This is a genomic window from Mammaliicoccus sp. Q-M61, assembly GCF_022386055.1.
Taxonomy (GTDB): Bacteria; Bacillota; Bacilli; order Staphylococcales; family Staphylococcaceae; genus Mammaliicoccus; species Mammaliicoccus sciuri_A.
The window spans coordinates 288,358-346,028 of sequence record NZ_JAJNJL010000002.1; the positions used below are offsets into that span (position 1 = coordinate 288,358).

Consider the following 57,671-nt stretch of genomic DNA (forward strand, 5'->3'; position numbering starts at 1 on the left):
AAAGACATTCAAGTGGTCATCTTTACTTTGCCTTAAAAGACGATAAAGGTGTACTCAGTGCAATGATGTTTAAATCGAGTGCGAATCAATTGTCATTTAATCCTAAAGAAGGTGACCAAGTACTTGTTGAAGGTAGAATTGGGGTTTATGAATCAAGAGGTGCATACCAAATTTATGTTCAATCTATGCAATTAGATGGTGTTGGTCTTCTTTATGAAAAATTTGAAGCACTCAAAAAAGAATTAGCAGAAAAAGGCTACTTTGACCAAGAACATAAATTAAGTATACCTAAATATCCTAAGAAAATCGCTGTGTTGACAGCATCGACTGGCGCTGCAATAAGAGATATATGTTCTACTTTAGATAAGCGATATCCACTTGCAGAACAAGTGTTAATGAGCACGTTAGTTCAAGGTAAAGGAGCTAAGGATAATATCATTAACAACATCAAAGAAGCTGATTCCATGGGCGTTGATGTTATTATCGTTGGTCGTGGTGGTGGATCTATTGAAGATTTATGGAGCTTCAATGAAAGAGAAGTTGTAGAAGCCATTTATCATTGTAAGACGCCTGTTATTTCAGCAGTTGGTCATGAAACTGATACGACATTAAGTGATTTTGTCAGTGATGTAAGAGCTGCAACGCCAACACAAGCTGCAGTCATTGCAACACCAGATATTAACGCGCTGTATCAACTGATTTCAAATGCTAGACAGTATTTAACAAAACATATCACGCAATCTATACTGCAAGATAAACATAAATTAAAACAACTTTCATCATATTATAAATTGAAGACGCCTTCGTTGCTATATGATCAAGAAACACAGAAGTTAGATGAATTACAAAAACAATTATCTAGAAATTTAGAACAGACTGTTACGCGTAATAATCATAAGCTAGATATCTTACAAAATAAATTGCGAATCACACCAATTTATAGTAAGACTTTTCAATTTAGACAAGATTTTGATCGTTTAAATATGCTTCAAACTCAGCTCGTTAATCGTATTATCAGTCAAAAAAGACAAGCTCTGACTAGCAAGTTAGCGCAATTAGATGCGTTAAGTCCGACTCAAATCATGTTAAGAGGTTATTCAATCATCGAAAAAGATGATAAAATCATTACAAGCAAAAATGATTTAAAAATTGACGATGATATTACAATCAATTTAAAAGATGGTAAAATAAATGCTAATGTTAAGGAAATTAGGTGACAAATGTGGCTAAAGAACAAACTTTTGAAGAAATGATGGAAGAATTAGAAAAAGTCGTCGGTAAATTAGACGAAGAAAATATTTCTCTTGAGGAATCAATTGAACTTTATCAAAGAGGTATTGAATTAAGTAGTAAATGTGAAACGAAACTTAAAGCAGCTGAAGATAAAGTAAATAAACTTGTTCAAAAAGAAGGTGATTCAGATGAGTCAAATCATGAATAGTTATGTAGACAAGTTCACTGAATCACTTAATCAAACGAAACTAGATTCAGTTGTAAATACACAATTAGAAGAAAGTATGCGCTATTCTTTATTAGCAGGTGGTAAACGTATTCGTCCTGTACTATTATTAATGACTTTATCGATGTTAAAGACAGATATTAATAAAGGAATGGAAACTGCAAAAGCACTTGAAATGATACATACATATTCCCTTATACATGATGATTTACCAGCTATGGATAACGATGATTATAGACGTGGAATGAAAACGAATCATAAAATCTATGGTGATGCGACTGCAATCTTAGCTGGTGATGCACTATTAACAAAAGCTTTTGAACTGATAACTAAAGATACATATATAGAAGCTGACGACAAAGTGAAATTAATCAGATTGCTTTCTGAATCAGCAGGCCATCAAGGTATGGTAGGTGGACAAGTGTTAGATATGGAAAGTGAAAACAAAGAAATTTCGCTAGATACATTACGCAAAATCCATAGATATAAAACTGGTGCACTGATCCGTTTTTCTGTTGTTGCAGCTTGCACAATCGCTAAAGTTAATAGTAAGACATTCTTATTACTTGATTCATTTAGCCAAGAATTAGGATTAATATTCCAAATTAAAGACGATTTACTAGATATTGAAGGGGATTTCGATAAAATAGGTAAGTCAGTTGGTAGTGACGTTGCGAATCATAAGAGTACTTATGTGTCACTATTAGGTAAGACGAATACTAAAGTTGCTTTAGAACAACATGTGAATCAAGCGTTATATTTACTTGAACAATTAGAAGATCAATATAACACTGAAGAACTCAAGTCTCTCACAAAATTATTTGCAAATAGAGAAAATTAATCTATCTAATAATTAAGATGACTGGTCACAAGAATCGGGCTAAAGGTGGTTAAAAAATGGATGTTTCAAAAATAAAAAACCCATCCTTCCTCAAAGATTTTTCTCATCAAGAACTTGAACAACTGAGCAGTGACATTAGGAAATTTTTAATTGAAACTTGTTCAGTAACTGGCGGACATATTGGGGCAAATTTAGGTGTGGTTGAATTAACATTGAGTCTACATAAACATTTTAATAGCCCTGTAGATAAGATATTATGGGATGTTGGACATCAAACATACATTCATAAAATATTAACCGGAAGAGGCCACGAATTTAATTCTTTGCGACAATATAAAGGATTATGTGGTTTTCCTAAAATGAAAGAATCCGAACATGATGTGTGGGAAGCTGGACATAGTTCAACTTCTTTATCTGCAGCTGTGGGGATGGCAAAAGCGAGAGATATATTAGGACAAGATCATCATGTTGTACCTGTAATTGGTGATGGTGCTCTAACAGGTGGTATGGCACTAGAAGCATTAAACCACATAGGCCATGACAAAACAAATTTAACGATTATTTTAAATGATAACGAAATGAGTATCGCACCAAATGTCGGTGCAATGCACAATATGTTTGCAAGAATACGATCAAACCAAAATTATAATCGCTTTAAATTTGATGCTGAAAGTTTAATTAATAGACTACCTGGTGGAGATTTGTTAAAAGACTCTGCGGATAAAATTAAAGACAGTTTAAAATATTTAGTCGTAGATGGCATTTTCTTTGAAGAACTCGGCATTAAATATATTGGACCTGTAGATGGACATAATTTTAAAGCATTAGATGAAGCGATCACCGTTTCTAAACAAATGGACAAACCTGTTCTCATACACGTTGTGACTAAGAAAGGGAAAGGTTATAAACCTGCTGAGAAAGATATAATTGGAACTTGGCATGGTTTAGGACCATATAAGCTTGAAACGGGTGAAGTGATAAAAGGAAATGCTGAAGGTCCTGCATGGAGTGCTTTAATGAGTGATGAAGTATTAGCATATGCGCAACAAGACAAACGAATTGTTGCAATCACGCCAGCTATGCCTGTAGGATCAAAATTAACAAAATTTCAACAAACATTACCTGAACAATTTTTTGATGTAGGTATTGCTGAACAGCATGCTGTTACGATGGCAGCAGGACTAGCAACACAAGGCATGAAACCATATGTCGCAATCTATTCAACTTTTATGCAACGTGCTTACGATCAATTGTTACATGATGTAGACCGTCAAAACTTAAACGTATTATTTGGTGTTGATCGGGCAGGCCTTGTTGGAGCAGATGGAGAGACACACCAAGGTGTCTTTGATGTTGGCTTTTTAAGTCAATTTCCTAACTTTACAATTATGATGCCTAAAGACGGAAATGAAGCGAAAAATATGATCAAAACTGCTTTTGAAACTGACCATGGTCCAATGGCGATTAGATATCCAAGAGGCAATGCGCCTTTACTTGATGATTCTAAAAATAGCGAATTACTCAAAATAGGATCTTGGAATGTTGAAAGAAATGGTGATGATTTAACAATTATAAGTTATGGGCCAACAGTATCACTTGTAAAAGATGTAGCAGACGAACTATTAAAAGAAGATATCCATATCAATATCATTAATGCTCGGTTTATAAAACCTATGGACTATGACATGCTTCATAATCTCGGTAAAGCGTCTAAACCGATCCTGACAGTTGAAGAAGCTATGTTGACTGGTGGTTTAGGAAGTCAAATTGCTACTTTTATGAATGACAATGATTATCATAATACTATGCGTAGAATAGGCATAAATGACACGTACATTGAGCACGGTGATGTAGGTTTATTATTAGAAGATATTGGTATCTCTAAATCAAATATTATATCTACCGTCAAATCTTTAATTAAGTAGTTAAGAGAAATATATGAATATTTATGTTGAAAAAGGCGCTTTAGTATATCTAAAGCGTCATTTAAATGTTTATAGCGCTTACATTACTATTTTTTTCAATTTTATGCTATTATAAGTGTATAAATATTCATTAACAGAGGTGTATGTAATGGCGAACAAAACAATGCGTCAGATTAAGATAAGAGAAATAATTTCTAACGAACAAATTGAAACACAAGAAGAATTAGTCAAAAGGCTAAATGAATATGATTTGAATATCACACAAGCTACTATATCTCGTGATATTAAAGAACTTCAATTAATTAAAGTTCCTGCACCTTCTGGTCAGTATATCTATAGTTTACCTAGAGACCGTAAATATCACCCGATTGATAAATTAGGTAGATATTTAATGGATTCATTTGTAAAAATTGACGGAGCAGATAATTTATTAGTACTTAAAACATTACCAGGTAATGCGCAATCAATCGGTGCAATAATTGACCAAATCGATTGGACAGAAGTAATTGGGACGATATGCGGTGATGACACTTGCTTAATTATTTGTAAAGATACAGAAGCAGCTGAAGTGATAACGGATAGAATTTTTAATATGCTTTAAAGGAGATTTAATATACAATGTTACAAGCACTTACAATTAAACAATTCGCTATAATTGAATCTTTAGAAATTAATTTTTCGGGTGGACTAACTGTTTTAAGCGGTGAAACTGGTGCTGGTAAATCTATTATTATAGATGCTATTGGTCAGTTAGTAGGTGCAAGAGCCTCACAAAGTTTCGTGAGACATGGCGAACAGAAGGCGATAATTGAAGGCGTATTTGATATTGATAATGTACCTAACGTCAATAAGATCTTAAGTGAGTTAGATATCGACTTTGACGAAGATTTCTTATTTGTAAAAAGAGAAATCTTTGCTTCAGGGAAAAGTATATGTAAATTAAATAATCAGAATGTAACGCTATCTGATTTGAAAATTGTTATGCAAGAATTACTTGATATTCATGGACAACATGAAACACAAATATTACTTAAACCTAAATATCATTTATCATTGTTAGATGATTATGCTGATGGTACTTATCAAGCTGAAATTGATCAATACGACGAAACTTTTCAATCTTATCGCTTAAAGAAACAAGAACTTGAAAAGTTAGAATCTCAAGACCAAGCATTATTACAAAGATTAGATTTAATAAAATTCCAACGAGATGAATTACAAGACGCGAATTTAAAAGAAGACGAAATTGACTTTTTGAATCAAGAAATTAAGAAACTTCAAAATCACGAAAAAATAAACGAAAGTCTTAATAAAGCGCATATGTTATTGAGTAGTGAAGAAAACATTACTGATAAAATTTATGAGCTTAATCAAGAAATTCAACATATAAACGATATAATTCCAGATAAATACACTGCTTTTAGTGAAGAATTAGATCAAATGTATTACACTTTAGAAGACTATAAACATGAACTATATAATGAGTTAACGTCTAATGACTTTGATGAATCTTTACTAAATGAGTATGAGTCTAGATTAAATGTACTCACAGATCTCAACCGTAAATATGGCAAAAGCATACCTGAATTAATCAAATATAGAGATAAAATTGACGATGAAATTTATAAAATTGAGAACTATGAACAAAGTACTTCTCAATTACGTGAAGAAATTAATGATCTTCATACAAACGTTGTAAAATACGGTGAAGCACTATCAGCTAAAAGAAGACAAGTTGCGTTGAACCTGAGAGATAGATTAGTTGAAGAAGTACAGAATTTACACATGCAAGATGCGAATATTGAAATTACATTTACTAAAACGAAGCCTACTCAATATGGCTTAGAAGAAGTAGAATTCTTAATCAGTCCAAATAAAGGCGAACCATTAAAAAGCTTAAATAAAATAGCTTCTGGCGGCGAACTTTCAAGAATAATGCTTGCGTTGAAAAGTATATTTGTTTCTTCAAAAGGACAAACAGCAATTTTATTCGATGAAGTAGATACAGGTGTATCTGGAAGAGTCGCACAAAAAATGGCTGAAAAAATGCATCAAATAGCGCAAACACTTCAAGTGATATGTATTTCTCATTTACCTCAAGTCGCTGCAATAAGTGATAATCATTTGTATATTGCTAAAGAAACCGTAAATGATAGAACAACGACTTCTATAAAACAATTAGATGGTGAAGATAAGATAGATGAAATAGCAAGAATGATATCAGGTGTTGAAGTTACAGAATTAACACGACAACACGCTAAAGAAATGATTATACAAAACAAAAATTTAAAATAGAATGATTCGTTAGGGTGTTAAGCATGGTAATTAAGGTAGCAATAATAGAAGACTCGAAAGCATATGTTAGTGAAATGGCACAATATTTAAAGAAACACGATATTGAAATTGTTAATATTGGATACAACGGTAAAGAGGCACTCGACATTTTAAATGGAGAAGTTTTCGATGTTCTTCTATTAGACTTAATCTTGCCACACATTGATGGCATGACTTTGCTTAAAAAATATATAAAACAAAATAAGCAATTTAAAGTGATATGTATGAGTGCTTTTGTAAGTGATGATGTCTTAAAAGAATCTGTTTCATTAGGAGTAGATTACTTCTTAATTAAACCTGTTGAGTTTGATGTCTTGTTAGATACGATACAACGTGTATTAACAACAACAGATTCTAATATAGAAGAAATGGACGCTTTAGATTTATTACTAGAGAAGATTGGATTTTCATCAAATTTAAACGGGTACGAATATATTAAGTATGGTGTACACCTTATGCTTCAATATAATCGTAAGATGCCGTTAACTAAAGAACTATATCCTTTAATTTCTCAAAATTATAATATTCAAGCGAATAATGTGGAAAGGTCTATCAGGCATGCTATTAAATTAGCTTGGGATAAAGAATTAAAGTCCTATTGGTATAATAGCGAAAAATTGTATGTACGACCTACAAATGGTGAGTTTTTATTACATCTATATGAAAAGTTTAAAAAAGAGACTAGGTAAGCCTAGTCTCTTTTTTTGGCATTTTGTTTCTTCATAAAATGTTCTTGTGCGCGTTTATTTTTCTTTTCACGATGCAGTATATAACCCCCAATGAACACTACACCAAATACAAAGAAGATAAAGCCTAATAAAAACTGTAACCAAATAAAATGTAATTGTGGAACAAGTTGTCCAAAAACAGCATCTCTCATCCATTTAATACCTAGTCCTGCAATGATACCTGGTATGACCAAAATGAGTAATGCAATATACTTTTGCATAAGTTAAAACTCCTATTAATTAATAACTTATATTATATATGAGATAATGAGTAAAAGTAAACATTGAAAAAATGGAATAAACGGTACAATTTGATTATGATAGTAATAGGAGGGGATTAAATGCTTTTTAAAGATATGATAAAAAATGGTCAAAATATATCAGCTACAATTGCTGTATGTAAATCAAATGATGAAGGTGTCATTAAAGCAATTGTAAAAGCGATTAAACATACAAAAGCTAGATTCATGTTGTTTGATGAACGACCACAAGATGAGTTGATCAGGTCATTTAATTTAACACATGAAGAATTAAATAGAATAGAAATTATTCAAACACTTAACGAAGAACATACTGTATCGCAATGTGTACAAGCTGTAGCAGATGGAAAAGCAGACTTAATAATGAAAGGATTAATTTCAACTTCAGAATTATTGAAAGAAGTTTTAAAAGATAAATATAACTTGAAGACCAACTATAGAATGAGTCATATCGCAATATTTAATATACCTGAGTATCACAAGATGTTAACCGTATCAGATGTTGCAATGAACATTGCACCAAATATCGAACAAAAAATTGAAATCACATCGAATTTAGTTTATTCACTCAAAAAAATTGGTATCGACTCACCTAAAATAGGGGTGCTTTCTGCAATTGAAAATGTAAATTCGAAAATGCAGTCGTCGGTTGATGCGAAAGAAGTGGTATCTTATCTCAATCAAGAAAAACCAGACCTTGAAATAGAAGGTCCAATTGCATTTGATGCTGCAATTAATAAAAAGGCATCCATTATTAAAAAAATAGATTCAAAAATATCAGGTAATGTTGATGGTTTAATCGTCCCTCAAATTGAAAGTGGCAATATTTTATATAAATCTCTCGTATATTTATCGAACGCTGATGTAGCATCTGTTATAATTGGTGCAAAAATACCCATAATTTTAACTTCTAGATCAGATTCATCACAAGATAAATTTCATTCTATTTGTAGTGCGTTAATGCTTATTTAGTATATTATAATAACAAATTAATAACTATACTCTTTATTTCAAAGTATTGAAAGAGCTTACAATGCTTTTATATCAATAAAGATTGAATTTTCTAAAAATTTTTACTTTTTGTAAGCGCTATCATTTTTCGTCAATTTATTTGATAAATAAAACATTTCATGTAAAATTAGAAATGAAGTTATTATATAAAAGTTGAAAAGGGGATTATTATGTTATTCGAAACGATAGAAAAATATGACTATGAGCAAATCGTATTTTGTCACGATAAAAGTTCAGGATTAAAAGCAATCATTGCGATTCATGATACAACATTAGGACCAGCGCTTGGTGGTTGTAGAATGTGGCCATATGAAAGTGAAGAAGAAGCTATTAATGACGCATTACGCTTATCAAGAGGTATGACATATAAAAATGCTGCAGCTGGTTTAAACTTAGGTGGCGGTAAAACAGTTATTATCGGAGATCCTAAAAAAGATAAATCAGAAGCTTTATTTAGAGCTTTAGGTAGATATGTAGAAAGTTTAAATGGTCGTTATATTACTGCTGAAGATGTAGGAACGACTGAAGACGATATGGATATTATCTTTGAAGAAACTGATTACGTAGTTGGTTTATCTGAAAGCCACCAATCTAGTGGTAACCCAAGTCCTAAAACTTCATTAGGTGTATTTGTTTCTATGAAACGCGCAGCTAAAGAAGCATTTGGAACAGATGACTTAAACGGGAAAACAGTTGCTGTTCAAGGTGTTGGACACGTTGCTTACGAACTATGTCGTTATTTACATGAAGCAGGTGCTCAATTAGTTGTAACGGATATTAACCAAGAAGCTGTTGATAGAGTTGTAAATGACTTCAACGCTCAAAGTGTCGGTATTAATGATATTTATGATGTAGATGCTGATATCTTTGCACCTTGTGCTTTAGGTGGCGTATTAAATGACGATACTATTGCACGCTTAAAAGTGAAAGTCGTATGTGGTAGTGCAAACAACCAATTACAAGACATAGATGTACACGGTGCTCAATTAGAAGATAAAGGTATTGTATATGCGCCTGACTTCGTTGCTAACTCTGGTGGTGTTATCAACGTTGCGGATGAATTAGATGGATACAATGAAGTACGTGCTATCTCAAACATTGAAAAAATCTATGACCAAATGGATAAAGTATTTGAAATTAGTAAGCGAGATCAAATTACTACTGCACGTGCAGCTGAAATTTTAGCTGAAGAACGCATTGAACAACTTATGAATGTAAGAAGTAATTTCTTGAAAACTGAAAGATCTATCATTTCTAGAGGTAAAAAATAATGAAAAAAATTCTTGTACTTAATTTAGGAAGCACATCATCTAAAGTTGCAGTATTTAATAACTATGATATGTTATTTGAAGATGTTATCAGACATGATATCGATCAAACTAATCTTCCATTAATTGATCAAGTCCCATTTCGACTTGAAAGTATCAAGAACTCATTAAACCAACATCATATCTCACTACAAGCAATAGATGCTATTGCTTGTAGGGGTGGTGTTTTAAAGCCTATACAAGGTGGAACATATCTTGTTAATAACATCATGTATCAAGACTTGAAATCTTTTAAATATGGATATCATGCCTCAAATTTAAGTGGTATTATCGGCTATACATTTGCTAAAGAATTAAATATACAGGCTTATATTGTTGATCCAGTCGTCGTAGATGAATTAATACCTGAAGCAAGAATTACTGGCATTAAAGGTATTGAAAGACGCAGTATCTTCCATGCATTAAACCAGAAATCAGTCGCTAAACAATATGCAGCTGATATGAACAAAGCATATGAAGATATTAATGTCATCGTCGCACATCTTGGAGGCGGTATAAGTGTAGGTGCTCATAGAAAAGGAAGAGTCATCGAAGTTAATGACGGCTTGTTAGGCGAGGGTCCATTTAGTCCTGAAAGAGCTGGCTCCATTCCAAATGATGCGTTAATTAAATGGGTTATTGATCACGATTTAAATGCTAAAGAAGCTAATAATGAATTAAGTAAAAATTCTGGGTTATTATCATATTTTGGTACAAATGATTGTTTAAAAGTAGAACAAATGATGGAAAATGGCGATAAAACTGCTAAACTTGTCTTAGATGCTATGTGTTATCAAATTGCTAAATCAATAGGGTCTTGCGCGGTCGTTTTAGAAGGTCAAATCGATCAAATTATCATAACTGGCGGATTAAGTTATTCAAAATATATCACAAATAAAGTAAAACAATATGTATCTTGGCTACAAAATGTTACTATATATAAAGGAGAAAAAGAAATGCACGCCTTAAATATTGGCGTAATGGACCTCTTACACGGTAAAATTAGTACCAAGTCATATGAATAAGGAGTAATACTATGTCTAAAGAATATGATTTAGTCGTTCTAGGTGGCGGTACGGCAGGCTATGTATCAGCAATTCGTGCTTCACAACTAGGAAAAAAAGTCGCAATTGTAGAGAAATTTAAGTTAGGTGGAACTTGTTTACATAAAGGTTGTATACCTACAAAATCATATTTAAAAACTGCAGAAATTTTAAGATACATACAACATTCAAACGAATATGGTATTAAAACTGCTTCAGCTGATTTTGAAATGACGGATGTTGTTGCTAAGAAAGATGAAACAGTTACTACGATGTACAATGGTGTACAAAGTTTGATGAAAAAATACAAAATTGACATTTACGAAGGTAATGGCAGAATTCTAGGACCTTCATTGTTCTCGCCTCAAGCTGGAACTGTATCTGTTGAATTTGAAAATGGCGAATCAGAACTACTCGTTAATCAACATGTATTAATTGCAACAGGATCAAGACCAATTGAATTACCATTCTTAAAGTTTAACCATCAGACCATCATTTCAAGTGATGATATGATGCAATTAGAAACGTTGCCTGAAAGCATGTTAATTATCGGTGGCGGTGTAATTGGACTTGAGTTTGCATCTTTACTAAATGATTTAGGTGTAAAAGTAACAGTTGTTGAAGCTGGGCAATCCATTATCCCTAACGAACAACGAGAAATCAGTAAAACGATTAAACGTAGCTTTGAAGAAAATGGCATAACCATTCATGAGAATTGTCCTTTATCTGAACAAGATGTCAACATACATGATAAACATGTAGATGTCACACTTCAAAATGAGCAACAAACTTTTGAAAAAGTATTAGTCGCAGTTGGTAGAACACCGAATACTGAAGATTTAGGATTGAACAACACAAAAATAAAGACCGATTATAAAGGCTATATACTAACAAATGATGTTTATCAAACTGATGATAAACATATTTATGCGGTTGGAGATGTCATCGGCAATTATCAATTAGCACATGTTGCAACAAAAGAAGGCACAATTGCTGTAGAGCATATGTTTGATAAAAATCCTATCACATTAGATTACTTAACAGTACCAAGATGTATATATACAAATCCTGAAATTGCATCGATAGGGATGACTGAACAAGATGCAAAAGCGCAAAATATTAATTTCAAAAAATTTAAAGTACCATTTAAAGCGATTGGCAAATCCGTCATCGAAAATAATGGACTTGGTGAATGTATATTAATTAAAGATATAGACAATGAAAAAGTGCTTGGCATTCATATGATTGGTGCAAAAGTGACTGAATTAATTAATGAAGCAGCTCTATTTACATTTATGAATGGCTCTACTGAAGAACTAGCAACTACTGTACATGCACATCCTTCAATTGGAGAAGTGCTCATGGAACTAGGGTTAAAATCTGAGAATCGTGCTATTCACGTCTAAAGAGGAGAGATTAGATGTTAGATTATAAGACTGTCGGATTAACGCATGAAGACTTAAAAGAAATTTATAAATGGATGTTATTAGGTAGAAAAATTGACGAAAGAATGTGGCTACTTAACCGAGCAGGTAAACTACCGTTTGTTATTAGTTGTCAAGGTCAAGAAGCAACACAAATTGGCACATATTATGCACTAAAAGACGAAGACGTATTAGCACCTTACTATAGAGATTTAGCTTTAGTTACAGCTCGTGGTATTTCTGCAGAAGAATCTATGTTAGCTGCATTTGCAAAACAAGGTGATACTTCAAGTGGTGGTAAGCAAATGCCATCTCACTTTAGTAAAAAAGATTTATCTATTTTAACGCAAGGTTCTTGTGTAACAACTCAAGTGTTACATGCAGTTGGCGCAAGTTTATCACTTAAAATGGATGGCAAAGAAGCGATTGCACTTGCTACTTTAGGTGAAGGTAGTACGAGTCAAGGTGATTTCCACGAAGCAATGAACTTTGCTGGTGTTCATAAGTTGCCATTTATTTGTATTATCGAAAACAATAAATATGCCATTTCGGTACCAAGTCACTTACAGTATGCAACAGATGATTTATCATCTAGAGCTGCAGGTTACGGTGCATTTGGTGAACAAGTGGATGGAAATGATCCGATAGCTGTTTATGAAGCAGTAAAACGCGCAAGAGAACGTGCAATTAATGGTGAAGGACCTACACTCATTGAAGCATTATGTAGCCGTTTAACACCTCATTCTTCAGATGATGATGATAATTATCGTCCGGCAGAAGAGATGAAAGAAGAAAAAGAAAATGATTGTATGATTAAATTCAAAGAATATTTAGTTGAACATCAAGTTACAAATGATGAATGGTTCAGCCAAATTGAAGATGAAATTAAACAAGAAATCAATACGGCTACTAAAAATGCAGAAAAAGCACCTTATCCATTACCGGAAGAAGCTTTAACACATGTATATGATCAAGGAGGCGAAAAGAATGCCTAAGTTATCCTATCTTGACGCGATTAATCAAGCTATGGACCAAGCTATGGAAAAAGACAATAATGTATTTGTTATCGGCGAAGATGTTGGTCTAAAAGGCGGCGTATTTGGCGCAACTAAAAATTTATACAACAAATATGGTAAAGGGCGTGTAATCGATTCACCATTAGCAGAATCAAATATAGTGGGTGCTTCAATTGGTGCTGCTATGATGGGTAAAAGACCGGTATCTGAAATTCAATTTGCAGAGTATATCGTTCCGGCAACAAACCAAATTATCAATGAAGCAGCTAAAATAAGATACCGTTCTAATAATGATTGGGATTGTCCTTTAACAATTAGAAGTCCATTTGGTGGCGGAATTCATGGCGCATTATATCATTCTCAAAGTATTGAGAGTATATTCTGTTCAACACCAGGCTTAAGAGTAGTCATTCCATCATCACCATACGATGCTAAAGGCTTACTTCTTGCGGCAATTGAAGATAATGATCCTGTATTATACTTTGAACATAAAAAAGCATACAGACTATTAAAAGAAGAAGTTCCTGAAGAATATTATACTGTACCAATCGATAAAGCAGATGTTAAACGAGAAGGTTCAGATATTACAGTATTCACTTATGGATTATGTGTAAATTACGCACTTCAAGCAGCTGAAATATTATCAACTGAAGGTATAGATGCAGAAATAGTAGATTTACGTTCATTATATCCACTAGATAAAGAAACAATTATTAATTGTGCGAAAAAGACTGGCAAAGTATTGGTTGTAACTGAAGATAATCTAGAAGGTAGTGTTATGAGTGAAGTATCTGCCATAATAGCTGAAAATTGCTTATTTGATTTAGACGCACCAATTGCAAGACTTGCAGGTCCAGACGTACCAGCTATGCCATTTTCACCACCTATGGAAGATTTCTTTATGATGAATCCTGTGAAAATAGAAGAAAAAATGAGAACATTAGCTGAATTTTAGGAGGTTAAATTATGGACGTAAAGATGCCGAAACTTGGAGAAAGTGTTCATGAAGGTACAATCGAACAATGGCTTGTTAAACCAGGTGACACAATTGAAGAGTACGATGCACTGTGCGAAGTGATAACAGATAAAGTAACAGCTGAAGTCCCTTCAACATTTAATGGAACAATTAAAGAAATTGTTGTAGAAGCCGGTGAAACAGTAGATGTTGGAACAGTTATTTGTACAATGGAAGTTGAAGGTGAAACATCAGAGGAAAACAATAATAGTGCCGATGAACAAACTGAACCAGAAGTAACTAAAGAAGAGCAACCTGCAAAAGCTGAAACACCTGTTTCTAATAAACCACAAGTAGGTCCAATGAATAACGGTCAATATTCACCAGTTGTATTTAAATTAGCAAGTGAAAATAATATTGATTTAAATAAAGTTAAAGGTACTGGTAATTTAGGAAGAGTGACTAAAAAAGACATTTTAAATGCGATTGAAAATGGTGTGCCAACTGAAGATGCATCATCTAAACAAGTAGATGCACCAGTTCAAGAAGTGGCTGAAAATACAGTTCAACCAGAAACAACTTCTTTACCTGGCGATTCAATTCCAGTCAATGGTGTAAGAAGAGCAATTGCGAATAAAATGTTGCAAAGTGTTCATGAAATTCCACATGCTTGGATGATGGTCGAAGTTGATGCTACAGACCTTGTTAAAACAAGACAACATCATAAATCATCTTTTAAACAAAATGAAGGATATAACTTAACATTCTTCGCATTTTTCGTAAAAGCTGTTGCAGAAGGATTGAAAAAATATCCGATGTTAAATAGTACTTGGGCAGGCGATGAAATTAAAATTCATAAAGATATTAATATTTCAATCGCAGTAGCAAGTGAAGATAAATTATATGTACCTGTTATTAAAAATGCTGATGATAAATCAATCAAAGGTATCGCTCGTGAAATTAATGATCTTGCAACTAGAGGAAGAAAGCATAAGTTAACTTCTCAAGATATGCAAGGCGGTACATTCACTGTCAATAATACAGGTTCATTTGGCTCAGTATCATCAATGGGTATTATCAATCATCCACAAGCTGCTATTTTACAAGTTGAATCAATTGTGAAACGACCTGTAGTTGTCAATGATATGATCGGTATTCGTGATATGGTTAATTTATCATTATCCATTGATCATAGAATATTAGATGGTTTAATGGCCGGTGAATTCTTAAAATATGTAAAAGAAAGATTACAAAGTATGACAATCGAGAACACATCTATATATTAATAAAACCTTGTCATTGTTTTACCCTTAAATCTCCTGTAAAATAGACTTATCTATTATTACAGGAGGCTTTTTTTATGGAAATGGATTTCAATTTATATATGAACGACGTAGTCAATTCTGCGAGAAATGAAATAGAAGCGGCTGGATACAAACAATTAACAACTAAAGAAGAAGTTGAAGAAACTTTCAACAAACCAGGTACAACATTTGTTATGGTTAATTCAGTTTGTGGATGTGCAGGCGGTATCGCAAGACCAGCAGCACAACATGCGTTACACTATGATAAATTACCAGATCAATTAGTAACTGTATTTGCTGGTCAAGACAAAGAAGCAACAGAAACAGCACGTGATTATTTCGAAGGTTACCCACCATCAAGTCCATCATTTGCTTTTCTTAAAGATGGCAAAATTGTCAAAATGATTGAAAGACATGAAATCGAAGGTCACGATCCAATGAGTGTTATTACAAACATTCAAGCACTATTCGAAGAGTATTGCGAAGAAGTGTAAAGGAACGGTTCATTTCTTATGCAAATAAAACCGTATAGAATAGGATATAGAACATTAAAAACTGCCCTAGGGATGACATTAGCTGTCATCCTTTCTAGGTTAATCGGCTTAGATAATTATGCATCCAGTGCTATTCTTGTTGTATTATGCATTAAGGATACAAGAGTTAAATCATTTGAAGCTGCAATATATAGATTTGTAGCATGTTTTATAGCAATTTTGATAGGTTCAGTATTTTTCACTTATTTAGGAAGTACACCTATTATACTTGGTATTATGGTGCTTTTATTTATACCCGTAACAGTCATGATTGGTGTACAAGAAGGAATTGTAACAAGCTGTGTTATAATACTTCATCTGTATATGGCTAAAACGATTGATATGAATGTTGTCGTAAATGAAATTTTATTACTTGTAATTGGTATAGGTATAGCTTTAATCATGAATATGTTTATGCCAAGTTTAGATTATAAACTTAACAATTATAAACGCAAAATAGAAGACGACTTTATATTAATAACCTTTATTTATAGTCAATGCTTACAAGATCCAAATAAGAAAATTAATGTACCGTCATTTGATATCGTTTCGGAAAATATTAGAAAAGCTAAATCATTAGCATTTAGAGAAGTTAAAAATCATTTTGTGAGAAATGAGAACTCTTACTATCATTATTTTGATATGAGAGAAGAACAATTAACTTTATTAAAAAGAATGAAAAAATTAATCGAATCCATGCAACACAGTCAACATGCACATCATTTATGTAGTCAATTGTTATTAGAAGTATCACAAAACGTACAAGGTAACGATTACTCACTCATGAGATTGCATAATCTATATGACATTAAAATAAAATTACAATCTATCGAGCTACCAAAAACACATCAAGAATTAGAAAGTATCGCAGCACTATTTCAACTATTAAACGAAGTAGAAGAATACTTACTAATCAAATCACAATTCGGTAGCCTTAAGAAGTAAAAACGCAATGCTATATGGCATTGCGTTTTTTGTGTATATAGTGGGGGGAGATGTGAGTTTATGTTGACTTTAACTCACATCTTTCACAATCTCGTGAGTTTATGTTACCTTTAACTCACATGTTTTTCAATCTCGTGAGTTAATGTTGGCTTTAACTCACATCTTTCACAATCTTGTGAGTTAATATTGCCTTTAACTCACATCTTTTCCAATCTCGTGAGTTAATATTGTCTTTAACTCACATGTTTCCTAATCTTGTGAGTTAATGTTGGCTTTAACTCACATCTTTTCCAATCTCGTGAGTTAATATTGGCTTTAACTCACATCTTTCCTAATCTCGTGAGTTTATGTTGCATTTAACTCACATCTTTTCCAATCTCGTGAGTTAATGTTGACTTTAACTCACATGTTTCCTAATCTTGTGAGTTAATATTGCCTTTAACTCACATCTTTTCCAATCTCGTGAGTTAATGTGGGCTTTAACTCACATGTTTTCTAATCTCGTGAGTTAATATTGTCTTTAACTCACATGTTTCTTAATCTCGTGAGTTAATATTGGCTTTAACTCACATCTTTCCTAATCTCGTGAGTTAAAGACAATATTAACTCACATCTTTTCCAATCTCGTGAGTTAATATTGTCTTTAACTCACATGTTTCTTAATCTCGTGAGTTAATGTAGCTTTTAACTCACATGTTTCACAATCTCGTGAGTTAATTCTGTCTTTAACTCACATCTTTCACAATCTCGTGAGTTTATTCTGTCTTTAACTCACGAGTTCCACATATTCTAATATTACCTAATTAAAATTTGTATCTCTCACCCCAAAAAAAGCGCTACTCATCATGAGCAAGCGCTTTTGAACTATATTATTAATTTAATAGGAATGGTAAGATACCTGATAATACAAGTGCAGCTACGATTGCTACTAACATTACGATGATTATGATTTTACGTACATTCTTATTTCCCATGATAACCCTCTCTTTAAACATTAGTTTTGTATATATTTATCAACTATTATACACTAGATTATGAGATATTTAAATAAATGAAAAGAGGGACAATCATGATTAATGAAGAAAGATTATTAAATACTTTTATGGAACTTGTAAAGGTAGATTCTGAATCTAAAAATGAAAGAAAGATTGCTGACTTATTAAAGCAAAAGTTTACTGATTTAGGTTTAGATGTTAAAGAGGATGACTCTCAAAGCGAAACTGGTTATGGTGCTGGAAATTTAATTTGTAAATTAAAAGGTGAAGATTCTAGCAAGACACCGATTTATTTTACAAGCCATATGGATACTGTTACGCCTGGTAATAATATCGAACCTGAATTACGTGAAGATGGTTACATTTATTCTAAAGGTGAAACAATCTTAGGTTCTGATGATAAAGCTGGTTTAGCTGCAATTTTAGAAGCTATTCAAGTTATTAAAGATAACAATATTCAACATGGTGATATCGAATTTATCATTACAGTAGGTGAAGAATCTGGTTTAGTTGGTGCTAAAGCTTTAAATCCTGATGATATTCAAGCGAAATATGGTTTTGCTATTGATGCGCCTGGTAAAGTAGGTACAACTGTTGTAGCAGCTCCTACTCAAGCTAAAATAGAGGCTATTATTAAAGGTAAAACAGCACACGCTGGTTTAGAACCTGAAAAAGGTGTTTCTGCTATTAATATTGCTGCTAAAGCTGTTAGTCATATGAACTTAGGACGTATCGATGAAGAAACGACTGCTAATATCGGTAGATTCGAAGGTGGAACAGCAACAAATATCGTAAGTGATCATGTATATATTTTAGCAGAAGCTAGATCTTTAGATGACGAAAAAATGAATCAACAAGTTACACATATGAAAGAAGCATTCGAGAAAACTGCTGAAGAATTCGGATGTTCTGCTGAAGTTAATGTACAAATTATGTACCCAAGCTTTAACTTAACTGAAGAAGACGATGTTGTTCAATTAGCCGTTAAATCTTCTGAAAAAATTGGACGTAAAGCAGACCTTGTTAAACTAGGTGGCGGATCTGACGGAAATGTTATTAGTGGATTCGGAATTCCTACTGTTATTTTAGGTGTTGGATATGAATATATTCATACAACAAATGAACGTATGCCAGTTGTAGAATTACAAAAAATTACAGAACAAATCGTTGCAATTGCTGAACTTGCATAAAAATTCAGTATGTAAACGTATTCATTTGAAATTAAAGACTTTATAGACGAAAAACGTATTCAAACTATGTTAAAATGTACTAGAAAATGAAAAAAAGTGAGGTTAATTTCATGACACAACAAATAGGTGTAGTTGGTTTAGCTGTAATGGGTAAAAACTTAGCTTGGAATATTGAATCACGTGGTTACTCAGTTTCAGTGTATAACCGTTCAAAAGAGAAAGTCGACCAAATGGTTGAAGAGTCACAGGGTAAAAATATACATCCAAACTATTCAATCGAAGAGTTTGTAGATTCATTAGAAAAACCAAGAAAAATTTTACTTATGGTAAAAGCTGGTGAAGCAACAGATAAAACAATCGATAGCTTATTACCATTATTAGATAAAGGCGACATCCTTATCGATGGCGGAAACACTAACTATTTAGATACGATTCGTAGAAATCAATACTTAGATGAAAGTGGAATAAACTTCATTGGAACAGGTGTTTCAGGTGGAGAAGAAGGTGCTTTAACTGGTCCTTCAATTATGCCTGGTGGTCAGAAAGAAGCTTATGAATTGGTAGCTCCAATTTTAGAAAGCATTTCTGCAAAAGCAAGCGATGGTTCTCCATGTGTAACATATGTTGGTCCAGACGGTGCAGGTCACTATGTAAAAATGGTGCATAACGGTATTGAATACGCAGATATGCAATTAATCGCTGAAAGTTATGACTTAATGAAACGTGTATTACACATGGATCATAAAGAAATCGCTGAAACGTTTAAATCATGGAACGCTGGCGAATTAGAAAGTTATTTAATTGAAATCACAGGCGAAATCTTTAATAAATTAGACGAAGATGGTACACCATTAGTTGAAAAAATTATGGATAAAGCTGGACAAAAAGGTACTGGTAAATGGACTTCAATCAATGCTTTAGAATTAGGTATTCCATTAACAATTATTACTGAGTCTGTATTTGCTAGATTTATTTCTTCATTCAAAGATGAAAGAGTTAAAGCAAGCACAGCGTTTAATCCAGAAGTAACTGAGTTTGATGGTGACAAAGAAGCATTCTTAGAACAAATCAGACAAGCACTTTATATGAGTAAAATCTGTAGTTATGCACAAGGATTTGCTCAAATGAAAACTGCTAGTGAAACAAATAACTGGAACTTAAAATTAGGTGAGTTAGCTATGATTTGGAGAGAGGGTTGTATCATCCGTGCGCAATTCTTACAAAAAATCAAAGACGCTTACGATAATGATTCATCATTAACAAACTTATTATTAGATCCTTACTTCAACGATATCGTTGCAAAATATCAAGGTTCATTAAGAGAAGTATCAGCGACTGCAATCAAAGCAGGAATTGCAACACCTGGTTTTTCTTCAGCAATCAATTACTTTGATAGTTACCGTTCAGAAGATTTACCTGCCAACTTAATTCAAGCACAACGCGATTACTTTGGTGCGCATACTTATGAACGTAAAGACAAAGAAGGTATTTTCCATACTGAATGGACTAAATAATTTGATATAACAAAACAACCCGTTATCTCCAAGAGATAGCGGGTTGTTTTTAATTCATACTTTTATGATCAATAGGTATCCAAAGTTGTACTTTAGAAGTTTCTTGATCAAAATTAACATCAAGAGGGTATACCTCAACATAAAAATCATCATGTAAATAAGGCATTTTAAGTTGCCATTGATTTTCAATATGGTGCCAAGCTTCACTCACTACAAAATCTAATTCACCTTGTAAATTAAACGTCGCGAAATGATGTCCAGGTAAATAGTAATTATCTAAATGACCTGGATATCTTTCACTAGGAACACCTACAAATACTTCGAGTCCATCTACAAGTGGTCTTCGAATAACGAATAGTTGATTAGGTTTAACATCATTATATTTAATAAAGTCTTCTATGTAATTATTCTCTAATAACATTTCTAATAAGTCAGGTATTAAAAAATGATTATCTAGTTCATTTGAATGATAATGATGATTTTTTCCTACTAACTTTAAATCATCTTTGTATTGTAATGAATAATTTAACGGTTCTGTTTCTGTAGAAGTTAATTTAATAGAGACTCTTTTTTTAATTTTAAGCATAGATTGATGTGTCTTCGTTTGTAGCGGACTTATGCCATGATATGCATTAAAATCATGAGCGAATGCATGTGCATCTCTGTATCCATACTTTAAAGCAATATCTAAAATACGTGTATGACCACTTAATATATCAAATGCCGCTTCTGTCATTCTTCTAGCAAGTTGATATTCAATAGGTGTCATACCAATAACCATCGTAAATGATTGATTCAAGTGAAAAGGGGACTTTTCAACGTGATCGCTCAAAGTTTGTAAATCGATATCGCTCAATAGATGATCTTCAATGTACACAATTGCTCTTTGTAAATCTTTAATTACTTCCAATGTTCAGTCACTCCTGTTGGCGGAAAGATTAGTTAATATCGTCCCACCATTTAAATCCATCAATAGACAATAATAATTGACTCTTAATCGGTCCATTAGTACCCGCTCTATAATTAGGGAACGGTGCTTTATCATTGTCCCACACATTTTGTATCACATCTACATATTTCCAAGTTGCTTTTAATTCTTCCCAATGCGTAAAGTTTGTTGAATCACCTTTAAGACAGTCGAAGATTAAGTTCTCATATGCATCAACTGTATTCATTTTATCTTGTGCACTCATTGCGTATGATAATTGAACAGGTTCTGTTTCTATGCCTTGAACTTGTTTTTTAGCATTTAAATGTAGTGAAAGACCTTCATTAGGTTGAATATTAATGACAAGTAAATTTGATTCTAGTTCTGAATCACGTTGATAATATAAATTCATTGGTACTTCTTTGAATTCAACAACGACTTGAATACCTTTTTTCTTCATTCTTTTACCAGTTCTAATAAAGAATGGTACACCAGCCCATCTGAAATTATCTATCAATACTTTACCTGCAACGAAAGTAGGGGTATTAGAGTCATCTGCTACTTTATCTTCTTCTCTATAGCTTCTAACTTCTTCGCCTTCAATTTGACCTTTATCATATTGTCCTCTAACAAAGTTCTGTTTAACTTCTGACTCATCTAAAGCTCTAATTGAACGCAATACTTTTACTTTTTCATTTCTAACATCTTCACTGTTTAAACTAATAGGCGGTTCCATTGCTAATAAAGCAACCATTTGTAACATATGGTTTTGGAACATATCTTTTAATGCACCACTATTTTCATAGTATCCACCACGATCTTCTACACCTAATATTTCAGAAGATGTTACTTGGATATTTGAAATATATTTATTATTCCATAATGGTTCGAACATCGCATTCGCAAATCTTAACACTTCGATATTCTGTACCATATCTTTACCTAAATAATGGTCGATTCTGTAAATTTCTTCTTCTTTAAATGAACGTCTAATTTGTTCATTTAATTCTTCAGCAGATGCTAAATCTGTGCCGAAAGGTTTTTCAATAATTAAACGTTTGAAACCGTCAGTATCTGTTAAACCTGAAGATTTTAAGAAATCTGTAACAGTTCCAAAGAATTGAGGTGCCATTGCTAAATAAAATAATCGATTACCTTCTAATTGATATTGTTCATTTAACTCATTTGAAAAAGCTAATAATTCTTCATAACTAGAAGGGTCACTAACATCGTGCGATTGATAAAACACATGTTCCATAAATTCATCTAACTTGTCTGTATTCTGTACATGTTTCTCTACTGAAGCTTTAATTTCATTTCTGAACTTTTCAGTAGTCCAATCTCTTCGACCAACACCAATTATTGCGATGTGCTCGTCTAATTGATTTTGTTGATATAAATGAAAAATAGATGGGAATAATTTACGGTGACTTAAATCACCTGTAGCCCCAAATATTGTAATTAAGCATGGAATATTTCTAGTTTCGGTTGTCATTTATTTACCTCGATTCTCTAACTTTTTCACAATTTACAATATTAATTATTATAACATGTTAGTGATTGATATTCTTCCATTTGAACTGTTAAATTTTCAATTTATTCAGTAAGTTGTATAATCATCATCATTTTTATGTATTTTTATAAATCATTGTACGATACATGTTATAATAATAACGTAAGGAGGAAGACGATGGAACTCACATTTTTAGGCACAAGTGCCGGATTACCGACTAAAGAAAGAAATACACAATCAATTGCCTTTAATTGCCTACCTCACGTCAATCAACTATGGCTATTTGATGTTGGTGAAGCAACTCAACACCGAATATTACATACTGGCATTAAACTTGGCAAAATAAGTCATATATTTATTACGCACTTACATGGTGACCATATATTTGGATTACCTGGATTATTAACAAGTCGTTCCTTCCAAGGTGGTAAAGATAAACCTTTAACAATAATTGGCCCTAAAGGTATAGCAAAGTTTATACAAACGGCATTAGAAATTTCTCAATCAAATTTAAATTACCCGATAACTGTAAATGAATTCAATACGGAAACAGAACTTAATATTGATGGCTTTCATATTAAAGCTTTACCTTTAAAACATGGTATATTATCTGTCGGTTATCGCATCACAGCACCTGATATTGAAGGGAAGCTTGATGTTGAAAAACTTAAAGCAATCGGAATAGAGCCTGGACCAAAATATCAAGAAGTAAAAGCAAACGAAACTTTTGAATATGAAAATCAAACTTATCAATCTAAAGATTTCAAAGGTCCTAAGAAAAAGGGGAAAGTGATTACAATCTTTGGTGATACGATGCCATGTCAAAATGAACATATCCTTGCTCAAGATGCAGACGTTATTGTTCATGAAACAACGTATATCGAAGGCGATAAAAAATTAGCCAATTCTTATTATCATAGTCATATTGAAGATGTCTTTCAATTAATGACTGATGTTAATGTAAAAAAAGGTCTATTCACACATTTATCTAATCGATATGAATTAGAAGATATTCAAACAGTTGAAGCCACATTGCGTTCAACTGTAACTCATGACTTTAAATTTGTAAAAGATTATGACCAATTTCAAATATAAAAAACATCTCATCTTATATGTATTTTAAGATGAGATGTTTTTTTGTATCTTATTTTATTAATCTTCATCCGCTTCTGCAAGTTCGATACTTCTCTTAACAGCTGCGTTTAAACAATCTAAGAAAATAGCTTCTATGTCATGGTTGCTTAACGCATTTAAACCAGCTTGCGTTGTACCACCTTTAGACGTAATATTTTTTCGTAATTGATCCATTTTTAAATCAGAACGTTCAATCATTTTACCAGTACCAATAATCAACTCTTTAATAGACTCTTCAACTTGAGATTGCTCAATCCCTAATTTAGTACCAGCATTTACATATTGTTCAAATACATGATATAAAAATGCAGGTCCACTACCAGTAATAGCTGTCACTTGATGTAAATGGTCTTCTTTAACTTCTAATGCTGTACCGAAAGCTTCAATAAGCGTTAATACTTCTTGCTTAGAATTAGGATCGAAGTTTGTAGAGAAACTGATTCCTGTTACTGAATGACCAACGTGCGCATTCGTATTCGGCATAATTCTAGCAATTGGATTATCGACTTGTAAATTATCTCTAATATAACTAATCGGTAAACCAGCCATAATTGAAATGAATTTATTATCACTCGTTATGAAAGGTTTAATGCGTTCAGCTAATTTTAAGAAATCATAAGGTTTTGTACTTAAGAATACATAATCTGCATCTTTCAACAATTCTTCATCATCATAACTATAGCTAACGCCTAAAGCTTCATGATAACTTTCCAATGCTTCTTGGTTCGACTTATTTGTTAAATAAATATTTTCAGGTTCAATCGACTTACTGTTAACAATTCCAGTGAATATCGCGTTTGCCATATTACCAGATCCATAAAACACAATTTTCATAATAAAATCACTCACTTCCATATGAATTCATTTTAATTATAAAGAAATATAATCTTATGTCAAAATTGCTTGTATCGTATTTAGTTTTTTTGAAGTGTTATGATACATTATACATAACAATGAATAAAGGATGAGTTAAATGATCGGTAAACATTATTTATTAACTGGTGCCACAGGTTCACTAGGGGAGAGCTTGATACAATCATTGAATAATCACGGTGCTTACGTTTCAATCATTGTTAGAAATGAGGATAAAGCCAATCATTTAATGACGACATATAAAAATATTAAAGAAGTCTTTATATTAGATATGAATAATACCGCACAAGTCGAACAATTTAATCTTTCACAGAACAATATGTATGATGGAATTATTAATAATGCTGGGTTAGGTTACTTTAAATCTAACGAGGCACATACAAATGAGGAAATTAAGGACATTTATCATACGAATCTCGTCAATTTAATTATTCTATTGAACCGTATATTACCTTATTTAAAAAGAGGGGCATCAATCGTTAATATTTCATCGATTTCTTCTAAAGTGACAACACCATACGGTAGCCATTATGCAGCCTCAAAAGCAGCTTTGAGTAGTTTTACAAATGCTTTAAGACTTGAACGCGAAGATTTACATGTACTTAATGTCAATCCAGGTCCTTTCAAATCACAATTTCATGCTAAAGCAGACCCTTCAGGCCACTTTGAAAAGCTTACATCTCAAATACAACTTAATGTAGAAGATTTAAGCGAACAAATTGTTAAAAGTATGATTAAAAGAAAAATAGAAATAAACGAACCGAAATGGATGGATTTAGGATTGAGATTTTATCAATTAGCACCTCGTACATTTGAAAAATTATTTAAACAAAGTTTTTTGAGTAAAAAGATATAAATAGAGTCTGGGAGAAAAATAATTTTCTCCCAGACTCTTTACTTTTATTGTAAGTGGTTTGTGTATTCAATATTTTTAACGATTGAACGAGCGTGCTTAATTTGATCTTCTGTTAATGTTCCATTATAACTTTGGATACTCTCAGCTAATTGCTCTGGTGAACTTGCACCTGTAATAATTGAGCCAAGTGCGTCAAATGATTTCAAATAACTGAATGTAACACTTGATAAATCATCATATTCTTTATTCAGTTGAGAAATAGTATCCGATAAATCATTATAATTATATTCTAGTAAGCCATCTTTAAATTTACGATCTAGTACCTCGTTTGATTTATGAGTTAATAAACCTTTAGAAACTGGACCTCTTGCTAATATTTTAACTCCATGCTCGTTAATCTTTTCTAAAAGACTTTCAGGGCGATTATCTAAAATACTAAATTGCATCATAATTGTTTCAATGTTACTGTTTTTCAAGTAATAATCGATAACATTAGGTCTAATTGACGAAATACCATATGCTTTTATAAGACCTTGTTCTTTTAATCTTTCAAATGCTTCTATTGTTTCATCTTTGTTATCTTCAATCGTACCGCCATGTAACATATATAAATCTAATTGTTCTAGATCCAATCTTTGTAAAGATTCTTTAATACTTTTCATAATGTGTTCTTTAGAAGGGTCCCAAAAGTGTTCTTGTTTCTCCTTATCAAAATGATTACCAACTTTTGATCCAATGACAATATCTTGTTGATCTTGATGTTTTTTCAAAAGTTGTCCTACGATTTTTTCATTCTCACCGTAATCATATAAATCAGCAGTATCAAAATATGTTATACCTTGTTTGATTGCTTCATCAACAATTGTTTCTGCATGGTTAATATCTGTTCCTAAACTCATACAACCTAATCCGACTTCTGAAATTTCAATGCCACTTTTCAATGTATTCTTTTGCATATTGAAGCTCCTTTCGCTACACTTTATTTATTAAGTTTACCAGATAAATTATTTTAATGAAAAGAGGCACACTTATAATGAAACTAACTGAAGAAACGATTTCGAAAGAAACGATATATGATGGCCGTATTATTAAGCTAGAAAAACATCAAGTTACACTTCCAGACGGGCAAACGAGTGAACGCGAAGTCGTATTACATAATGGTGCAGTATCCGTATTAGCAATAACGCCAGAAAATGAAGTATTAGTAGTGGAACAATATAGAAAAGCAATGGAAAAGACATTAATCGAAATTCCTGCTGGTAAATTAGAAATAGGGGAGGAACGTGAATCGGCTGCACTTAGAGAATTAGAAGAAGAAACAGGATACGTTGCAGATAAACTCGAACTCATAGGTGAAGTATATGGATGTCCAGGGTTCTGTAACGAGAAAGTAAGTATTTATATCGCGAAAGATTTAAAAGAAGGAAAAGTAAATTTAGACGAGGATGAGTTCTTGAATTTAACTAAAATTCCAATTGATCAAATACAGTCATTATTATCAGAACATAAAATTGAAGATGCAAAAACAATGATAGCCTTCCAATACTTATTATTAAATTATAATCATTCTAAATAAAAAGATATTTTTTCTTGCTTTTTGAAAAGATTATTGGTATTTTAGTATACGAATACATTACTAATTGATAATGATTATTTTTTAGAAAGAAGGTGTCAAGTTGGAAGAACGTATACAACGTGTGAAAGAACAATTACACAAAGCTTCCTACAAACTAACTCCGCAAAGAGAAGCGACAGTTAGAGTATTACTTGAGAATGAAGCCGATCATTTAAGTGCAGAGGACGTTTACCTAAAAGTTAAAGATAAGGCACCTGAGATTGGTCTCGCAACTGTCTATCGTACGTTAGAACTATTAGCTGAATTAAAAGTAGTCGACAAAATTAACTTTGGCGATGGTGTTGCTAGATTCGATTTAAGAAAAGAAGGGGCAAAACATTTTCACCACCATATGGTATGCATGGAATGTGGCGCAGTTGATGAAATCGAAGAAGATTTATTAGAAGACGTAGAACGTCGTGTTGAAAAAGAATTTAACTTTAAAATTTTAGACCATCGATTAACTTTTCATGGTATTTGTCATAGATGTCACGAAGAATAAATCTATAATGGACGTTACTAAATGAAGTTTTATACTGATTTTAGTGATGTCTTTTTTTATGGTAAAATAATGACAACAATGAGGTGAATTCATGGAACAAATCATAAATGAGTTTATAGATTTTATAAGATTAGAAAAAGGTTTGAGTCAAAATACAATCCAATCGTACCAAAGAGATTTAAAGCAATATAACCAATACATAACTGAACATAAAATTAGTCATATAGACAACATTGATCGTATTGTGATACAAAAATATTTTGCACATCTTAAACAAGAAGGTAAATCAGCTAAGACAATTGCGAGACTGGCAGCGACAATTAGGAGCTTTCATCAATTTGCGATTAGAGAAAAGTACGCCGTTAAAGATCCAACAATATTGATTGAAACACCTAAATACGAACAAAAGCTTCCAGATGTATTGAGTGAAGATGAAGTGAATCAACTCTTAACATTTACACATATTACAAATCCTAGAGATGAACGAGACCGTACGATGCTTGAACTTTTATATGGCACGGGCGTTCGTGTAAGTGAATTGATTCAATTAAATGTAGAAGACGTCAATTTGACGATGGGATTTATTAGAGTGTTTGGTAAAGGAAATAAAGAACGCATCGTACCACTTGGTGAACATTTAATGGGCATATTAAGAAACTACATCCAGGAAGTTCGTCCAAATTTATTGAAGAAACATGTTACAGATATATTATTCTTAAATGCACGTGGTACAGCTTTAACGCGACAAGGATTTTGGAAAATATTAAAAAAAATCGGCTTAGAAAAAGGGATAACGAAAACTTTAACACCTCATACTTTAAGGCATTCTTTTGCGACGCATTTGCTTGAAAATGGTGCAGACTTGAGGGCAGTGCAAGAAATGCTCGGACATTCCGACATTTCTACAACACAACTTTACACACACATCTCTAAAAAACAAATACGTGAGATGTATTTAACGTATCACCCTAGAGCCAAAAAGGAGAAGAAAAATGAAGAACAATAAACAACAACAAAATGAATCAAAAAAATATGTCACTTTAGTAATTTTATTAACTTTTGCTGTCGCTTGGGGTCTCATTTATTGGTTATTTATTGTCTAGCGTGACGTTGTTTATATGCTGAAATACGACTTTCTATCACTTCAGTACGATCTCTTAGTAGATGATGATGTTTAATATAATCTGATACATCTGTATTATAGTTAAATTCAAAGTCATCAAATGTACTTTCTAAAGCACGATAGCTTGCATCTGTTAAAGGGAGTTGTATATTTTCATATGGATGACCTTGCTCAATGCGCATGATTTGTGAACGAATTAAAGATTGAAACGATGCTTTTTCAATACCTAAATGGCTAAAGTCATCATTTAATTCTGCAATTTGTAATGCTTTTTTATAAGTTTTTAGCGCGCCTTTTGTATTATCACGTCTATAGTGGTAACACGCAGTAGAGAACAATATTAAACTTACAATTGCATCATGCTTACTAAATTGAGTTTGATCTTTCCAATGATCTTCTAATATATCGTGACATTCAAAATAATGTCTTAAGACATGGAAATGATAGTGAAATGACATTATTTGTGTTTCCATTTAAAATCCCTCTCAGCATAGAATATTTATACGTAATCATGGTATAATAATTTTTAGATTTATGCACGTAAAAGGAATAGAAATGAGGAAGTTTTAAATGTATGAAGTAAAACTTGATGCCTTTGAAGGACCTTTGGATTTATTACTTCATTTAATACAAAAATACGAAATTGATATTTATGATATTCCAATGAAGGAACTAACCGAGCAATACTTAAGTTATATACATCAAATGAAAATATTAGAAATAAATGTAGCGAGTGAATATTTAGTGATGGCATCAGAGTTATTGATGATCAAAAGCAAATTATTACTACCTACACAACCATCAGATATTGATGAATTTGAAGATGATCCAAGGGACGATTTAGTTAGACAATTAATCGAATACCAAAATTATAAAGAATATGCTGAATTATTAAATCATAAAAAACAAGACAGAGAACAAATATTCATCAAAAAGCCAGCAGATTTATCCAAATTTGAAGCCGTTCATGACAAACGTGCACCTTTAGATTTAGATATGACGGATTTAATTATTGCATACCAACGTACTAAACGTAGACAACGATTTAATAAACCACAGAATGTCACAGTTAACGAAGATAGTTATACGATTGAAATGGCAACTGCTTCAATACAAGCACAACTTGCCGAACATAAGAGTTATAAATTTTTCGAGACATTGCCATCTGATTTATCTACAAATGTATTAGTAACGTTGTTCTTGGCAATATTGGAAATGATGAAATTAAGACAAATTGATGTATTTCAACAATATCAATTTGGAGAAATAACTATAAATCGAGGCGTGAATTATGTCAGTGAGTAAATTAGGATTATTAGAAGGATTATTATATTCATTAGGTGATGAAGGCATTGAAGTTAATCAGTTATGTGAGTTATTAGAATTAACGCCATCACAATTAAAAGATTTAGCAAATGAATATGATCGCGAAACATTACAAATCATTTTTTACGGTAATAAATGCATTCTTACAGCAAAGCCAATTATGCATCAATATCTTGAAAAATTAATGATAGATAATATGAATACAAAATTATCACAAGCTGCGTTAGAAACATTATCTATTATTGCATATAATCAACCTGTTACGAGAAGTGATATAGAAGTGATTCGTGGTGTAAATTCAGACGCTTCTGTTAAGACTTTAATTGCGAAAGGTGTCGTTGAATCAAAACATAACGATCAATCTAGAAGCCAATTATTGTATACGACAGATTACTTTCTAAATGTATTTGGACTGACTTCTTTAGACGAATTACCGAAATCAACAAATGAAGAAAATGAACAAGAAGAAATGGATTTGTTTTTTAGTAGCATGAACGAAAAACAAAACAATGAGGAGCAATCATAATGAGTGAAGAATTAGAGAGATTACAAAAAGTTATTGCGAAAAGTGGCTATACGTCACGTAGAAAAGCAGAAAAATTAATCGAAGAAGGGCTTGTATACGTTAATCATAAACAAGTAACAGAACTTGGCACGAAAGTGAAAGATTCTGATTATATCGAAGTAGAAGGTATTCCATTAGAAATGCCGGATAAACTTTATATTTTATTCCATAAACCAACGAAAGTAATTACAAGTGTATCTGACGATAAAGGAAGAGCGGTTGTAACGGATTATTTTAAAGATATTAAGACGAGAATTTTCCCAGTTGGTAGATTAGATTATGATACATCAGGTTTATTAATTTTAACGAATGATGGTGAGTTTACAAACTTAATGACACATCCTCGTTATAAAATTCAAAAGAAATATGTAGCAAAATTAAAAGGCTATTTACTAAGAGAAGAAGTTAAACAATTGGAAAAAGGTATACAGTTAGAAGATGGCATGACACAACCTGCAATTGTAAAAGTAAAAAGTCAAGACAGAGAGCGTAATGTAACACATGTGGAAATTACGATTACGGAAGGTAGAAATAGACAGGTTAGAAGAATGTTTAGTCATTTTGGACATGAAGTTGTTAAACTTACGAGAGTAGAATATGGGCCACTTAATTTAAAAGGCTTAAATGCTGGACAAGGCAGAACGTTATCACCTCATGAAATCAAAGTTTTAAGACATTTAGCACAAGATGGTAAATAATCTGTAAACGTTCACAATAATGCCACTAATCTGCTTTTTAGTCATGATATACTAGACAAAACACCATAACATTGCATATGTATGGTTTTTTTATTGTGTTAGGGAGGATTTTAAATGAAGAAAAAACAGAAGACTGTACTCCAAATTGTTATAACTGCAGTGATCTTAATTGCAATTGTATTTACAGTATGGTCCAGTCTTACGAAAGATAAGGATAAAGTAGCGCAAGTTGGAGATGATGCGCCACTTTTTGAACTCCAAACAGTTGATGGGAAAAAGGTTAATTTAAAAGATTTACGTGGGAAAGGTGTTTTAATTAACTTTTGGGGGACTTGGTGTGAACCATGTAAACGCGAAATGCCTGAGTTAGAAAGACAATATCAAAACTACAAAGACAAAGGTGTTGAAGTCGTTGCGATACATGTCAGAAATAATCCTCAACAAATCAAACAATATTTAAGTTCATTAAAAGAAACACCAACATTCACAGTTGCAATGGATAACGATAATTTAGTAACAGATGCATACGGTATCAATCCATTACCAACTACGATAACGGTTGATAAAGATGGTAAAATAAAAACAAAGCATACTGGTGAACTTTCTAAAAAGCAAATCATAGAAGAAATGGAAAAGGTCAAAGTGAAATAGAGGGGGATTTAAAGTGAGCAACAAGCAAATTGTTTGTGAGTGCGGGCATAAGAACCCAGAAGGAACTCAATTATGCTTAAACTGTGGTCGCTTAATAAATGACGACTATGATAAGAAAAAGACAACCGACGTTATGCGTTACGATGGGCAAGCGATACGTTCGAAAACAAAAAACAGAACAATATTAGATCGCATTTGGAATTTCTTCGCTTCAATCAAAACAGGTGTTACTTTACTCGTATTAACGGTTATTGCAGCTTCAATTGGAACAATATTCCCACAAGAATATTTTATTCCAATGAATGTGAATCCAGAACAATATTATTATGAACATTATGGTTCACTAGGCTTACTATATTATAAACTTGGATTCCACAATTTATATAGTTCATGGTGGTTCTTAATTCTGTTAGGTTTAGTAGCGTTCTCTATTATTACATCAAGTATTGATAGAGGGATACCTTTACATAAATCTTTGAAAAATCAAAGAACGAAAAAGCACAGTTCATTCTATAAACGTCAAAGATTAAACTTGCATTCAGAAGATCAAGTTAATCTAGATGAAATAAGTCAATCTTTTAAAGAAAAAAGATATAAAGTTAAACAAGATGGGAATCATATCTTACTTGAAAAAGGACGTTTATCAAGATACGGTCCTTATATCAACCATACTGGTTTAATCATACTTTTATTTGGGGCAATGTTAAGATTCTTACCAGGCTTTTACTTAGATGATATGGTCTATGTGAAAGAAGGAGAAACGAAACCAGTACCAGGTACAGATAGAGGCTATTATATAAAAAATAACGACTTTATATATGAAGAATATGATCAAAAATCTCAATCTAATACAAACCCTGAATCAATTGATCCAAGTTTAAACAAAATTGCTAAGAACTACGAAACAAAAGCTACTTTGTATAAAAACAGTCAAGAAGAAGTAATTGGTTCAGATGCTAATTTAAAAGAAGTCGCTTCTGGTTCAATTAAAGTCAATCATCCATTGAAATATGATCACTTACAATTTTACCAAAGTAGCTTCGACAACTCGTTGTTAAAAGATATGACATTTAACTTAAAAACAAAAGACGGTAAGGCACTCGGGAAACCATTTACAGTTAATTTGGAAAGTCCTAAAAAGACTTATAAAATTACAGATGATTTAACAGTTAAGTTAAGAAGTTATGCGCCAGATTACGAAAAAATAGAAAATGGTGTACTTGCAACTAAATCTCCAAATCCAAATAATCCAGCTTTTGTGTTTGAAGTAACTGATAAAGGTAAACAATCAGAATTTAGTTTCTTAAGAATTAAAGAATCACAAGATATATCTAAAGATAATAAATACGATGTGAAATTTGCTAATGCAACAAATCAATGGGCAACAGTGTTGGCAGTGAAGAAAGACTTAACACTTCCAATATTATTTACTGGTTTCGTTATTTTCTTATTAGGTTTAGCAGTCGGATCATATATTAACCATAGACGTATTTGGATTAATACAGATAACGGTGAGTTTAATATCGCTGCACATACGAATAAGAATTATTATGGTTTCTCTAAAGAGATTAACCAAGTCTTAGATAAACATCATATTTCACATATAGAAGATACTAAACAAGACATTCACGAAAGTAAGGAGGCAAACAATGGATAAAGATATGTTTTTAAATATTAGTAATATCAGTTTATATTCTGCTTTTATTTTGTACTTAGTTGCGATTGTCCCATATTCATTTTCAATCCGTTCACCTAAGAAAAGAGCAGAAAAAGTAGGGGTGACATTAACTGTCATCGGCTTTGTATTACAAATTCTATACTTTATTACAAGATGGATTGCAGCGGGACATGCACCGGTAAGTAATATGTATGAATTCTTAACGATGTTTGGCATTATGATGGTAGGTGGCTTCCTTGTTATTTACTCTATTTATAAGACACCTATTTTAGCGCTATTCGTATTACCAATTGCGATGTTGTTAATTGCATATGCAAGTATGTTCTCTAGAGATGTTTCGCCATTAATTCCTGCGTTACAATCTAGTTGGTTAGCAATTCACGTTATAACCGTAACGATTTCATATGGTATTTTATCAATCAGCTGTATAGCAGGATTAATTTATTTATTCGCAGCTGTTAGTCCAGAAGAAAAATCGATACATAGTTTCTTTGTAGAAGTCATTATGTATTTCATTGTTATTGTCATTGGATTTATATTAACAACGATCATTATGAAAGATATCGTTGGTTATGATGACACTTATTTCTTTATCGACAAAAACGATAATAACTCTGTTCAACATTATCATCTTCCAGCATTTGTGACACAACAAGATAGTTTACTTGTAGATCATGTTTCTGGTAGCGATTATGAACCAAAAGAAAGAACTGATATCTTAAAATGGAGCAAGATTGAATTACCTGCTGTTATCAATGCTCAAAAACTTAATACAGTTGTTTGGTCAATTGTAGTTGGTACAGTCTTATATGGTATACTAAGATTGATTTTGAAAGGCAAGACTTTGTTTAGTCTTATCAAACCACTTACGAAAAAAGTCAATCTATCCTTGATGGATGAAATAGGATATCGTTCAGTAATCATTGGTTTCCCATTATTTGCACTTGGCGGTATATTATTCGCGAGTATCTGGGCACAAATGGCTTGGAGTAGATATTGGGGCTGGGATCCTAAAGAAGTTTGGGCGCTTATAACATTCTTATATTATGCGATATTCTTACATTTAAGATTAGGTAAAGGTTGGGAAGGCAGAAAATCAGCATGGTTAGCTGTTGGTGGCCTTGCAATCATCCTATTTAATGTTATTGCCGTTAACTTAATAGTAGCTGGTTTACATTCTTATGCTTAAAAAATGCTAGAAGGGAGTCAACGAAGCATGACAGATCGTATTTTAGTAGTAGATGATGAAGATAGAATTCGAAAATTAGTTAAAATGTATCTCGAAAGAGAAGGTTATGAGACTGATGAAGCGGATAATGGCCAAGATGCCTTAGATAAAGCTTTAAACGAAGATTATGACTGCATATTGTTAGACTTAATGTTACCTGAAATAGATGGAATCGAAGTATGTAAGAGAGTAAGAGAAACAAAATCAACACCTATTATTATGTTAACAGCTAAAGGTGAAGAAAATAATCGCGTTGAAGGATTTGAAATTGGGGCAGATGATTATATCGTCAAACCATTTTCACCTAGAGAAGTTGTCTTACGCGTAAAAGCATTACTAAGACGTACAACGAATCATTCAATGGTTAATCAAACGAATACAGCTAAAGATTTAATTGTATTTGAAAACTTAGTCATTGATAATGACGCACATCGCGTATTAGCAGATCAAAAAGAAGTAAATTTAACGCCTAAAGAGTATGAATTATTATTATATTTAGCAAAATCACCTGATAAAGTATTTGATAGAGAACAACTGTTGAAAGAAGTTTGGCACTATGAATTTTATGGTGATTTAAGAACAGTTGATACGCACGTTAAAAGATTGCGTGAAAAGTTAAATAGAGTTTCTGAAGATGCTGCACAAATGATTCATACTGTATGGGGCGTCGGTTATAAATTTGAGGTTCCTGAATAATGAATCGATTAAATAGTGTTGTTGTAAAACTGTGGTTATCTATTATTTTAATAGTAACGACAGTTTTACTTTTATTAAGCGGATTTCTTATAACTTTTTTACAATCTAATAATACATCTACTACAGGTGAAAATTTATATAATAATGCAAGTAAAATAGAACGATTATTACTGAGTTCACACGAAAAAGAGTCAGCAATCGATTATGCAAGAGCACTTGTTGAAGACCCTGCTGGACTCATTATCGTTAAAAATAGTGAGGATTTGACAGCAAGATCTGAAGATCCGTTAAAAGAAGTCATGCTTAATGAGATCAGAACTAATCATGCATTCGATAAAGTCTTTAATGAAGATAAGCACGTATTAAAAGAAATCAATTTAACTTATAACGGTGAGAAACATCAATATATTTTATTAGGCTATCCTTCTCAAGCTTTTCCTGAAGATGATGCAGGTATCTTTTTATTCCAAGATATCAACTCCATTAAAGAAGCTCAAAACGTTGTTACATTGAGTATACTTGTTTCAGCCATTATATTATTAATCGTGAGTACAATCTTTGCCTTCTTCCTTTCAAACAGAATTACGAAACCTTTAATTCAATTGAAACATGCAGCCTTTAAAGTTGCTAAAGGTCATTATACTGAAAAAGTACCGATTTATACGCGTGATGAAATTGGCGAACTCGGTTTAGCATTTAATAAAATGAGTAAGGATATTCGTACAAACATAGATGATGTTAAATCGAAAAATAATATACAAGAAAAACTTATTAATTCAATGATCGATGGTGTGCTAGGTATTAACGATAAAAATGAAATCATAATTTCTAACTCTAAAGCAGATACATTCTTAAAAGAAGTAAGAGAATTTGATCATGTTGATATATCTACACAAAGAAACGACACATTTAAAGAAAAGAATACGCAGTTTTTCGAATACGAATTGGGACATAAATATTATGTCGTTATATCAACGTATATCGATAGCATTCAAAATGATGGTTCATCAGGTATTGTTGTAATCATTCGTGATATGACAGATGAACATCATATGGATCAAATGAAAAAAGACTTTATCGCAAGCGTTTCACACGAATTAAGAACACCAATTTCTATGTTACAAGGTTATACTGAAGCAATTGTTGACGGTATTGTAACAGAGAAGAAAGACGTTGATGATTTCTTATATATTATTTTAGATGAGTCTAAAAGATTAAGTAGATTGATTAATGAATTATTAGAAGTCGCAAAAATGGATGCTGAAGGCATTAAAGTTCATTTGGATGACTTTAATATTTCTACATTAATGAACAAAATTGATACTAAATTCTTACCACAAGCGAGAGAAAATGGATTGAATTTATCCGTTAAACATATTGGAAATCTTACGAATTGGTATGGAGATAGTGATCGAGTTGAGCAAATTTTAACGAATTTAATCGATAACGCGATAAGATACACACATCAAAATGATACTATTAATGTTGTCTTTGATGATACAAATGAAGAAGACTTTGTTATAACAGTTCAAGATAGTGGCGTAGGTATCGCTAAGGAACATTTAGATCAAATATTTGATCGTTTCTATAAAGTTGACGCTTCTCGCACAAGAGGTAAACACGGAACAGGACTTGGTCTCTTTATCGTTCAAAAAATTATAGATGCACATCATGGTACGATTAAAGTTGATAGTAGAGAGGGTGAAGGCACTCAATTTACAATAACTTTACCAAAAGTTTAAATTGTTGAGTTATTTAGATGAAAATACCTGACCAATGTGCTAATATATATTTTGTAATTAAAACTAAATAAAAAAATTCATCTTCGGGGTTTGGTGTAATTCCATACCGGCGGTTAAAGCCCGCGACCCAATATATGTATGTATATTGGCTGACTTAGTGAAATTCTAAGGCCGACAGTTAAAGTCTGGATGGGAGAAGATGGAGGAAAAAATCTAGTCTTATCTAGGTTTATTTTGCGATAATTTTTCCTCCTATTCTTACGAGATGAATAGGAGGAGTTTATATGTCTAACGATAACAAAACAAAACGCTTACTCACTGTAAGTATGCTCATCGCAATCAGCTTTATTTTAATGTTTTTGAAATTTCCATTGCCATTTTTACCACCATATTTAACAATGGATTTCAGTGATATTCCTGTACTTGTCGCAACATTTGCGTTCGGTCCAGTTTCAGGTATATTAGTCGCATTATTTAAAAACGTATTGAATTTCTTAATTGTGTCACACGAACCAATTGGAAATACGGCTAACTTTTTAGCGTCAATATGTCTCGTCATTCCAACTTATTATTTCTATCGCATGAAAAAATCAAAATTATTTATGGGATATGGATTAGCAGTTGGTACAATCTTAATGACAATTCTAATGAGCTTAATGAATTACTTTGTTCTATTACCTTTATACGGACAAATTATGAATCTTGCAGATATCGCAAATAATTTAAAATTAATCGTATCTGCCGGTATTATTCCATTTAATTTAATTAAAGGTATTGTCATTTCAGTCATATACATTTTAATATTTGATAAACTTAAGTCTATTATAAAATAAAGAAAGGCTAGGACCTCACGTCCTAGCCTTTCTCATATATATTATTCGAATTTAAGTGCGTCTCCATCGAATGATTCATCTGCTATTTTAATTGAATCTGTCGGACAACCTTCGAAAGCATCTTCCATATCTTCTAATAATTCTTCTGGGACAGCTTCGATTCCCTTATTGTCGTCTAGTATTACGTAGGCGATTCCCTCATCATCATAATCGTATATATCAGGGGCAGCTGCTCCACATGCGCCACATGCTATACATGTATCCATATCTACTATTGTGTATTTAGCCAAAATTTTCGCCTCCTTTAAAAAACATGCTACACTTATTATACATACTTATTTTAGTGATAACACTTAGAGATTTCAACATTTTTATGTTATTTGAGGTGACTTATTTGAAACAGATTATACTGAAAACCCTTTCCATGAAGCATGACAACAAAACTGATAAAAGTATTTATAACATTTTAATCGGTAAAAAGACTCATCAAACATATTTTGATGCAACGATTGAACATTTGAAATTGTATTATGGTTGTTTGCCAAATTTAAAATTTGAACAATTCGAACAAATCATTAACGAATCAGTGGAACATATTAATGAACCTATCATAGGCGACTTTTTCTATAGTCAGGCCATTCAATCTGTTAATACAATCTTATTATTAACTCAGATGATAAGTCAAAAAAAGCATAACCATTTAACATATCAACCAATCATCAATGATAAAGAGATACAATTTAAAGCTAAAGAAATTTACGTACACATTAAAGAAGTAGGCGAAGATAAATTTATAGAAGAAATATATCAGCTATTTGAAGATATGAATACATACTTTCAAACAATATATATGCATTATTTATTAGCAGGTTTTCGAGAAACGCCTTATACAATTGAACAAATTTCAATGATTGAAGATATTGGTATAATGGATTTAAGAGAACATTTAGTAGAAGAATATCAATTTATCCAAGTTGCGATACAAAATAAAGAACGTTATCCAATATTATCTCAGATTAAATATCAACCTTTGTTAAACCAACAAACATTCACAACATATGAATTATTAAATCGTACTTATGATATGGATCAACTAGCGAATATTAAACGTGTTAAGACGCATACGATTCATGACCATATTATTGAAATGTATATTAAAGGTTATTTAAAGGATAAGAATTTATACGTTAGTGATGACCAATACGCAAGATTTGTAGAAGTGATTCAACAAACACCTAATCAAAATTTGAAATTTTATTATGAAGCGTTAAATGATTTTACGTATTTCGAAATCAAACTCATGTATGTTTGCTATGCAATGGAGGGATTAAATGCTACAACAAGAACTTAAAAAGTATTTTGGATATGATCATTTTAGAAGTGGGCAAGAGGAAACAGTCCAAAACATATTAGACGGCCATGATGTGTTGAGCATCCTTTCAACCGGCGCTGGAAAAAGTTTATGTTACCAATTGCCAGCATATATAACTGGTGGCAGAGTGCTCATAATTTCTCCACTTATTTCTTTAATGGATGATCAAGTTGTTCAGATGAAATTAAATGGCGAGAAGAATGCTGTTGCAATCCATTCTGCTATTGATCCAAATGAAAGGTCAGATATATTTAGAAATTTATCGAACTATCAATTTATATTTTGTAGCCCAGAATTTATATATGAAGAACATAATTTTAAACGCTTTAAATCTATTGGTTTTAAATATATTGTCTTAGATGAAGCACACTGTTTAAGTGAATGGGGATTTGATTTTAGACCGCATTATGCACTGATTTCAAAAGTCACACAATACTTTAAACAAGCACAAGTTATCGCACTGTCAGCAACATTGACAAATAAAATGATGGAAGATATAGAAGTGATTACAAAGCGCCATTTTAAAATACATAAAGAAGGACTCAATCGTTCAAATATTATGTATCATCATGTTAATTTTGATAGCGAAGAAGAAAAAGATCATTACCTATTAGACACCATAAAAGACTCAGGACCAACTATTATTTATGTGTCATCTAAGAAGAAATGTCATGAATTAGCAGAAATGATTTATAAAGAAGGCTTTTTAACAGGGATTTATCATGGGGATTTAAATTATCAAGAAAGAACAACTGTTCAAACACAGTTTATCAATAACGATATTAAAATCATTGTCGCTACAAGTGCTTTTGGAATGGGTATTAATAAACAAGATGTAAGAACAGTGATTCATTACCATTTACCTACGTCACCTTCTAAATATGTACAAGAAGTTGGCCGAGCAGGACGTGATGGTGAATCCTCTCAAGCAATTAGTTTATTTACTGCAAGTGATATTCATATTTTAAGCCATTTAGCTAATGAACATGGAATTGATATTGATATGCTTAATTTATTCGAACAAGGGTATCAACTAAATGAGGAGATATCTAAAAATATCCAGTATCTTCTTGAATTATATCCACTTAAACAATTAAAAGAGAAAATTCAAGCTGAGCAGAATCAAAAACAATATGCATTTAGTTTTATGAGAAATTATATTCAAATCGATACATGTAGACGTACGTATTTAATGAATTATTTTAATGAACATGTTACACAAGATAATCATTGTTGTGACAATTGTAAGAATGCAAATTTATTAAAATTACCAAATATAAAAGAAGTCAAATTCAAAACTTCTTATAAAAATAGATTAAATGCAATATTTTAATAGGATTGCTTTACTTGATAAGTTCAACAAGGATATAATAAAGTATAATTCAATATATACAAAAAGATAATGATGAGGTGAGTTTATTGTCTAAAGATAATTTTAAAGACGAATTCGAAAAAAGTCGTCAAAAGATAGAACGACCTGAAGACAAGACACAAGAAGTAGAAAACAACAACGAAGAGGTAAACGATAAAAGTCAGCCAAATCGAAAAGAAACAGACAACAAAAAAGAAGAAAAACAACAAAGTAAACAAGAACAACAATATCCACCAAGAGGCGCACTAAGAAGACAACGTAGAAAAGAAGAAGCTAATAAACAGAAAGCAAAAGAAGAACAACATAAACGAGAAACTCCTAAAGCTTCAGAAACACCAAATAACGAAGATAAGTCTTCTAAAAAAGGTGGAGCAATTGGTGCCGGAGCTGCAGGTGCAAGTGCAGTTAACGCCAATAAAAACTCTCAAAATAATAAACCAAAACAAAAAAGATCTTTAACAGACAAACCTGAAACTAAGGATCAACAACCTAAAGGTCAAAATGATCATAAAAAATCTGTAGGTGCTGCCGTTGCTACTGGCGCAGGCGCTAGTGCCGCAAGTAATTCTGCAAATCAGAATAATGCTAAAGATCAAAACAAAAAAGACAAGTCAAAAGGTAAAAAAGGTGCAGCAGCCGCTGCCGGAGCTGGCGCAGTTGGTGCTGGTGTAGCAGCATCTGCTTCATCAAATAAAAACAATAAACAAGAATCGAACAACAAAGATAACAAAGACAACCAATCTAAAAACAAAAAAGGTGCAGCCGCAGCAGCGGGTGCCGGAGCAGTTGGCGCTGGCGCAGCAGGTGCTGCAGGAGGCGGTTCAGCCGGTGGAGGTACACCACCAAGTAATGGTAGCAGTGGACAAAACGGCGATGATGGCAACTCAAATAAATTCAAGAAAGCACTTGTTCCTATAATAGCTGCAATTCTTATACTTGGTGCACTTGCCTTATTCTTAGGTATGTACTTAAATGGCGCAAATAAAGATAACGGTAAAGAAATTGCTGAAAAAACAGAGCAAACAAATAGTGACGCTAAGAAAAAAGCTGATGAACAAGCTGAAAAAGATAGAGCTAAAAAAGAAGACGAAGATAAAGCAAATGACAAAGCTAAAGAATCAAATGAAGACTCTGACAAAAACAGCGACTCAAATAACGCTTCTGAAAATAGCTCAGACGAAAGTAATTCAGATTCAGACTCAAATGCAAATAGCAATGAAGATAGCCAAAGCAACCAAGATCAAAACAGTGACGATAGCGTAAATCAATATAGTGATAGCGCAAGTAATGAAGATGTACAAAATGCAGCTGATGATGCAGCTAACAACCAAACAAATCAAAATACACAAAGTAATCAAAACCAAAATCAGTCTCAAGAATCACATACTGTAACTGGTAAAGAAAACTTATACCGTATTGCGATTCAATATTATGGTAGTGGATCACCAGAAAATGTAGAAAAAATTAGACAAGCAAATGGTATTTCTGGCAATGAAATATCTCAAGGTCAGAATTTAGTAATACCATAGACATAAACAAAAGGGGATGGCTTTATGTATTTAACGAATATTATGATACCAAAGGAAAAATGTTATATCGCGAATCCGAAAGATACAATTCACTCAGCACTTGATAAATTAGAACATCATGGTATTGATGGGTTACCAGTAGTTGCTGATGGAAAGTATATTGGCATGATCACGAGATATAGTATTTTTAGACATTACTTCTTCAAAAAAGAAAATGTCTCAAGGGATGAATTTATTGAAAGTACTAAAATTGAAGAAATCTTAACGTTAGATTTACACTCATTAAATGCAAACCAAGTAGTAGAAGAATCACTACTTAACTTGCAAGACTTTCCAATATTAGCAGTTGTAAATGACGAAAAAGATTTTCTTGGTATCGTAACAAGATATGATGTAATGGAACAATTTAAATCAGCATTCGGCATGAAACAAAAAGGAATCCGTATTGCGATTACTTCTGTGGAAGCTGAAGGCAGAATTAAACGTTTATCAAGTATCATTGCTAAATTCAAACTTAATACAATATCATTTGTAACATTTGATGAAACAGATAAAATGTATCGCAGAATGATCATCAAAGTTGAGAAAACAAACAACTTAGAAAAATTCATTAAGTATTTAGGCAAAAATGGATTCAAAGTACTTGATGTATCAGAAGAATAAATAAAGCAAGAACCTGAACACGTAATGTGTTCAGGTTCTTTTCATTTTAATAGTGTTGAATATGGTGAAGTGGCAGCTGTTATGAACACTTCTCACCAAAACTGCTAATAACGACCTCCTTATTTGCACTTCTAACCAAACTTGCTAATAACGCCTAGCCACGCTACAATCCCAATCTTTTCATATATTCAGTTTCATTTTATTTTACTAATCTCGCATTATTGATATAATGATTGAGGATATTATAAGGAGTGAAAGTACATGCAAGAATATGAAAGCTTAATAATCGGTGGTGGCCCTTGTGGATTGAGTGCAGCAATCGAACAGAAGAGAAAAGGTATTAATGCTGTCGTGATTGAAAAAGGTAATGTCGTAGATGCTATTTATCATTATCCTACTCATCAAACATTCTTTTCTTCTAGTGATAAACTTGGTATTGGTGATGTACCATTTATCGTTGAAGACTTAAAGCCTAAAAGAAATCAAGCACTCGTTTATTATAGAGAAGTCGTGAAACATCACCAACTTGATGTAAGAACTTTTGAAGAAGTATTAGCTGTTAAAAAGGTTGATAATAGATTTTTAGTATCAACAACTAAACAAACGTATAAAGTGAGATTCTTAACAATTGCTACTGGTTACTACGGTCAACCAAACGAATTAGAAGTGCAAGGTCAAGAATTAAGTAAAGTGATGCATTATTTCAAAGAAGCACATCCATACTTTAATCAAGATGTTGTGATTATTGGCGGGAAAAATTCAGCTGTCGATGCAGCAATTGAATTAGAAAAAGCAGGCGCAAATGTAACAGTATTATACCGTGGATCAGAATACTCTAAAAGTATTAAACCATGGATATTACCTAACTTTGAATCATTAGCAAAACACGAAAAAATCACGATGCATTTTAACAGTGAAGTAGAACGTATCGATGAAGACACACTTACATTTAATAAAGAAGGTAAGTCATATACAATTAAAAATGACTTCGTCTTTGCAATGATCGGGTATCACCCTGATTACAAATTCCTAGAATCTTGTGGTGTAGAAACAATTACAAATGAGTTTGGAACTGCACCTTCATATAACAGAGATACAATGGAATCAAATGTTGAGAATTTATATATTGCTGGTGTTATAGCTGCTGGTAACGATGCTAACACGATATTTATCGAAAATGGTAAATTCCACGGTGGCACAATTGCACAAGATATTGAAAGAAAAAAGCAAACACCTTTAGAATCATAAAAACAACCATGTTATTGGACAATTAGCCAGTAACATGGTTATTTTTTTATGCGAAATATTCAACTAAATCTTCTTTAGATAAATGATTACTTAAACCAACAAGTAGTTTAAGACGTGCTTTTTGCCCATTTAAACCGTTTGATAAAATAATGCCCATTTGTTGAAGTTGGTATCCGCCACCTTCATATGCGTAAATACCGCCTACAATTCCATTGAATGAACGTGAAACCATTACAACTGGAATATCAACATCGAGCAAGTTCTGAATTCCTTGTAATGCAGTTGGTGGCATGTTGCCTTGACCAAGGGCTTCTATAATTAGACCATCATATTGTTTTTCTACAAAGAAATCTAATAAATCGCTTGAAAGATCCATGTGAGCTTTTACAATACCTATTTTGATATTTGGATTGATGTTTGGATATTTTTTATATGGAAAAGGTTGATGATGGAATATGACATGCGTCTTTGTAACACTGCCAATTGGTCCGTAGTTTGGACTTTGGAAAGTACTCGTGTTTGACGTATGTGTTTTTGTTACATTTTTAGCTGTATGAATTTCATCATTAAATACAACCATAACCCCTTTATTTTGCGCATCATCTGTAGATGCTACTTTTAAAGCTGAAACATAATTGTATAAGCCATCCGAACCTATTTCATTTGAAGATCTCATGGCACCTGTTAAAATAATAGGTAACTTCGTATCTATTGTTAAATCTAATAAATACGCCGTTTCTTCTAAAGTATCTGTTCCATGAGTAATCACAAACGCATCATATTCATCTTTATCAATTGATTCTGTAATAATATCTTTCAATTGATTAATATATTGATTATTCATATGCGGGGAAGGTACTTGGAATGGATTTATTTCTGTAATATCACCTAGAGATTGTATAAATGCTTGATGTCTATGCATCGGATGTTCAGCATTTGTTTCTACTTTACCTGTATCTTTATCTTCAGACATACTAATTGTTCCACCAGTATGTATAACTAATATTCTCTTCATTTCTTTCCTCCTATTCATATGATTATAATTTATGATAAAATATATAAGATTAAAGAACAAGAGAGGTTATACAAATGAAAAAAATAAATATAGCAATAGATGGTCCAGCAGCAGCTGGTAAAAGTACAATCGCTAAACTCGTAGCGCAACATTTTAATATGATATATGTGGATACAGGCGCTATGTATAGAGCGATTACACTTTATTATATTGAGCAAGAATCAGAAGACTTTGACCATCTTGTTAAAGAAATTGATTTGAAAATCGTATTAGATAACGGGCAACGTGTTATTTTAAACGGTAAAGATGTTTCAGAAAGAATCAGAGAAAATGATGTAACCGAAAAAGTTTCATATGTGGCCTCTAAAGAACCTGTAAGAACATTTTTAGTAGAAGAACAACAAAGATTAGCAGATGAGAAAAATGTCGTAATGGATGGTAGAGATGTCGGTACAACAGTGTTACCGGATGCAGAATTAAAAGTTTACATGATAGCATCTGTTGAAGAACGTGCTATTAGAAGATTTAAAGATAATGAATTACGTGGCATCGAATCTGATATCGAATCATTAAAGATTGATATAGAACGTCGTGACCAATATGATATGAATCGTGAAATCTCACCTTTAGTGAAAGCAGAAGATGCTATTAGTATCGATACGACTGGATTGTCAATTGAAGAAGTGACAAATAAGATAGTCGAACTTGCAAAAAGTAAAATGGTCTAAATAGTTCGAATTTCTTGACAATTTAGCCGCTTTATAAGAAGTTATTATTATGATATTTATTTAAAGGAGGCAATTTTGATGACGGAAGAATTCAACGAATCCATGATAAATGAAGTGCAAGAAGGTGACAAAGTTAAGGGTACTGTACAACAAGTAGAAGATAAACACGTAGTTGTGCATATAGTGGGTGGTAAATTTGATGGCATCATTCCAATTAGCCAACTGTCAACTCAACACATCGAAACAGCTAACGAAGTCGTCAATATTGGTGATGAAATCGAAGCATTCGTAACTAAAATCGAACAAAATGATGAAAGCGGACATTATATATTATCGAAACGTAAATTAGATGAAAATCTTTCATACGAAAAGTTACAAAAGATTTTAGAAGATGACGCAACAATCGAAGCTGAAGTAACTGAAGTTGTGAAAGGCGGTTTAGTTGTTGATGCTGGTATTAGAGGCTTTATTCCAGCTTCATTAATCTCTGTAAATTATATTGATGATTTCTCTGACTATTTAGGTAAAGTATTAACACTTAAAGTTGAAGAATTAGATCAAACAAATAACAGAGTCATTTTAAGTCACAAGAAAGTTGAACAAGAAGCATTAAGTTCTAAAAAAGAAGACTTACTCAATAATATTTCACAAGGCGATGTATTAGAAGGTACTGTCGCTAGAATTGCGAACTTTGGTGCATTCATTGACTTAGGTGGCGTAGATGGACTTGTACATGTATCTGAGTTATCTCATGATCATGTTAAATCACCTGACGAAGTTGTAAAAGTTGGCGATACGGTTAAAGTTAAAGTGCGTGCTGTTGATAGAGAAGCAGAAAGAATCTCTTTATCTATTAAAGACACGTTACCAAGCCCATTTGAACAAATCGATTCACAATTTACTGTAGGTGATATCGTACCAGGTAAAGTTGTGCGTTTAGCTCAATTCGGAGCATTTGTAGAAATCGCACCTGGCTTACAAGGTTTAGTTCATATTTCTCAAATTAGTCACGAGCACATTGGTAATCCTGATGAAGTATTAGAAAAAGGACAAGATGTACAAGTGAAAATTCTTGCTGTCGATAAAGATGAAGAAAGAATTTCTTTATCTATTAAAGATACAATCGAACAAGAAACTGATTTTGATGAATCATATTTAAACCAACAAGATACAGATGATGACAATCCTACTTTAGGAGATGTCTTCGGAGATAAATTAAAAGATTTTAAATTATAATATGTGTGTTTATAAGAGACTGGAACATAATGAAATGTTTCAGTCTTTTTTAGTTTTTTAATTCGATAGGCTAAATAGTCATCATATGTTAAAATAGAAAGGATTATGAAAGAGAGGAAGTAGGTTTATGACGAAACCCATTATAGCAATTGTAGGTAAACCAAATGTAGGGAAATCTACAATTTTTAATAGAATTATAGGCGAGAGGGTATCTATCGTTGAAGATACACCTGGTATAACAAGAGATAGAATATATTCAAGTGGAGAATGGTTAACACATGACTTCAACTTAATAGATACAGGCGGAATAGATTTAGGTGATGAACCTTTCCAACAACAAATAAGAGCACAAGCTGAAGTTGCGATTGACGAAGCGGATGTTATTATTTTTATGGTTAATGGTCGTGAAGGTGTAACACAAGCTGATGAAATGGTCGCTAAAATATTATACAAATCAAATAAACCTGTCGTATTAGCAGTTAATAAAATTGATAATCCAGAAATGCGTAGTGAAATTTATGACTTTTATTCATTAGGATTTGGTGAGCCATTCCCAATCTCAGGTTCACACGGTCTAGGTTTAGGTGACTTATTAGATGAAGCGGCTAAACATTTCCCTGAAGATGACGAACCAGATTATGATGATGAAACAATTAGACTATCATTAATCGGTCGACCAAACGTTGGTAAATCTAGTTTAATCAACGCCATTCTTGGAGAAGAACGTGTTATCGTTTCACCAATTGCTGGTACAACAAGAGATGCGATTGATACAATATACACATATGATGATCAAGAATATGTATTAATTGATACTGCCGGTATGAGAAAGAAAGGTAAAGTATACGAAAGTACTGAAAAATATTCAGTATTACGTGCTTTAAAAGCCATCGAACGTTCTAATGTCGTACTTGTTGTGATTGATGCTGAAGAAGGCATTATTGAACAAGACAAAAAAGTTGCTGGATATGCGCATGAAGCCGGCAAAGCAATTGTCATTGTTGTTAATAAGTGGGATACAGTTGAAAAAGATTCGAAAACAATGAAAAAGTTTGAAGAAAAAGTTAGAGACAACTTCCAATTCTTAGACTATGCACCAATTGCTTTCGTATCAGCATTAGAAAAATCACGCTTAAAAACATTATTCCCATTAATTACAATGGCAGATGAAAACCACCGTAAACGTGTACAAAGTTCTACACTTAATGAAGTTATTACAGATGCAGTAGCGATGAATCCAACGCCTACTGATAATGGTAGAAGGTTAAATATTTTTTATGCAACACAAGTAGCGATTCAACCACCAACATTTGTAATATTTGTTAACGATGTTGAATTAATGCATTTCTCATACAAACGTTTCTTAGAAAATCGTATAAGAGATGCGTTCGGGTATGAAGGTACACCAGTTCATTTAATCTCAAGAAAAAGAAACTAATATTAAAGGATTGATAACTATGACAAATATAACTGTGTTTGGTACAGGTAGTTGGGGAACTGCTTTAGCAAATGTATTAGCAGACAACCAACATAATGTATTAATGTGGGGTAAGACTGAAACAACAATTAACGAAATCAACAAAGAACATAAGAATACAAAGTATTTAAATGAAAATATTTTAAATAAAAATATTAAAGCAACAACTGATTTAAAGGATGCTGTCCATCATGCATCTATCTTTATTATTGCTGTTCCTACAAAAGCCATTCGCGAAGTATGTGAAAATATTAATGAAATCGCTTATGGTAAAAAAGTATTCATCCATGTGTCTAAAGGTATCGAACCTGGCACTTTTAAACGTATTTCTGAAATGATTGATGAATCAATCGACAGCAAAATAAATGGCGGTATTGCTGTATTATCAGGACCAAGTCATGCAGAAGAAGTTGCGATAAAACATCCAACTACAGTTTCAGTATCATCAGAAAACGAAGAAGTTGCTCGTTTAGCTCAAGATTTATTTATGACGGATTACTTCCGTGTATATACGAACAATGATCTTGTCGGTATTGAAATAGGTGGCGCGTTAAAAAATATCATTGCACTTGCTGCAGGCATTACTGACGGAATTGGATATGGTGACAACGCTAAAGCAGCACTTATGACGAGAGGTTTAGCTGAAATTACACGTTTAGGTGTTAAAATGGGCGCTGACCCTATGACATTCTTAGGACTTGGTGGTATCGGTGATTTAATCGTTACTTGTACATCTGTACATTCACGAAACTGGAAATGCGGAAATATGCTTGGTAAAGGGGCTACATTAGACGAAGCATTAGAAGAAATGAATATGGTCGTCGAAGGTGTAAGAACAACAGAAGCTGCTTACAACTTAGCAAAAGAATATGATGTTGAAATGCCAATAACATCAGGTTTGTATAAAGTGTTATTCGAAGATTATCCAGTTTCTGAAGGTGTTAAAGATCTTATGGAACGTGACAAAAAGTCAGAGAATATTTAAGCAAGAGGGGTATTTAAATGTTTGATATATCAAGAATGGATTTAATGTGGGTGTCATTTTATTCTATTGGTTTTATGATTTTGGCAATTATACTCGTATATTTATCAAGATTTAAATTAAAAAATAAAATCATCAGTAGTATAACAATGTTTTTAGCAGTCATTTCTCTTATTATTGCTGGTATATTTATGATTGTTGTATTAGGTGGATCGAGCCATGCATAATTACAAAAAAATATCGATCTTATTAATATTGAGTACTTTAATTTTGTCAGCATGCGCTTTTCCTAATAAAGAGAAAGCAGAAAACCAAGTGCCAGCGAAAGACCAATTAAGTATGGTTCAAACAGCAGTAGATGAATATAAAAAGGCAAGTGGTGGATTATTACCTATCAAAGATAGAGATGATAGTTATTCATTATACTTAAAACACCCAGTTGACTTTAATAAATTAAAGCCGAAGTTCTTATCACAATTACCAGGTAATTCATTTGAGAACGGCGGTATTTATCAATATGTAATCATGGATGTCGACAAAGACCCTAAAGTGCATTTAATCGATTTAAGAACGTCAGAAGTCTTAAAGGATATTCGAATTCGAATAGATGCATCTGGTAAACCATTACAATTAGGTAAAAAAGTTGCACCTAATGTATATGAACTTGAATACAAAAAGTATGGATTCAAAAAACAGCCAACTGTTCCAAGTCCATATAGTAATGAAAGATTACCTGTCTATATGAATGGCGGAAATGATTTTGTTATTGATTATAGATTAGATTTAGCAAAAGCAATTAAAAAAGAAAAATCACTTCCTAAACCAGGTGAAGATATTCGATATTTATTATACAAAGATTCGCCGATATTACCGGCATATTCGCCTGAATTTACAATAAATAGTAAAAATGAGCCTGTTTTTAAATCAAAAGTGAAAAAATATTAATAAAAATATAGAAATTATGCATTTATAGCTTGTAAATCGTTGCAGTGGCACTGGTTGTTGTGTTAAAGTCTTATCATAATGGTATTTATACATATCATTAGATAACCTTTTGGGAGGTGAAATTGAAATGAACAAAACAGAATTAATCAACTCAGTAAGTGAAAAAGCTAATTTAACTAAAAAAGAAGCTGGTCTTGCTGTAGATGCAGTGTTCGAATCAATTCAAAAATCTTTATCTGACGGTGAAAAAGTACAATTAATTGGTTTCGGTAACTTTGAAGTACGCGAAAGAGCTGCTCGTAAAGGACGTAACCCACAAACTGGTAAAGAAATTGATATCCCTGCAAGCAAAGTTCCAGCTTTTAAAGCAGGTAAAGCATTAAAAGATGCAGTTAAATAATTGATTGTATCAAAGCCCTTTTTAAGGGCTTTTTTTATTTGTCTTATTTCTTTATATGAAATGAATATATGCATTTTCAATTCATTTAACTTAGTGTTAAGATATATAGGTGATATTGTTGAGGTGATAAGATGGATAAAATTGAAAAAATTTATAAAAAAGATATTTCTAATTTGTTAAAAGGTGTAGAGAATAGTAATGTACCTGTAGTTAATCCAATCATAGCTGACGTATTAGATGAAATGAACATCGATACTAATGCTAAGTTAGCTACATTATCTATTGATGCCTCAATGCGCTTTTTAAATAGAATAGGTGAGCCAAATGTTTCTAATCAAGATATCTTAATAGGTGATCTTGTTAGTGCATATTTTTATAAATGTGCTACATTAAATAAAGACCTCGTATTTTTAGATATTATGACTCAAGCAATTAGTAAACAAAATGAATTAAAACAAACGTTGGCTCATGATAAAATAAATCAAGATACAGCTATTATAAAAGAAATAGAATCAATCTTTATTACAACAGTGATTGATTACTACAAAATTAATATGGATAAAGAAACTTTGAAAGATCAAATTTATGCATATTATTATTAATGAATAACTACATTTTTAAACTTAAAGGAATGAATAACTAGTGGATAATAAATCGAAATCAGAACACGTACATGAAGTTTTCCAAAATATATCAGGTAAATATGATACATTAAATAATATCATTAGCTTCGAGCAACATAAAAGATGGCGTAAATATACAATGAAACAAATGAATGTTAAACCAGGTTCTAAAGCTTTAGATGTTTGCTGTGGAACTGCAGATTGGACAATTCAATTAAGTCACGCTGTGGGACCATATGGTGAAGTAGTTGGTATCGACTTTAGTGAGAATATGCTAGAAGTCGGTAAGAAAAAGACAGATAACATGGCAAATATTCATTTAATTCATGGGGATGCTATGAACTTACCATTCGAAGATAATGAATTTGATTATGTAACAATCGGATTCGGCTTACGAAACGTACCCGATTATAAACATGTCTTAAACGAACTTAAAAGAGTTGTTAAACCAGGCGGTATGGTTGTATGTTTAGAAACAAGTCAACCAACAATGCCAGTATTCAAACAATTATATAGATTTTATTTCAAAAATATCATGCCACTATTCGGTAAGATTTTTGCGAAATCTTTAAAAGAATACAACTGGTTACAAGAATCTGCCGGAAACTTCCCTGGCAAAAAAGAATTAGCAGAAATGTTTGCTGATGTTGGTTACGAAAGAATTAAAGTGAAAAGCTTCACTGGCGGCGTTTCAGCAATGCATTTAGCTTACAAACCTAAATAACAAGGTGATTACATGTATGACAAAACTAAAATTCATATAAATAAAGAAGTAAAAGAAATAGAAAAACAATTGAATAGTTATATAAATAGTGACCAAAACACTATCAACGAAGCTTGCCAATATTTATTAACTTCTGGTGGTAAACGTATACGACCATTATTCACTTTAATTGCAAGTCAATTTGGCGAGCATTATTCAAGAGATGTAATCACTGTAGCAACTACATTAGAACTTATACATATGGCCAGTTTAGTTCATGATGATGTCATTGATAAGAGTGACAAAAGAAGAGGTAAGCCAACTATAGCAAAGAAGTGGGATGTGCAAACTGCAGTTATTACGGGTAACTATTTATTATCTCAATCTTTAAATGCAGTAAGCCAAATAGAACATCCTAAGCTTCATGAACAATTAGCAAATGGAATAATCGAAGTATGTCGTGGTGAACTATTCCAATTTGAAGATCAATTCGTATCAAATCAATCGATAACAAATTATCTACGCAGAATTAAACGTAAGACCGCATTACTTATTTCATTATCTACTGAATTAGGAGCGTACGCGGCACGTGCAGATGATGAAACTGTGAAGAAGTTAACTAAAATTGGATACTACATTGGTATGAGTTATCAAATAGTAGATGACATCTTAGATTTTACAAGTACTGAAAAGAAACTCGGTAAACCAGTTGGATCTGATTTAAGAAACGGACATTTAACTTTACCAGTCTTATTAAGAATGAAAAATTCTAAAGATTTTAAAGCAAGCATCAATGAACTACAACCAGATAGTCCTTCAGAAGTATTTGACAGATTAGTTCAAGAAATTATTAAATCACCAGAATTACAAAAATCTAAAGAAGTGAGTAACCATTATTTACAAAAAGCAGAAAATTTAATTGATACATTAAATAATGAATCAGGGAAAAAAATGCTATTGGAAATAATTGTGAAAATAAGAGATAGAAACCACTAGAAAGCGCTTGCAAGTATGCGTAGTCAATGATAAACTTATCTTGGATTTACATAAAACAAAGGTAGGGATTACGCAATGGAAAGAACTTTTTTAATGATTAAACCTGATGCAGTACAAAGAAACTTAATCGGTGAAGTCGTTTCACGATTAGAAAGAAAAGGCTTAAAATTAGTTGCAGCTAAATTATTCCAAGCTAGTGAAGAATTAGCTAAAGAACATTATGCTGAACACGTTGAGAAACCTTTCTTCAATGATTTAGTAAGCTTTATTACATCAGGACCAGTATTTGCAATGGTAGTAGAAGGTAAGAATGTAGTAGAAGTAACAAGAACACTTGTTGGTGAAACAAACCCTACTAAAGCAGCGCCAGGTACGATAAGAGGGGATTATGGTATCGATTTAGGCAGAAACATTATTCATGGATCAGATTCAAACGAATCAGCAGAACGTGAAATTGGTCTCTGGTTTAATCAATCAGAACTAAATGATTATAAATTAAACAATGAAAATTGGGTTTACGAAAAATAAATACAATAGAGAAGTAGTTCAACAATTTCTTGTTGAACTACTTCTTTGTTAAGAGGCGGAAGTGGTGTGACGCCGGGAGTGTTTACGGGTATTCTCGGGGCGTTGAGTGAAATTCGAGGGCGTTGTGAACACTTCTGACCAAACTTGTTCGTAACGAGTGTCTTATGAACACTTTCGCCCAAACTTGTTCGTAACGAGGGTCTTGTGAACACTTCTGGCTAAACTTGTTCATAACGAGGGTCTTATGAACACTTCTGGCCAAACTTGTTCATAACGAGGGCGTTAGTTACAAAACTTGGCCGAAGTGTTACTATAGACCTCCTTAATTACAAAACTCAGCCGAAGTGTTACTATGGATAGCCTTAATTACAAAAGTCAGCGAAATTGTTACTATGGACTGCTTTAATTACAAAAGTCAGCGAAATTGTTACTATGGATAGCCTTAGTTACAAAACTCGCCTGAAGTGTTACTATGGGCAGCCTTAGTTACAAAACTTGGCCGAAGTGTTACTATAGACCGTCTTAGTTACAAAACTACTGAGAATTGTAATTACTGGTCTCAGTATTTGCACTTCTTACCAAACTTGCTAATAACGAACTCAGTATTTGCACTTCTGCCCAAACTTGCTAATAACGACCTCCTTATTTGCACTTCTCACCAAAACTGCTAATAACGGAACCAAATATTACCACCTCGCATCCAACACGCGTATAAAAACACCAGTATTTCCACCTCACAACCGACATGCTCTGAACAACATATAATTCACACTTATTTAAAATCAAAAAATCTAAAACTTTGTTAAACTATTCGTCTGTTTTTGTTAATTTAACGCGCTAAATATGATATGATTAATTTTATATTTAATTAACAGTAGGGAGAGATAATATGCGTTACTTAACATCTGGTGAATCACATGGACCACAACTAACTGTCATTATAGAAGGTGTACCAGCAAACTTGAAAATTGACGTAAACGAGATTAATGAAGAAATGTTTAAACGTCAAGGTGGATATGGACGCGGTCGTCGTATGCAAATTGAAAAAGATTCTGTAGAAATCGTTTCAGGTGTGAGACATGGTTATACATTAGGTAGCCCTATTACACTCATCGTTAAGAATGATGATTTTAAACATTGGAGAAAAATTATGGGTGCTGACCCATTAACTGAAGAAGAATTAGAAAATATGAAAAGAGTTATCACTAAACCGAGACCTGGCCATGCCGATCTTGTTGGTGGTATGAAATATAATCATAGAGATTTAAGAAATGTACTTGAACGTTCTTCTGCACGTGAAACAGCTGCAAGAGTTGCTGTTGGTGCAGTTTCTAAAATTTTATTAAAATCTTTAGATATTGAAATTTATTCAAGAGTTATTGAAATCGGTGGCGTTAAAGACGATTATGAATACACACTTGAAGAAGTCAAACAAAATATTGACCATAATGATGTACGTTGTATTAATGATGACGTAGCTGAGAAAATGAGAAACCGTATTGATGAAGCTAAAAAAGATGGTGATTCAATCGGTGGTATCGTAGAAATAGTCGTTGAAAATATGCCTGCAGGAATTGGAAGTTATGTTCATTATGACCGTAAACTTGACGGACGTTTAGCTCAAGCAGTCGTAAGTATAAACGCATTTAAAGGTGTTAGTTTCGGTGAAGGCTTTAAAGCTGCTGAAAAACCAGGTAGTGAAATACAAGACGAAATTGCTTACGATAGCGAAATCGGCTACCATCGTTTATCAAATCACTTAGGTGGACTTGAAGGCGGTATGTCAAATGGTATGCCAATCGTCATCAATGGTGTTATGAAGCCAATACCAACATTATATAAACCATTAAACTCTGTAGATATTGATTCTAAAGATAGCTTTAAAGCGACAATTGAAAGATCAGATAGTTGTGCTGTTCCTGCTGCAAGTGTTGTTTGTGAAAATGTTATCGCATTTGAAATTGCAAAAGCTTTAACTGAAGAATACCAATCTAATCACATTGACCAATTACAAGAAGCTATTAAGAATCATCGTAATTGGAACTTAAACTTCTAGGTGATGAAATGATTTTTGAAACAACATATACTAACAACAACTATCCGATAATATTAAAGCAGAACGCACTAGCTGAACTTAATCAATATCTTAAAGCAGATGAACAAAATATTGTATTAATTGACCAAGATGTTTATAGATTTCATAAAGACTATATTAAGTCACATCTTAAAGACCAAGATATTAAATTTTTAACAGTTATGAGTGGTGAAGCTTGTAAGCAAATGTCATATTTTGAATCGCTCAGCGAAAAGCTATTATCAATGAATATCACAAGACAATCTCAACTCATCGCTATCGGTGGCGGCGCAACCGGAGACTTTGTTGGTTTTCTAGCTGCAACTTTGTTACGTGGCATTGATTTTATACAAGTTCCTACAACACTTTTGGCACACGATTCAGCAATCGGTGGAAAAGTGGGCATAAATGCATCGGTCGGTAAAAATTTAATCGGTGCATTTCATAGACCACGCGCTGTTATATATGATATAAATTTCCTAGAAACATTGCCACATATTGAAATACGTAGTGGTTATGGTGAAATATTTAAACATGCCATTTTAAATAGTGAAGCCGACACACTTCATTTAATGGATGTTTATCCTTCTATAAAAGAATTAGCGCAATTGAAAAATATAGAAGATTATTTAAAAATGGGCATCGAAACTAAATTAAAAATTGTGATTGAAGATGAATTTGAAGGTGGCGTACGTAAACATTTAAATTTAGGACACACTTTTGGACACGGACTTGAATACTTAACAAAAATTGCTCACGGTGAAGCTGTGATGATCGGTATTCTTTTCCAGAAAGTGATAAATAAAAATAGAAATATGTACGATAACACAGCAAGTGTGCATCTGTTTATTAATTATTTAAAAGAATTAGGTTACCCTTTAAATGTCTTAAATCATGCAGATATTGAACAAATTTTTGAATATATGAAAAAAGACAAAAAGAATATTGGACAAACGATTCAAATGGTTTTACAAAATGGTGAAGCTTCATTTACAATTGAATCCGTTTCTAAAGAAGAAGTATTAGATGCATTTA

Annotated in this window: 59 protein-coding genes and 1 riboswitch (2 of these 60 only partly in view); of the genes, 50 read left to right on the top strand and 9 right to left on the bottom strand. The window is 32.4% G+C overall.

The annotated features are described in order from the left end of the window. From xseA to LQ677_RS04905, 7 genes are all read left to right on the top strand, one after another. On the top strand, positions 1 to 1,217 hold the 3' portion of the coding sequence (gene xseA / locus LQ677_RS04875; RefSeq protein WP_191835605.1) for an exodeoxyribonuclease VII large subunit. Its footprint begins 109 nt before the window's first position; only the last 1,217 of its 1,326 coding nucleotides appear in the window; the start codon falls outside the window, past its left edge; its stop codon occupies positions 1,215 to 1,217. A 32-nt stretch (positions 1,218 to 1,249) separates the two neighbouring features. Continuing rightward, complete coding sequence (gene xseB / locus LQ677_RS04880) at positions 1,250 to 1,441, top strand: exodeoxyribonuclease VII small subunit (RefSeq protein WP_153653573.1); 192 nt, start codon at positions 1,250 to 1,252, stop codon at positions 1,439 to 1,441. Beyond that, complete coding sequence (locus LQ677_RS04885) at positions 1,422 to 2,300, top strand: polyprenyl synthetase family protein (RefSeq protein ID WP_126477500.1); 879 nt, start codon at positions 1,422 to 1,424, stop codon at positions 2,298 to 2,300. Before xseB ends, LQ677_RS04885 begins: the two co-directional genes overlap by 20 nt. Positions 2,301 to 2,356: 56 nt before the next feature. After that, a complete protein-coding gene (dxs, locus tag LQ677_RS04890; RefSeq protein ID WP_191835604.1) occupies positions 2,357 to 4,225 on the top strand; it encodes a 1-deoxy-D-xylulose-5-phosphate synthase in 1,869 nt (622 codons plus the stop codon). 148 nt (positions 4,226 to 4,373) lie between these two features. Beyond that, the gene (ahrC, locus tag LQ677_RS04895) at positions 4,374 to 4,826 is read left to right on the top strand and encodes a transcriptional regulator AhrC/ArgR (RefSeq protein WP_025904936.1); all 453 of its coding nucleotides are present in this window, start codon (positions 4,374 to 4,376) and stop codon (positions 4,824 to 4,826) included. Positions 4,827 to 4,843: 17 nt separating this feature from the next. Then, positions 4,844 to 6,520, top strand: coding sequence for a DNA repair protein RecN (recN, locus tag LQ677_RS04900; protein WP_191835603.1), 1,677 nt, complete (start codon positions 4,844 to 4,846; stop codon positions 6,518 to 6,520). 23 nt (positions 6,521 to 6,543) lie between these two features. Then, positions 6,544 to 7,248, top strand: coding sequence for a response regulator (locus tag LQ677_RS04905; protein WP_025904934.1), 705 nt, complete (start codon positions 6,544 to 6,546; stop codon positions 7,246 to 7,248). 2 nt (positions 7,249 to 7,250) lie between these two features. Here LQ677_RS04905 and LQ677_RS04910 read toward each other — a convergent pair whose 3' ends face one another. After that, entirely contained in the window at positions 7,251 to 7,508 is a 258-nt protein-coding gene (locus tag LQ677_RS04910; RefSeq protein ID WP_025904933.1) for a DUF2627 family protein, read from the bottom strand. A gap of 120 nt (positions 7,509 to 7,628) precedes the next feature. Between LQ677_RS04910 and LQ677_RS04915 the strand changes: the two genes are divergently transcribed. The 9 genes from LQ677_RS04915 to LQ677_RS04955 all read left to right on the top strand — a co-directional run bounded on the left by LQ677_RS04915 (position 7,629) and on the right by LQ677_RS04955 (position 17,085). After that, on the top strand, positions 7,629 to 8,519 hold the full coding sequence (locus tag LQ677_RS04915) for a phosphate acyltransferase (RefSeq protein WP_191835602.1): 891 nt from the start codon (positions 7,629 to 7,631) through the stop codon (positions 8,517 to 8,519). A 209-nt stretch (positions 8,520 to 8,728) separates the two neighbouring features. Then, positions 8,729 to 9,829 (top strand): Glu/Leu/Phe/Val dehydrogenase dimerization domain-containing protein, encoded by a 1,101-nt coding sequence (locus tag LQ677_RS04920; protein ID WP_025904931.1) that lies wholly within the window; start codon positions 8,729 to 8,731, stop codon positions 9,827 to 9,829. After that, entirely contained in the window at positions 9,829 to 10,890 is a 1,062-nt protein-coding gene (gene buk / locus LQ677_RS04925) for a butyrate kinase (protein ID WP_191835601.1), read from the top strand. Before LQ677_RS04920 ends, buk begins: the two co-directional genes overlap by 1 nt. 11 nt (positions 10,891 to 10,901) lie before the next feature. Beyond that, positions 10,902 to 12,314, top strand: a complete 1,413-nt coding sequence (gene lpdA / locus LQ677_RS04930) for a dihydrolipoyl dehydrogenase (protein WP_191835600.1) — start codon at positions 10,902 to 10,904, stop codon at positions 12,312 to 12,314. A gap of 14 nt (positions 12,315 to 12,328) precedes the next feature. Then, positions 12,329 to 13,327 carry a thiamine pyrophosphate-dependent dehydrogenase E1 component subunit alpha gene (locus LQ677_RS04935; RefSeq protein WP_025904928.1) on the top strand — a complete coding sequence of 333 codons (999 nt, stop codon included), beginning with the start codon at positions 12,329 to 12,331 and terminating at the stop codon, positions 13,325 to 13,327. Then, the gene (locus tag LQ677_RS04940; protein ID WP_239748131.1) at positions 13,320 to 14,303 is read left to right on the top strand and encodes an alpha-ketoacid dehydrogenase subunit beta; all 984 of its coding nucleotides are present in this window, start codon (positions 13,320 to 13,322) and stop codon (positions 14,301 to 14,303) included. Before LQ677_RS04935 ends, LQ677_RS04940 begins: the two co-directional genes overlap by 8 nt. Before the next feature lie 11 nt (positions 14,304 to 14,314). Next, complete coding sequence (locus tag LQ677_RS04945) at positions 14,315 to 15,589, top strand: dihydrolipoamide acetyltransferase family protein (RefSeq protein ID WP_126477493.1); 1,275 nt, start codon at positions 14,315 to 14,317, stop codon at positions 15,587 to 15,589. 74 nt (positions 15,590 to 15,663) lie between these two features. Next, positions 15,664 to 16,101, top strand: coding sequence for a BrxA/BrxB family bacilliredoxin (locus tag LQ677_RS04950; protein ID WP_025904925.1), 438 nt, complete (start codon positions 15,664 to 15,666; stop codon positions 16,099 to 16,101). 18 nt (positions 16,102 to 16,119) lie between these two features. After that, the gene (locus tag LQ677_RS04955; protein ID WP_191835599.1) at positions 16,120 to 17,085 is read left to right on the top strand and encodes an aromatic acid exporter family protein; all 966 of its coding nucleotides are present in this window, start codon (positions 16,120 to 16,122) and stop codon (positions 17,083 to 17,085) included. An 872-nt stretch (positions 17,086 to 17,957) separates the two neighbouring features. Here LQ677_RS04955 and prli42 read toward each other — a convergent pair. Continuing rightward, positions 17,958 to 18,059: a stressosome-associated protein Prli42 gene (gene prli42 / locus LQ677_RS04960; protein WP_150527395.1), complete on the bottom strand. Its 102-nt coding sequence runs from the start codon at positions 18,057 to 18,059 to the stop codon at positions 17,958 to 17,960. Positions 18,060 to 18,154: 95 nt separating this feature from the next. Here prli42 and LQ677_RS04965 point away from each other — a divergent pair, with 95 nt between their 5' ends. After that, positions 18,155 to 19,270, top strand: a complete 1,116-nt coding sequence (locus LQ677_RS04965) for a M20/M25/M40 family metallo-hydrolase (protein WP_239748132.1) — start codon at positions 18,155 to 18,157, stop codon at positions 19,268 to 19,270. 110 nt (positions 19,271 to 19,380) lie between these two features. Continuing rightward, the gene (gene gndA, locus LQ677_RS04970) at positions 19,381 to 20,784 is read left to right on the top strand and encodes an NADP-dependent phosphogluconate dehydrogenase (protein ID WP_025907031.1); all 1,404 of its coding nucleotides are present in this window, start codon (positions 19,381 to 19,383) and stop codon (positions 20,782 to 20,784) included. A gap of 49 nt (positions 20,785 to 20,833) precedes the next feature. Here the strand turns inward: gndA and LQ677_RS04975 are convergent, their stop codons facing one another. After that, positions 20,834 to 21,694 (bottom strand): effector binding domain-containing protein, encoded by an 861-nt coding sequence (locus LQ677_RS04975; RefSeq protein ID WP_191835598.1) that lies wholly within the window; start codon positions 21,692 to 21,694, stop codon positions 20,834 to 20,836. A 28-nt stretch (positions 21,695 to 21,722) separates the two neighbouring features. Further along, positions 21,723 to 23,207 (bottom strand): glucose-6-phosphate dehydrogenase, encoded by a 1,485-nt coding sequence (gene zwf, locus LQ677_RS04980; RefSeq protein WP_037588201.1) that lies wholly within the window; start codon positions 23,205 to 23,207, stop codon positions 21,723 to 21,725. 195 nt (positions 23,208 to 23,402) lie between these two features. Between zwf and rnz the strand changes: the two genes are divergently transcribed. Further along, a complete protein-coding gene (gene rnz / locus LQ677_RS04985) occupies positions 23,403 to 24,320 on the top strand; it encodes a ribonuclease Z (RefSeq protein ID WP_239748133.1) in 918 nt (305 codons plus the stop codon). Between the two features lie 57 nt (positions 24,321 to 24,377). Here rnz and proC read toward each other — a convergent pair whose 3' ends face one another. Beyond that, positions 24,378 to 25,193 (bottom strand): pyrroline-5-carboxylate reductase, encoded by an 816-nt coding sequence (gene proC / locus LQ677_RS04990; protein WP_025907039.1) that lies wholly within the window; start codon positions 25,191 to 25,193, stop codon positions 24,378 to 24,380. Positions 25,194 to 25,332: 139 nt separating this feature from the next. Between proC and LQ677_RS04995 the strand changes: the two genes are divergently transcribed. Continuing rightward, positions 25,333 to 26,088, top strand: coding sequence for an SDR family NAD(P)-dependent oxidoreductase (locus LQ677_RS04995; RefSeq protein ID WP_239748134.1), 756 nt, complete (start codon positions 25,333 to 25,335; stop codon positions 26,086 to 26,088). A gap of 44 nt (positions 26,089 to 26,132) precedes the next feature. Here LQ677_RS04995 and LQ677_RS05000 read toward each other — a convergent pair whose 3' ends face one another. Then, positions 26,133 to 27,044, bottom strand: coding sequence for an aldo/keto reductase (locus tag LQ677_RS05000; RefSeq protein ID WP_239748135.1), 912 nt, complete (start codon positions 27,042 to 27,044; stop codon positions 26,133 to 26,135). A gap of 77 nt (positions 27,045 to 27,121) precedes the next feature. Between LQ677_RS05000 and LQ677_RS05005 the strand changes: the two genes are divergently transcribed. From LQ677_RS05005 to xerD, 3 genes are all read left to right on the top strand, one after another. After that, entirely contained in the window at positions 27,122 to 27,664 is a 543-nt protein-coding gene (locus LQ677_RS05005; protein WP_107565205.1) for an NUDIX hydrolase, read from the top strand. A gap of 100 nt (positions 27,665 to 27,764) precedes the next feature. Further along, positions 27,765 to 28,205 (top strand): ferric iron uptake transcriptional regulator, encoded by a 441-nt coding sequence (gene fur / locus LQ677_RS05010; protein ID WP_025907044.1) that lies wholly within the window; start codon positions 27,765 to 27,767, stop codon positions 28,203 to 28,205. Between the two features lie 91 nt (positions 28,206 to 28,296). Continuing rightward, a complete protein-coding gene (gene xerD / locus LQ677_RS05015; protein ID WP_037588196.1) occupies positions 28,297 to 29,211 on the top strand; it encodes a site-specific tyrosine recombinase XerD in 915 nt (304 codons plus the stop codon). Positions 29,212 to 29,297: 86 nt separating this feature from the next. Here the strand turns inward: xerD and LQ677_RS05020 are convergent, their stop codons facing one another. After that, positions 29,298 to 29,801: a DUF309 domain-containing protein gene (locus LQ677_RS05020; RefSeq protein ID WP_037588194.1), complete on the bottom strand. Its 504-nt coding sequence runs from the start codon at positions 29,799 to 29,801 to the stop codon at positions 29,298 to 29,300. A gap of 97 nt (positions 29,802 to 29,898) precedes the next feature. On the opposite strand from LQ677_RS05020, the gene LQ677_RS05025 reads away from it, so the two are divergent. From LQ677_RS05025 to LQ677_RS05065, 9 genes are all read left to right on the top strand, one after another. After that, entirely contained in the window at positions 29,899 to 30,633 is a 735-nt protein-coding gene (locus LQ677_RS05025; protein ID WP_037588191.1) for a segregation and condensation protein A, read from the top strand. Continuing rightward, positions 30,620 to 31,180 carry an SMC-Scp complex subunit ScpB gene (gene scpB / locus LQ677_RS05030; protein WP_037588190.1) on the top strand — a complete coding sequence of 187 codons (561 nt, stop codon included), beginning with the start codon at positions 30,620 to 30,622 and terminating at the stop codon, positions 31,178 to 31,180. The genes LQ677_RS05025 and scpB overlap by 14 nt, the downstream gene beginning before the upstream one ends. Next, positions 31,180 to 31,917: a pseudouridine synthase gene (locus LQ677_RS05035; protein ID WP_204170176.1), complete on the top strand. Its 738-nt coding sequence runs from the start codon at positions 31,180 to 31,182 to the stop codon at positions 31,915 to 31,917. The genes scpB and LQ677_RS05035 overlap by 1 nt, the downstream gene beginning before the upstream one ends. A 114-nt stretch (positions 31,918 to 32,031) precedes the next feature. Further along, the gene (gene resA, locus LQ677_RS05040; protein WP_037588184.1) at positions 32,032 to 32,568 is read left to right on the top strand and encodes a thiol-disulfide oxidoreductase ResA; all 537 of its coding nucleotides are present in this window, start codon (positions 32,032 to 32,034) and stop codon (positions 32,566 to 32,568) included. Positions 32,569 to 32,581: 13 nt separating this feature from the next. Beyond that, the gene (resB, locus tag LQ677_RS05045; protein WP_159315637.1) at positions 32,582 to 34,225 is read left to right on the top strand and encodes a cytochrome c biogenesis protein ResB; all 1,644 of its coding nucleotides are present in this window, start codon (positions 32,582 to 32,584) and stop codon (positions 34,223 to 34,225) included. Further along, positions 34,218 to 35,435: a c-type cytochrome biogenesis protein CcsB gene (gene ccsB / locus LQ677_RS05050; RefSeq protein ID WP_037588178.1), complete on the top strand. Its 1,218-nt coding sequence runs from the start codon at positions 34,218 to 34,220 to the stop codon at positions 35,433 to 35,435. The genes resB and ccsB overlap by 8 nt, the downstream gene beginning before the upstream one ends. A gap of 27 nt (positions 35,436 to 35,462) precedes the next feature. After that, the gene (locus tag LQ677_RS05055) at positions 35,463 to 36,170 is read left to right on the top strand and encodes a response regulator transcription factor (RefSeq protein WP_025907062.1); all 708 of its coding nucleotides are present in this window, start codon (positions 35,463 to 35,465) and stop codon (positions 36,168 to 36,170) included. Then, positions 36,170 to 37,912 (top strand): ATP-binding protein, encoded by a 1,743-nt coding sequence (locus LQ677_RS05060; RefSeq protein WP_204188591.1) that lies wholly within the window; start codon positions 36,170 to 36,172, stop codon positions 37,910 to 37,912. The genes LQ677_RS05055 and LQ677_RS05060 overlap by 1 nt, the downstream gene beginning before the upstream one ends. A 75-nt stretch (positions 37,913 to 37,987) precedes the next feature. After that, a riboswitch (FMN riboswitch) is annotated at positions 37,988 to 38,117 on the top strand. Between the two features lie 79 nt (positions 38,118 to 38,196). Further along, on the top strand, positions 38,197 to 38,745 hold the full coding sequence (locus LQ677_RS05065; RefSeq protein WP_025907065.1) for an ECF transporter S component: 549 nt from the start codon (positions 38,197 to 38,199) through the stop codon (positions 38,743 to 38,745). A gap of 41 nt (positions 38,746 to 38,786) precedes the next feature. Here the strand turns inward: LQ677_RS05065 and LQ677_RS05070 are convergent, their stop codons facing one another. After that, positions 38,787 to 39,035, bottom strand: coding sequence for a ferredoxin (locus LQ677_RS05070; protein WP_016913182.1), 249 nt, complete (start codon positions 39,033 to 39,035; stop codon positions 38,787 to 38,789). Between the two features lie 134 nt (positions 39,036 to 39,169). Here LQ677_RS05070 and LQ677_RS05075 point away from each other — a divergent pair, with 134 nt between their 5' ends. The 5 genes from LQ677_RS05075 to LQ677_RS05095 all read left to right on the top strand — a co-directional run bounded on the left by LQ677_RS05075 (position 39,170) and on the right by LQ677_RS05095 (position 44,929). Then, positions 39,170 to 40,096 (top strand): helix-turn-helix domain-containing protein, encoded by a 927-nt coding sequence (locus LQ677_RS05075; RefSeq protein ID WP_239748136.1) that lies wholly within the window; start codon positions 39,170 to 39,172, stop codon positions 40,094 to 40,096. Further along, positions 40,077 to 41,450, top strand: coding sequence for a RecQ family ATP-dependent DNA helicase (locus tag LQ677_RS05080; RefSeq protein WP_126477480.1), 1,374 nt, complete (start codon positions 40,077 to 40,079; stop codon positions 41,448 to 41,450). The genes LQ677_RS05075 and LQ677_RS05080 overlap by 20 nt, the downstream gene beginning before the upstream one ends. An 86-nt stretch (positions 41,451 to 41,536) precedes the next feature. Then, complete coding sequence (locus LQ677_RS05085; protein WP_239748137.1) at positions 41,537 to 43,018, top strand: LysM peptidoglycan-binding domain-containing protein; 1,482 nt, start codon at positions 41,537 to 41,539, stop codon at positions 43,016 to 43,018. Positions 43,019 to 43,042: 24 nt separating this feature from the next. Then, positions 43,043 to 43,681, top strand: a complete 639-nt coding sequence (locus LQ677_RS05090; protein ID WP_037588166.1) for a CBS domain-containing protein — start codon at positions 43,043 to 43,045, stop codon at positions 43,679 to 43,681. A gap of 261 nt (positions 43,682 to 43,942) precedes the next feature. After that, the gene (locus tag LQ677_RS05095) at positions 43,943 to 44,929 is read left to right on the top strand and encodes a YpdA family putative bacillithiol disulfide reductase (protein WP_025907077.1); all 987 of its coding nucleotides are present in this window, start codon (positions 43,943 to 43,945) and stop codon (positions 44,927 to 44,929) included. 46 nt (positions 44,930 to 44,975) lie between these two features. On the opposite strand, the gene LQ677_RS05100 is transcribed toward LQ677_RS05095, so the two are convergent. Beyond that, entirely contained in the window at positions 44,976 to 45,944 is a 969-nt protein-coding gene (locus LQ677_RS05100) for an asparaginase (RefSeq protein WP_239748138.1), read from the bottom strand. A gap of 74 nt (positions 45,945 to 46,018) precedes the next feature. On the opposite strand from LQ677_RS05100, the gene cmk reads away from it, so the two are divergent. From cmk to aroB, 13 genes are all read left to right on the top strand, one after another. Continuing rightward, positions 46,019 to 46,672 carry a (d)CMP kinase gene (cmk, locus tag LQ677_RS05105; RefSeq protein WP_058611250.1) on the top strand — a complete coding sequence of 218 codons (654 nt, stop codon included), beginning with the start codon at positions 46,019 to 46,021 and terminating at the stop codon, positions 46,670 to 46,672. Between the two features lie 78 nt (positions 46,673 to 46,750). After that, positions 46,751 to 47,908 carry a 30S ribosomal protein S1 gene (gene rpsA / locus LQ677_RS05110; protein ID WP_037588164.1) on the top strand — a complete coding sequence of 386 codons (1,158 nt, stop codon included), beginning with the start codon at positions 46,751 to 46,753 and terminating at the stop codon, positions 47,906 to 47,908. Between the two features lie 127 nt (positions 47,909 to 48,035). Then, positions 48,036 to 49,346, top strand: coding sequence for a ribosome biogenesis GTPase Der (gene der / locus LQ677_RS05115; protein WP_025907085.1), 1,311 nt, complete (start codon positions 48,036 to 48,038; stop codon positions 49,344 to 49,346). Between the two features lie 19 nt (positions 49,347 to 49,365). Then, positions 49,366 to 50,370 (top strand): NAD(P)H-dependent glycerol-3-phosphate dehydrogenase, encoded by a 1,005-nt coding sequence (locus LQ677_RS05120; protein WP_126477478.1) that lies wholly within the window; start codon positions 49,366 to 49,368, stop codon positions 50,368 to 50,370. Positions 50,371 to 50,387: 17 nt separating this feature from the next. Further along, positions 50,388 to 50,594, top strand: coding sequence for a DUF2768 domain-containing protein (locus LQ677_RS05125; RefSeq protein ID WP_025907089.1), 207 nt, complete (start codon positions 50,388 to 50,390; stop codon positions 50,592 to 50,594). Continuing rightward, entirely contained in the window at positions 50,587 to 51,312 is a 726-nt protein-coding gene (locus LQ677_RS05130; protein ID WP_037588161.1) for a hypothetical protein, read from the top strand. Before LQ677_RS05125 ends, LQ677_RS05130 begins: the two co-directional genes overlap by 8 nt. A gap of 127 nt (positions 51,313 to 51,439) precedes the next feature. Beyond that, positions 51,440 to 51,712: an HU family DNA-binding protein gene (locus LQ677_RS05135; protein ID WP_016912122.1), complete on the top strand. Its 273-nt coding sequence runs from the start codon at positions 51,440 to 51,442 to the stop codon at positions 51,710 to 51,712. Positions 51,713 to 51,843: 131 nt separating this feature from the next. After that, on the top strand, positions 51,844 to 52,314 hold the full coding sequence (locus LQ677_RS05140) for a hypothetical protein (protein WP_025907097.1): 471 nt from the start codon (positions 51,844 to 51,846) through the stop codon (positions 52,312 to 52,314). Between the two features lie 40 nt (positions 52,315 to 52,354). Further along, positions 52,355 to 53,059 carry a demethylmenaquinone methyltransferase gene (locus tag LQ677_RS05145; protein ID WP_239748139.1) on the top strand — a complete coding sequence of 235 codons (705 nt, stop codon included), beginning with the start codon at positions 52,355 to 52,357 and terminating at the stop codon, positions 53,057 to 53,059. Between the two features lie 12 nt (positions 53,060 to 53,071). Next, positions 53,072 to 54,034, top strand: coding sequence for a polyprenyl synthetase family protein (locus LQ677_RS05150; protein ID WP_206167023.1), 963 nt, complete (start codon positions 53,072 to 53,074; stop codon positions 54,032 to 54,034). A gap of 75 nt (positions 54,035 to 54,109) precedes the next feature. After that, a complete protein-coding gene (ndk, locus tag LQ677_RS05155) occupies positions 54,110 to 54,562 on the top strand; it encodes a nucleoside-diphosphate kinase (protein WP_037588159.1) in 453 nt (150 codons plus the stop codon). Positions 54,563 to 55,451: 889 nt separating this feature from the next. Next, a complete protein-coding gene (gene aroC / locus LQ677_RS05160) occupies positions 55,452 to 56,618 on the top strand; it encodes a chorismate synthase (RefSeq protein WP_191835590.1) in 1,167 nt (388 codons plus the stop codon). 8 nt (positions 56,619 to 56,626) lie between these two features. After that, on the top strand, positions 56,627 to 57,671 hold the 5' portion of the coding sequence (aroB, locus tag LQ677_RS05165; protein ID WP_126477616.1) for a 3-dehydroquinate synthase. 29 nt of this gene lie beyond the right edge of the window; the window shows 1,045 of its 1,074 coding nt (coding positions 1-1,045); its start codon is at positions 56,627 to 56,629; its stop codon lies beyond the right edge, outside the window.

Excerpts from the sequence above, each read along its gene's own strand:
- LQ677_RS04995 (WP_239748134.1), top strand. The coding sequence starts at position 25,333 with ATGATCGGTAAACATTATTTATTAACTGGTGCCACAGGTTCACTAGGG.
- LQ677_RS04935 (WP_025904928.1), top strand. The coding sequence starts at position 12,329 with ATGTTAGATTATAAGACTGTCGGATTAACGCATGAAGACTTAAAAGAA.
- LQ677_RS04950 (WP_025904925.1), top strand. The coding sequence starts at position 15,664 with ATGGAAATGGATTTCAATTTATATATGAACGACGTAGTCAATTCTGCG.
- LQ677_RS05025 (WP_037588191.1), top strand. The coding sequence starts at position 29,899 with ATGTATGAAGTAAAACTTGATGCCTTTGAAGGACCTTTGGATTTATTA.
- cmk (WP_058611250.1), top strand. The coding sequence starts at position 46,019 with ATGAAAAAAATAAATATAGCAATAGATGGTCCAGCAGCAGCTGGTAAA.
- LQ677_RS05065 (WP_025907065.1), top strand. The coding sequence starts at position 38,197 with ATGTCTAACGATAACAAAACAAAACGCTTACTCACTGTAAGTATGCTC.
- proC (WP_025907039.1), bottom strand. The coding sequence starts at position 25,193 with ATGAAAATTGTGTTTTATGGATCTGGTAATATGGCAAACGCGATATTC.
- LQ677_RS05005 (WP_107565205.1), top strand. The coding sequence starts at position 27,122 with ATGAAACTAACTGAAGAAACGATTTCGAAAGAAACGATATATGATGGC.
- LQ677_RS05095 (WP_025907077.1), top strand. The coding sequence starts at position 43,943 with ATGCAAGAATATGAAAGCTTAATAATCGGTGGTGGCCCTTGTGGATTG.
- LQ677_RS05000 (WP_239748135.1), bottom strand. The coding sequence starts at position 27,044 with ATGCAAAAGAATACATTGAAAAGTGGCATTGAAATTTCAGAAGTCGGA.
- LQ677_RS04905 (WP_025904934.1), top strand. The coding sequence starts at position 6,544 with ATGGTAATTAAGGTAGCAATAATAGAAGACTCGAAAGCATATGTTAGT.
- LQ677_RS04940 (WP_239748131.1), top strand. The coding sequence starts at position 13,320 with ATGCCTAAGTTATCCTATCTTGACGCGATTAATCAAGCTATGGACCAA.
- LQ677_RS05135 (WP_016912122.1), top strand. The coding sequence starts at position 51,440 with ATGAACAAAACAGAATTAATCAACTCAGTAAGTGAAAAAGCTAATTTA.
- resA (WP_037588184.1), top strand. The coding sequence starts at position 32,032 with ATGAAGAAAAAACAGAAGACTGTACTCCAAATTGTTATAACTGCAGTG.
- LQ677_RS05090 (WP_037588166.1), top strand. The coding sequence starts at position 43,043 with ATGTATTTAACGAATATTATGATACCAAAGGAAAAATGTTATATCGCG.
- der (WP_025907085.1), top strand. The coding sequence starts at position 48,036 with ATGACGAAACCCATTATAGCAATTGTAGGTAAACCAAATGTAGGGAAA.
- LQ677_RS05035 (WP_204170176.1), top strand. The coding sequence starts at position 31,180 with ATGAGTGAAGAATTAGAGAGATTACAAAAAGTTATTGCGAAAAGTGGC.
- LQ677_RS05120 (WP_126477478.1), top strand. The coding sequence starts at position 49,366 with ATGACAAATATAACTGTGTTTGGTACAGGTAGTTGGGGAACTGCTTTA.
- LQ677_RS04955 (WP_191835599.1), top strand. The coding sequence starts at position 16,120 with ATGCAAATAAAACCGTATAGAATAGGATATAGAACATTAAAAACTGCC.
- scpB (WP_037588190.1), top strand. The coding sequence starts at position 30,620 with ATGTCAGTGAGTAAATTAGGATTATTAGAAGGATTATTATATTCATTA.
- LQ677_RS05100 (WP_239748138.1), bottom strand. The coding sequence starts at position 45,944 with ATGAAGAGAATATTAGTTATACATACTGGTGGAACAATTAGTATGTCT.
- ahrC (WP_025904936.1), top strand. The coding sequence starts at position 4,374 with ATGGCGAACAAAACAATGCGTCAGATTAAGATAAGAGAAATAATTTCT.
- LQ677_RS05020 (WP_037588194.1), bottom strand. The coding sequence starts at position 29,801 with ATGGAAACACAAATAATGTCATTTCACTATCATTTCCATGTCTTAAGA.
- LQ677_RS05150 (WP_206167023.1), top strand. The coding sequence starts at position 53,072 with ATGTATGACAAAACTAAAATTCATATAAATAAAGAAGTAAAAGAAATA.
- lpdA (WP_191835600.1), top strand. The coding sequence starts at position 10,902 with ATGTCTAAAGAATATGATTTAGTCGTTCTAGGTGGCGGTACGGCAGGC.
- LQ677_RS04910 (WP_025904933.1), bottom strand. The coding sequence starts at position 7,508 with ATGCAAAAGTATATTGCATTACTCATTTTGGTCATACCAGGTATCATT.
- aroC (WP_191835590.1), top strand. The coding sequence starts at position 55,452 with ATGCGTTACTTAACATCTGGTGAATCACATGGACCACAACTAACTGTC.
- recN (WP_191835603.1), top strand. The coding sequence starts at position 4,844 with ATGTTACAAGCACTTACAATTAAACAATTCGCTATAATTGAATCTTTA.
- ccsB (WP_037588178.1), top strand. The coding sequence starts at position 34,218 with ATGGATAAAGATATGTTTTTAAATATTAGTAATATCAGTTTATATTCT.
- LQ677_RS05125 (WP_025907089.1), top strand. The coding sequence starts at position 50,388 with ATGTTTGATATATCAAGAATGGATTTAATGTGGGTGTCATTTTATTCT.
- prli42 (WP_150527395.1), bottom strand. The coding sequence starts at position 18,059 with ATGGGAAATAAGAATGTACGTAAAATCATAATCATCGTAATGTTAGTA.
- LQ677_RS04945 (WP_126477493.1), top strand. The coding sequence starts at position 14,315 with ATGGACGTAAAGATGCCGAAACTTGGAGAAAGTGTTCATGAAGGTACA.
- LQ677_RS04920 (WP_025904931.1), top strand. The coding sequence starts at position 8,729 with ATGTTATTCGAAACGATAGAAAAATATGACTATGAGCAAATCGTATTT.
- rpsA (WP_037588164.1), top strand. The coding sequence starts at position 46,751 with ATGACGGAAGAATTCAACGAATCCATGATAAATGAAGTGCAAGAAGGT.
- xseB (WP_153653573.1), top strand. The coding sequence starts at position 1,250 with ATGATGGAAGAATTAGAAAAAGTCGTCGGTAAATTAGACGAAGAAAAT.
- LQ677_RS05055 (WP_025907062.1), top strand. The coding sequence starts at position 35,463 with ATGACAGATCGTATTTTAGTAGTAGATGATGAAGATAGAATTCGAAAA.
- buk (WP_191835601.1), top strand. The coding sequence starts at position 9,829 with ATGAAAAAAATTCTTGTACTTAATTTAGGAAGCACATCATCTAAAGTT.
- LQ677_RS04965 (WP_239748132.1), top strand. The coding sequence starts at position 18,155 with ATGATTAATGAAGAAAGATTATTAAATACTTTTATGGAACTTGTAAAG.
- LQ677_RS04885 (WP_126477500.1), top strand. The coding sequence starts at position 1,422 with ATGAGTCAAATCATGAATAGTTATGTAGACAAGTTCACTGAATCACTT.
- LQ677_RS04915 (WP_191835602.1), top strand. The coding sequence starts at position 7,629 with ATGCTTTTTAAAGATATGATAAAAAATGGTCAAAATATATCAGCTACA.
- zwf (WP_037588201.1), bottom strand. The coding sequence starts at position 23,207 with ATGACAACCGAAACTAGAAATATTCCATGCTTAATTACAATATTTGGG.
- LQ677_RS05130 (WP_037588161.1), top strand. The coding sequence starts at position 50,587 with ATGCATAATTACAAAAAAATATCGATCTTATTAATATTGAGTACTTTA.
- gndA (WP_025907031.1), top strand. The coding sequence starts at position 19,381 with ATGACACAACAAATAGGTGTAGTTGGTTTAGCTGTAATGGGTAAAAAC.
- LQ677_RS05080 (WP_126477480.1), top strand. The coding sequence starts at position 40,077 with ATGCTACAACAAGAACTTAAAAAGTATTTTGGATATGATCATTTTAGA.
- LQ677_RS05060 (WP_204188591.1), top strand. The coding sequence starts at position 36,170 with ATGAATCGATTAAATAGTGTTGTTGTAAAACTGTGGTTATCTATTATT.
- rnz (WP_239748133.1), top strand. The coding sequence starts at position 23,403 with ATGGAACTCACATTTTTAGGCACAAGTGCCGGATTACCGACTAAAGAA.
- LQ677_RS05075 (WP_239748136.1), top strand. The coding sequence starts at position 39,170 with ATGAAGCATGACAACAAAACTGATAAAAGTATTTATAACATTTTAATC.
- dxs (WP_191835604.1), top strand. The coding sequence starts at position 2,357 with ATGGATGTTTCAAAAATAAAAAACCCATCCTTCCTCAAAGATTTTTCT.
- xerD (WP_037588196.1), top strand. The coding sequence starts at position 28,297 with ATGGAACAAATCATAAATGAGTTTATAGATTTTATAAGATTAGAAAAA.
- ndk (WP_037588159.1), top strand. The coding sequence starts at position 54,110 with ATGGAAAGAACTTTTTTAATGATTAAACCTGATGCAGTACAAAGAAAC.
- LQ677_RS05140 (WP_025907097.1), top strand. The coding sequence starts at position 51,844 with ATGGATAAAATTGAAAAAATTTATAAAAAAGATATTTCTAATTTGTTA.